General features: G+C 62.2%; 51 protein-coding genes (2 of these 51 cut by a window edge). 14 read left to right on the top strand and 37 right to left on the bottom strand.

What is annotated here, in order from left to right:
* The 4 genes from F9Z44_RS20125 to F9Z44_RS20110 all read left to right on the top strand — a co-directional run.
* Window positions 1-2,356 carry the 3' portion of a YhdP family protein gene (locus tag F9Z44_RS20125; protein ID WP_236574202.1) on the top strand. 1,772 nt of this gene lie to the left of the window's left edge, so 2,356 of the gene's 4,128 nt are visible here — the last part of the coding sequence; its start codon lies beyond the left edge, outside the window; it ends in the stop codon at window positions 2,354-2,356.
* A gap of 90 nt (window positions 2,357-2,446) precedes the next feature.
* Window positions 2,447-3,253, top strand: coding sequence for a carbon-nitrogen hydrolase family protein (locus F9Z44_RS20120; protein ID WP_159608823.1), 807 nt, complete (start codon window positions 2,447-2,449; stop codon window positions 3,251-3,253).
* Window positions 3,254-3,258: 5 nt separating this feature from the next.
* The gene (locus F9Z44_RS20115; RefSeq protein WP_159608451.1) at window positions 3,259-5,289 is read left to right on the top strand and encodes a two-component system sensor histidine kinase NtrB; all 2,031 of its coding nucleotides are present in this window, start codon (window positions 3,259-3,261) and stop codon (window positions 5,287-5,289) included.
* 51 nt (window positions 5,290-5,340) lie between these two features.
* Window positions 5,341-5,967 carry a response regulator transcription factor gene (locus tag F9Z44_RS20110; RefSeq protein WP_159608450.1) on the top strand — a complete coding sequence of 209 codons (627 nt, stop codon included), beginning with the start codon at window positions 5,341-5,343 and terminating at the stop codon, window positions 5,965-5,967.
* A gap of 14 nt (window positions 5,968-5,981) precedes the next feature.
* Here F9Z44_RS20110 and F9Z44_RS20105 read toward each other — a convergent pair whose 3' ends face one another.
* Entirely contained in the window at window positions 5,982-6,143 is a 162-nt protein-coding gene (locus F9Z44_RS20105) for a hypothetical protein (RefSeq protein ID WP_162147742.1), read from the bottom strand.
* Here F9Z44_RS20105 and mltA point away from each other — a divergent pair.
* Window positions 6,076-7,317 carry a murein transglycosylase A gene (gene mltA, locus F9Z44_RS20100; protein WP_159608449.1) on the top strand — a complete coding sequence of 414 codons (1,242 nt, stop codon included), beginning with the start codon at window positions 6,076-6,078 and terminating at the stop codon, window positions 7,315-7,317. The two genes, F9Z44_RS20105 and mltA, sit on opposite strands and share 68 nt — an antisense overlap.
* A 27-nt stretch (window positions 7,318-7,344) precedes the next feature.
* On the opposite strand, the gene F9Z44_RS20095 is transcribed toward mltA, so the two are convergent.
* The 7 genes from F9Z44_RS20095 to F9Z44_RS20065 all read right to left on the bottom strand — a co-directional run bounded on the left by F9Z44_RS20095 (window position 7,345) and on the right by F9Z44_RS20065 (window position 13,222).
* Entirely contained in the window at window positions 7,345-7,821 is a 477-nt protein-coding gene (locus F9Z44_RS20095; protein WP_159608448.1) for a hypothetical protein, read from the bottom strand.
* A gap of 63 nt (window positions 7,822-7,884) precedes the next feature.
* Complete coding sequence (locus F9Z44_RS20090) at window positions 7,885-9,858, bottom strand: SdrD B-like domain-containing protein (protein ID WP_159608447.1); 1,974 nt, start codon at window positions 9,856-9,858, stop codon at window positions 7,885-7,887.
* Window positions 9,859-9,868: 10 nt separating this feature from the next.
* Complete coding sequence (locus F9Z44_RS20085) at window positions 9,869-10,690, bottom strand: hypothetical protein (RefSeq protein ID WP_159608446.1); 822 nt, start codon at window positions 10,688-10,690, stop codon at window positions 9,869-9,871.
* Between the two features lie 7 nt (window positions 10,691-10,697).
* Window positions 10,698-11,159, bottom strand: coding sequence for a hypothetical protein (locus F9Z44_RS20080; RefSeq protein ID WP_159608445.1), 462 nt, complete (start codon window positions 11,157-11,159; stop codon window positions 10,698-10,700).
* Window positions 11,156-11,815 (bottom strand): hypothetical protein, encoded by a 660-nt coding sequence (locus F9Z44_RS20075; protein ID WP_159608444.1) that lies wholly within the window; start codon window positions 11,813-11,815, stop codon window positions 11,156-11,158. Before F9Z44_RS20075 ends, F9Z44_RS20080 begins: the two co-directional genes overlap by 4 nt.
* A gap of 136 nt (window positions 11,816-11,951) precedes the next feature.
* Window positions 11,952-12,512: a hypothetical protein gene (locus F9Z44_RS20070; RefSeq protein ID WP_159608443.1), complete on the bottom strand. Its 561-nt coding sequence runs from the start codon at window positions 12,510-12,512 to the stop codon at window positions 11,952-11,954.
* Window positions 12,513-12,712: 200 nt separating this feature from the next.
* A complete protein-coding gene (locus F9Z44_RS20065) occupies window positions 12,713-13,222 on the bottom strand; it encodes an Lrp/AsnC family transcriptional regulator (RefSeq protein WP_159608442.1) in 510 nt (169 codons plus the stop codon).
* 179 nt (window positions 13,223-13,401) lie between these two features.
* Here F9Z44_RS20065 and F9Z44_RS20060 point away from each other — a divergent pair, with 179 nt between their 5' ends.
* From F9Z44_RS20060 to F9Z44_RS20040, 5 genes are all read left to right on the top strand, one after another.
* Window positions 13,402-17,001, top strand: a complete 3,600-nt coding sequence (locus F9Z44_RS20060; RefSeq protein WP_159608441.1) for an indolepyruvate ferredoxin oxidoreductase family protein — start codon at window positions 13,402-13,404, stop codon at window positions 16,999-17,001.
* Between the two features lie 135 nt (window positions 17,002-17,136).
* A complete protein-coding gene (gene yajC / locus F9Z44_RS20055; protein ID WP_159608440.1) occupies window positions 17,137-17,463 on the top strand; it encodes a preprotein translocase subunit YajC in 327 nt (108 codons plus the stop codon).
* 98 nt (window positions 17,464-17,561) lie between these two features.
* Window positions 17,562-19,436 (top strand): protein translocase subunit SecD, encoded by a 1,875-nt coding sequence (gene secD, locus F9Z44_RS20050; protein ID WP_159608439.1) that lies wholly within the window; start codon window positions 17,562-17,564, stop codon window positions 19,434-19,436.
* A gap of 15 nt (window positions 19,437-19,451) precedes the next feature.
* Window positions 19,452-20,405 (top strand): protein translocase subunit SecF, encoded by a 954-nt coding sequence (secF, locus tag F9Z44_RS20045; RefSeq protein ID WP_159608438.1) that lies wholly within the window; start codon window positions 19,452-19,454, stop codon window positions 20,403-20,405.
* Between the two features lie 83 nt (window positions 20,406-20,488).
* A complete protein-coding gene (locus tag F9Z44_RS20040; RefSeq protein ID WP_159608437.1) occupies window positions 20,489-22,816 on the top strand; it encodes a DUF1631 family protein in 2,328 nt (775 codons plus the stop codon).
* Between the two features lie 8 nt (window positions 22,817-22,824).
* Here the strand turns inward: F9Z44_RS20040 and F9Z44_RS20035 are convergent, their stop codons facing one another.
* Both F9Z44_RS20035 and ltrA read right to left on the bottom strand, forming a co-directional pair.
* On the bottom strand, window positions 22,825-23,703 hold the full coding sequence (locus F9Z44_RS20035; RefSeq protein ID WP_159608436.1) for a M48 family metallopeptidase: 879 nt from the start codon (window positions 23,701-23,703) through the stop codon (window positions 22,825-22,827).
* Window positions 23,704-23,778: 75 nt separating this feature from the next.
* Entirely contained in the window at window positions 23,779-25,530 is a 1,752-nt protein-coding gene (ltrA, locus tag F9Z44_RS20030; protein WP_159608435.1) for a group II intron reverse transcriptase/maturase, read from the bottom strand.
* A gap of 1,046 nt (window positions 25,531-26,576) precedes the next feature.
* On the opposite strand from ltrA, the gene F9Z44_RS20025 reads away from it, so the two are divergent.
* From F9Z44_RS20025 to F9Z44_RS20015, 3 genes are all read left to right on the top strand, one after another.
* Window positions 26,577-27,965, top strand: a complete 1,389-nt coding sequence (locus tag F9Z44_RS20025) for an AmpG family muropeptide MFS transporter (RefSeq protein ID WP_159608434.1) — start codon at window positions 26,577-26,579, stop codon at window positions 27,963-27,965.
* Window positions 27,966-28,065: 100 nt separating this feature from the next.
* Complete coding sequence (locus tag F9Z44_RS20020) at window positions 28,066-28,782, top strand: response regulator (RefSeq protein ID WP_159608433.1); 717 nt, start codon at window positions 28,066-28,068, stop codon at window positions 28,780-28,782.
* Complete coding sequence (locus F9Z44_RS20015; RefSeq protein WP_159608432.1) at window positions 28,779-30,038, top strand: sensor histidine kinase; 1,260 nt, start codon at window positions 28,779-28,781, stop codon at window positions 30,036-30,038. The genes F9Z44_RS20020 and F9Z44_RS20015 overlap by 4 nt, the downstream gene beginning before the upstream one ends.
* An 874-nt stretch (window positions 30,039-30,912) precedes the next feature.
* Here the strand turns inward: F9Z44_RS20015 and F9Z44_RS20010 are convergent.
* The 26 genes from F9Z44_RS20010 to radA form a co-directional block, all read right to left on the bottom strand.
* Window positions 30,913-32,079, bottom strand: a complete 1,167-nt coding sequence (locus F9Z44_RS20010; RefSeq protein ID WP_159608431.1) for a nucleotide sugar dehydrogenase — start codon at window positions 32,077-32,079, stop codon at window positions 30,913-30,915.
* A gap of 93 nt (window positions 32,080-32,172) precedes the next feature.
* On the bottom strand, window positions 32,173-34,200 hold the full coding sequence (locus F9Z44_RS20005; RefSeq protein ID WP_159608430.1) for a polysaccharide biosynthesis protein: 2,028 nt from the start codon (window positions 34,198-34,200) through the stop codon (window positions 32,173-32,175).
* A 4-nt stretch (window positions 34,201-34,204) separates the two neighbouring features.
* Window positions 34,205-34,765: a sugar transferase gene (locus F9Z44_RS20000; RefSeq protein WP_159608822.1), complete on the bottom strand. Its 561-nt coding sequence runs from the start codon at window positions 34,763-34,765 to the stop codon at window positions 34,205-34,207.
* Window positions 34,765-35,691, bottom strand: coding sequence for a UDP-glucose 4-epimerase family protein (locus F9Z44_RS19995; protein WP_159608429.1), 927 nt, complete (start codon window positions 35,689-35,691; stop codon window positions 34,765-34,767). Before F9Z44_RS19995 ends, F9Z44_RS20000 begins: the two co-directional genes overlap by 1 nt.
* Complete coding sequence (locus tag F9Z44_RS19990) at window positions 35,688-36,791, bottom strand: glycosyltransferase family 4 protein (protein WP_236574402.1); 1,104 nt, start codon at window positions 36,789-36,791, stop codon at window positions 35,688-35,690. The genes F9Z44_RS19995 and F9Z44_RS19990 overlap by 4 nt, the downstream gene beginning before the upstream one ends.
* A gap of 165 nt (window positions 36,792-36,956) precedes the next feature.
* Complete coding sequence (locus F9Z44_RS19985) at window positions 36,957-37,763, bottom strand: glycosyltransferase (RefSeq protein ID WP_159608427.1); 807 nt, start codon at window positions 37,761-37,763, stop codon at window positions 36,957-36,959.
* Window positions 37,764-37,782: 19 nt separating this feature from the next.
* Complete coding sequence (locus tag F9Z44_RS19980; protein ID WP_159608426.1) at window positions 37,783-39,075, bottom strand: hypothetical protein; 1,293 nt, start codon at window positions 39,073-39,075, stop codon at window positions 37,783-37,785.
* Between the two features lie 14 nt (window positions 39,076-39,089).
* Window positions 39,090-40,289: a glycosyltransferase family 4 protein gene (locus F9Z44_RS19975; RefSeq protein WP_159608425.1), complete on the bottom strand. Its 1,200-nt coding sequence runs from the start codon at window positions 40,287-40,289 to the stop codon at window positions 39,090-39,092.
* Window positions 40,286-41,209, bottom strand: a complete 924-nt coding sequence (locus tag F9Z44_RS19970) for a glycosyltransferase family 2 protein (protein ID WP_159608424.1) — start codon at window positions 41,207-41,209, stop codon at window positions 40,286-40,288. Before F9Z44_RS19970 ends, F9Z44_RS19975 begins: the two co-directional genes overlap by 4 nt.
* Window positions 41,206-42,075: an alpha-1,2-fucosyltransferase gene (locus F9Z44_RS19965; RefSeq protein ID WP_159608423.1), complete on the bottom strand. Its 870-nt coding sequence runs from the start codon at window positions 42,073-42,075 to the stop codon at window positions 41,206-41,208. Before F9Z44_RS19965 ends, F9Z44_RS19970 begins: the two co-directional genes overlap by 4 nt.
* A complete protein-coding gene (locus tag F9Z44_RS19960) occupies window positions 42,072-42,833 on the bottom strand; it encodes a DUF268 domain-containing protein (RefSeq protein WP_159608422.1) in 762 nt (253 codons plus the stop codon). The genes F9Z44_RS19965 and F9Z44_RS19960 overlap by 4 nt, the downstream gene beginning before the upstream one ends.
* 4 nt (window positions 42,834-42,837) lie before the next feature.
* Entirely contained in the window at window positions 42,838-44,175 is a 1,338-nt protein-coding gene (locus F9Z44_RS19955; RefSeq protein WP_159608421.1) for a lipopolysaccharide biosynthesis protein, read from the bottom strand.
* Complete coding sequence (locus F9Z44_RS19950) at window positions 44,172-45,152, bottom strand: UDP-glucuronic acid decarboxylase family protein (RefSeq protein ID WP_159608420.1); 981 nt, start codon at window positions 45,150-45,152, stop codon at window positions 44,172-44,174. Before F9Z44_RS19950 ends, F9Z44_RS19955 begins: the two co-directional genes overlap by 4 nt.
* Window positions 45,153-45,249: 97 nt before the next feature.
* Window positions 45,250-45,915, bottom strand: coding sequence for a class I SAM-dependent methyltransferase (locus F9Z44_RS19945; protein WP_159608419.1), 666 nt, complete (start codon window positions 45,913-45,915; stop codon window positions 45,250-45,252).
* Window positions 45,916-46,036: 121 nt separating this feature from the next.
* On the bottom strand, window positions 46,037-46,516 hold the full coding sequence (locus F9Z44_RS19940) for a class I SAM-dependent methyltransferase (protein ID WP_236574201.1): 480 nt from the start codon (window positions 46,514-46,516) through the stop codon (window positions 46,037-46,039).
* A gap of 180 nt (window positions 46,517-46,696) precedes the next feature.
* Window positions 46,697-47,836 carry a GDP-mannose 4,6-dehydratase gene (gmd, locus tag F9Z44_RS19935; RefSeq protein WP_159608417.1) on the bottom strand — a complete coding sequence of 380 codons (1,140 nt, stop codon included), beginning with the start codon at window positions 47,834-47,836 and terminating at the stop codon, window positions 46,697-46,699.
* Window positions 47,833-48,828 carry a GDP-L-fucose synthase gene (fcl, locus tag F9Z44_RS19930; protein WP_159608821.1) on the bottom strand — a complete coding sequence of 332 codons (996 nt, stop codon included), beginning with the start codon at window positions 48,826-48,828 and terminating at the stop codon, window positions 47,833-47,835. Before fcl ends, gmd begins: the two co-directional genes overlap by 4 nt.
* A 2-nt stretch (window positions 48,829-48,830) precedes the next feature.
* The gene (gene rfbC, locus F9Z44_RS19925) at window positions 48,831-49,388 is read right to left on the bottom strand and encodes a dTDP-4-dehydrorhamnose 3,5-epimerase (RefSeq protein ID WP_159608416.1); all 558 of its coding nucleotides are present in this window, start codon (window positions 49,386-49,388) and stop codon (window positions 48,831-48,833) included.
* Entirely contained in the window at window positions 49,385-50,272 is an 888-nt protein-coding gene (gene rfbA, locus F9Z44_RS19920) for a glucose-1-phosphate thymidylyltransferase RfbA (RefSeq protein WP_159608415.1), read from the bottom strand. Before rfbA ends, rfbC begins: the two co-directional genes overlap by 4 nt.
* 10 nt (window positions 50,273-50,282) lie before the next feature.
* Window positions 50,283-51,182 (bottom strand): dTDP-4-dehydrorhamnose reductase, encoded by a 900-nt coding sequence (gene rfbD, locus F9Z44_RS19915; protein WP_159608414.1) that lies wholly within the window; start codon window positions 51,180-51,182, stop codon window positions 50,283-50,285.
* A gap of 13 nt (window positions 51,183-51,195) precedes the next feature.
* Window positions 51,196-52,164 (bottom strand): hypothetical protein, encoded by a 969-nt coding sequence (locus tag F9Z44_RS19910; protein ID WP_159608413.1) that lies wholly within the window; start codon window positions 52,162-52,164, stop codon window positions 51,196-51,198.
* Window positions 52,161-53,231 (bottom strand): dTDP-glucose 4,6-dehydratase, encoded by a 1,071-nt coding sequence (rfbB, locus tag F9Z44_RS19905; protein ID WP_159608412.1) that lies wholly within the window; start codon window positions 53,229-53,231, stop codon window positions 52,161-52,163. Before rfbB ends, F9Z44_RS19910 begins: the two co-directional genes overlap by 4 nt.
* Window positions 53,232-53,333: 102 nt before the next feature.
* Window positions 53,334-53,540 carry a zinc-finger domain-containing protein gene (locus F9Z44_RS19900; protein WP_159608411.1) on the bottom strand — a complete coding sequence of 69 codons (207 nt, stop codon included), beginning with the start codon at window positions 53,538-53,540 and terminating at the stop codon, window positions 53,334-53,336.
* Between the two features lie 5 nt (window positions 53,541-53,545).
* On the bottom strand, window positions 53,546-54,496 hold the full coding sequence (locus F9Z44_RS19895; protein WP_159608410.1) for a branched-chain amino acid transaminase: 951 nt from the start codon (window positions 54,494-54,496) through the stop codon (window positions 53,546-53,548).
* 65 nt (window positions 54,497-54,561) lie between these two features.
* Window positions 54,562-54,996: a glycerate kinase gene (locus tag F9Z44_RS19890; protein ID WP_159608409.1), complete on the bottom strand. Its 435-nt coding sequence runs from the start codon at window positions 54,994-54,996 to the stop codon at window positions 54,562-54,564.
* Between the two features lie 61 nt (window positions 54,997-55,057).
* Window positions 55,058-56,434, bottom strand: a complete 1,377-nt coding sequence (radA, locus tag F9Z44_RS19885) for a DNA repair protein RadA (protein WP_159608408.1) — start codon at window positions 56,432-56,434, stop codon at window positions 55,058-55,060.
* 27 nt (window positions 56,435-56,461) lie between these two features.
* Here radA and F9Z44_RS19880 point away from each other — a divergent pair, with 27 nt between their 5' ends.
* Complete coding sequence (locus F9Z44_RS19880; RefSeq protein ID WP_159608407.1) at window positions 56,462-57,559, top strand: hypothetical protein; 1,098 nt, start codon at window positions 56,462-56,464, stop codon at window positions 57,557-57,559.
* Here F9Z44_RS19880 and F9Z44_RS19875 read toward each other — a convergent pair.
* Window positions 57,543-57,671, bottom strand: the final stretch of a protein-coding gene (locus tag F9Z44_RS19875; protein ID WP_159608406.1) for an NAD(P)H-dependent flavin oxidoreductase. It continues 924 nt past the right edge of the window; only the last 129 of its 1,053 coding nucleotides appear in the window; its start codon lies off the right edge, out of view; its stop codon occupies window positions 57,543-57,545. The two genes, F9Z44_RS19880 and F9Z44_RS19875, sit on opposite strands and share 17 nt — an antisense overlap.

Raw genomic sequence — 57,671 nt, 5'->3', positions numbered from 1 at the left:
TGCCGGTCAGGTGGCGTTTCGCATGCAGGGCGACATGGACGGCATGCCGTTCAGAAACGCCGGCGCCCCGAGCGAATTCCGCATCTCTGCCGATGTGAGCGACGTTGACTTCGAATACCTGCCCTCCAGCTTCCAGCCCGGCGGCTCCGCTCCCTGGGCGGGTCTGCGAGGCTTTTCGGGGCAGTTCCTGCTGGACCACCTGAGCTTGAGGGTGACGGGAGGCACATCGGGACTGGCGGGGGCCAGTGGGGTGCGATTGAGCGACGGCGTGATCGAGCTCGATGACCTGGCCGGCAACACCACGCTCACCGTCAAGGCCAAGGCGCAAGGCCTGGCCAGCGAGATTCTGAGCTTTGTGCAAACCTCGCCGCTCAATGCGATGACCAACGCCGTCCTGGCCCAGGCCCGGGTGGGTGGCACCGCGCAGGTGGGTCTGGCCCTCAAGCTGCCCCTGTTCAAATTGACGGCCTCCACGGTGGCGGGCACGGTTCAGTTCGAGGGCAACGACCTCAAGATGAGCCCGGCCGCGCCGCTGCTGGCGCGCACGCGCGGCACGCTGGCGTTCACCGAGCAGGGCTTCGTCGTGCTGGGCGGCAACACGCGCCTGTTCGGTGGTGATCTCAAGTTCGAGGGCGGTTTGCGCACCAGCGCGCAAGGCGCGGCGCGCCTGCAGTTTCGGGGTCAGGGCGTGGCCAGCGCGGAGGGTTTGCGCGACGGCGACCTGGGCGCGGTCTCGCACCTGTTCCAGAACGCATCGGGCACCGCGGCCTACACGGCGCAGCTCGGTTTTCGCGGTGGCGTGCCCGAACTGGAGGTGAACAGCAACCTGCAGGGCATGGCATTGAGCCTGCCCGCGCCGCTGGGCAAGACCGCCGAGGCCAGCCTGCCGTTGCGGCTGGAGAGTGCGGTGCTCACGCTGGCCGACGATGTGGCCCGCACCGACCGCGTGGCGCTGGATCTGGGCTCGGCGCTGGCGCCGCTGGTGGTGTTGCGGTACGAGCGCGACATCACCGGCCCGGCGCCCCGCGTGTTGCGCGGCAGCGTGGCGGCGGGACTGGAGGGCGGTGATGTGGCCCCCATGCCCGCGGCGGGTGTGGTGGGCAATCTGCGGTTCGACCAGCTCGATCTGGACGCCTGGTCGCGGCTGGCCAGCAGCTCGGGGGTGCGCGTGCCCACGCCGGCGGAGCTGAGCGCCATCGACCAGGACGCCGAGCTCAGCTACCTGCCCACCACGCTGGCGTTGCGCGCCAACCGCCTGACGCTGGAGAGTCGCACCTTCAACCGCGTGGTGGTGGGGGGCTCGCGCGAGGGCACCCAGTGGCGTGCCAACGTCACCGCCGACGAGCTCAACGGTTACGTCGAAGTGCGCCAGTCCGGTCCCAACACCGCGGGCAGCGTGTTTGCCCGGTTGGCGCGCCTGAAGCTGGAGCCCACCGTGGCCACCGAAGTGGAGCAGCTGCTGCGCCAGCCCACCAGCGTGCCCGCGCTCGACATTGCGGTGGAGGACCTGGAGGTCTCCGGGCGCCGGCTGGGTCGCGTCGAGGTGGAGGCCATCAACCGCGGGGGGCCGACCCGCGCGGGCGAATGGCGACTGACCAAGCTCAAGCTCGGCGTGCCCGAAGCCCGCTTGAGCGCCACCGGCAACTGGGCGCCGCTGTCGGCATCTGGCCGCCCGCAGGAGCAGCGCCGCACGGCGCTGAGCTTCCGGCTCGATGTGGACGACTCTGGCGCGCTGCTCGAACGCTTCAACCGCCCGGGCCTGGTGCGCGGCGGCAAGGGCCGCATCGAGGGCAGCATCGGCTGGCTCGGCTCGCCCCTGTCGGTGGACTACCCCACGCTGTCCGGGCAGTTGCAGGCCGATTTCGAGCGTGGCCAGTTTCTCAAGGTCGAGCCCGGCGCAGGCCGCCTGCTCGGTGTGCTCAGCCTGCAGGCGCTGCCGAGGCGCCTGGCGCTGGATTTCCGCGACGTGTTCTCCGACGGTTTCGCATTCGACTTCGTGCGCGGCGACGCGCGCATCGAGCAAGGCGTGCTGTTCACCAACAACTTGCAGATGAAGGGCGTCAACGCCGCCGTGCTGATGGAAGGCACGGCCGACCTCGCGCGCGAGCAGCAAGACCTGAAGGTGGTGGTGGTGCCCGAAATCAATGCCGGCACCGCCTCGCTGATCGCCACCGCCATCAATCCCGCCATCGGCCTGGGCAGTTTCCTGGCGCAGTTCCTGCTGCGCCAGCCACTGCAGAGCGCCGGCACGCAGCAGTTCCGCGTCACCGGCAGCTGGGCCGATCCGCAGGTGGCCAAGGTCGAGCGAGAACCACCCGCGGCAGCACCCCGAACGCCGGCCGGCACACTGCAGTAAGCTGAACCATCCCGGCGCACCCGGTCGCGCACGGCACCCACCGAAAGACACCTCATGACCCTGCCTCACCACCCCCCAGCGCCTGGCCGCCTGAAGGTCGCCGCGATCCAGATGGTCTCCGGCATCAGCCTGGACGCCAACCTCAGCGATGCCCTGCTGCTGCTGCGCCGGGCCGCCGCCGCCGGCGCCGAGCTCGCGGTGTTGCCGGAGTATTTCTGTTTCATGGGCGCCAGCGACGAAGACAAGCTGGTGCTGGCCGAGACGCCCGGGCTGGGCAAGGTGCAGGACTTCCTGTCGGACTGCGCGCACGATCTGAAGATGTGGATCGTGGGCGGCACGCTGCCCATGGCCACCGACGACCCCACGCACGCGGCCAACGCTTCGCTGGTCTACAACCCGCGCGGCGAATGCGCCAGCCGGTACGACAAGATCCACCTGTTTCGCTATGACAACGGGCGCGAACACTACGACGAGGCCAACGTGCTGCGCGCCGGTGAGACCCCCACCGTGTTCGACTGCCGCGACGCCAGCGGGCAGCACTGGCGCGTGGGCCAGAGCGTGTGCTACGACCTGCGCTTTGGCGAGCTCTACCGCATGCTGGCGGCCGATGTGCTGCTGGTGCCATCGGCCTTCACCCACACCACCGGGCAGGCCCACTGGGAGGTGCTGTTGCGCGCCCGCGCGATCGAGAACCAGGCCTTCGTGATCGCCAGCGCACAGGGTGGCCTGCACGAAAACGGCCGACGCACCTGGGGCCACTCCATGGTCATCGATCCGTGGGGCAATGTCATGGCCATGCAGGCCGAAGGCCCGGGCGTGGTGATGGCCGAGCTGGACTTCGAGCAATTGCGCAGCGTGCGCGAGCAGCTGCCCTCGCTGCAGCACCGGCGTCTCTGAAGCGCATGAGCTTCGAGGGCGCGCCGCACGAACACAGCGACCCTGGCTCGCGCCGCTGGAGTCTGTGGGCTGCTCTCGTGCTGCTGGTGCTGGTGCTGTTGGTGGTGCTGGTGTTCCTGGCCCGTGAGTACGAGGAAGGGCGCGACCAGCAAGCGCTGGAGCAGGAAGCTGCGGCGGTGGCCAGCGACATCCGCAACTCACTCTTGCGCAATGTGCAGACCCTGCAATCCCTCAACAGCGTGGCGCCCACCGCCGACAGCTGGAATGCGCCCGCCGCCGAACTGCTCACGCAACACCGCGAGCTGATGCGCCTGGAGTGGCGCGACAACGCGCAACAGATCGTCAGCCACCGCGACACGCCTTACCTGAGCGACCTCTTCGGGTACCTGGATCGCACGCGCGCCGTGGCCGACGTGAAGCTGGCCTGCGACAACGCGCAGCGCCTGTCGGGCCCGGCGTATTCGTCCAGCTACTTCTGGCCCATGCGCGATGGTCTGGGCATGGAACTCATGGAGATGTGCCTTCCGGTGGTGCGCTCGGGCGTGCCCAACGGCTTCCTGGTGGCCACCTACTCGTTGCCCGGCATGTTGTCCGAGTTCACCAAGCGGGACGAGCTGCGCAGCCGAGGCCTGTCGTTCAACGACGCCGACGGCACGCGGCTGGCGCTGCACCGCATGGTGCCCGGCACCCGCCGGACCCTGAGCGCCAACGCCGTGCTTGAACTCCCGGGGCACACGCTGATCCTGCAGTTGCAGAGCCCGCGCCTGGTGGGTGGCCTGTTCCCCAACGTGCTCACCGCAGTGGTGAGCGCGCTGTCGCTGGCCCTGCTGGCCGTGCTGGCCCTGCTCGCGCGCGACACCCGGCTGCGCCAGCGCGCCGAGCTGGAGGTGGGCGATGCGCTGGCGTTTCGCAAGGCCATGGAGGATTCGCTGGTGACCGGCCTGCGCGCGCGCGACATGACCGGACGCATCACCTATGTGAATCCGGCGTTCTGCGACATGGTGGGGCTGAGCGCCGAGCAATTGGTCGGCACAGGACTGCCGGCGCCCTGGTGGCCGCCCGAACTGGTGGACGAATACCAACAGCGCCAGCTGGTTCGCCTGGCCGGGCAGACGCTGCCACGCGAGGGCTACGAATCGGTGTTCCAGCGCTCTGACGGCAAGCGTTTTCCGGTGCTCATCATCGAAGCCCCGCTGATCGATGCCCAGGGCAAGCAGACAGGTTTCATGAGCGCCATCCTCGACCTCACCGAGCAGCGCCGTGTGGAAGACCTCAACCGCACGTCGCAAGAACGCCTGCAGGCCACCGCGCGCCTGGCCACGGTCGGCGAGATGGCCTCGCTGCTCAGCCACGAGCTCAACCAGCCGCTGGCGGCCATCTCCAGCTACGCCAGCGGGGCGATCAACCTGCTGGACCAGCCAGCCGGTGCGCTGCCGCAGGCCGACCTGTCGCAGGCGATGCGCCGCATCAGCGAACAAGCCGAGCGTGCAGGGCGCGTGATCAAGAGCGTGACCGACTTCGTGCGCCGGCGCGAGCAGGTGCGCGAAGCGGTGTCCCCGCGCACGCTGATCGACGCCATCCAGCCCCTGCTGGTGTTGCAGGCCAAGAAGCAGGGCATCCAGTTGCAGATCGACATTGCGCCCGCTTGCCCGCCGGTGCTGTGCGACCGCACCATGGTCGAGCAGGTGTTGCTCAACCTGGCGCGCAACGGCATGCAGGCCATGCCCACGGGCGACCCCGCGCTGAGCACGGGCCTGCGCCTGCTCAAGATCAACGTGTTCCGCACGCGTCTGCACTCGGGCGGCGAGCAGCAGAAGGCGTGGGTGACGTTCGAGGTGAGCGACCACGGCCTGGGCCTGAGCAGCGAAGTGCAGGAAAAACTCTTCACGCCGTTCTTCACCACCCGGGCCGAAGGCATGGGGCTGGGGCTGAGCCTGTGCCGCACGGTGATCGAGCAGCACGGTGGGGCATTGACCTACGAGACGAACCAGCCGAGGGGAACGGTGTTCCGCTTCACGCTGCCCAAGTCGGATTGAGGGGCCCCGCGCGGCAGCCTTCCCTGTGCAAGCCACCTTTATCATTCGCCCATGACTCAGCATCTCGACGCCAAGATCTACCTCGTCGATGACGACGCGGGCGTGCGCGATGCCCTGGCCTGGCTGCTGCGCACACGCCGGCTGGTGAGCGACGGCTACGACAGCGCCGAGGCGTTCCTCGGCGACGCACAGGTCTGGAACAACGAGCCCACCACGCCGTGCTGTGTGCTGCTGGATGTGCGCATGCCTGGCATGAGCGGGCTGGCCCTGTTCGAGCGCTTGCAGACCTTGCCCTGGCAGGAGACCCTGCCGGTGATCTTCCTCTCGGGCCACGCCGATGTGGCCACGGCGGTGGACGCGGTCAAGCGCGGCGCCTTCGATTTCTGCGAAAAGCCGTTTTCCGACAACGCGCTGGTCGATCGGGTGGAGCGTGCGCTGGACCAGTCGGCCCAGGTGCTGGCCCGTCGGCGCGTGCAGCGCGAACTGCAAGAGCGCCTGAGCAGCCTCACCGACCGCGAGCGTGACGTGATGGATCTCGTGGTCGCCGGTCTGCCCAACAAGCTGGTGGCCGATCAGCTCAACATCAGCGTGCGCACGGTGGAGGTTCACCGCTCGCGCGTGTTCGACAAGATGGGCGTGAAGTCGGCCGTGGAACTGGCCAATGCCCTGCGGCCTTGACGGACCCGGGCAACTCAGCGGTCTTCGGGCGGCTCGCTGCTCGCTCGCGGGTCGCGCTTCTGGCGCTCCACTTCCTCGGGCAGCTCGCCGCCCTTGCGCCCTGAAAACATGGTCCACCACACGATGAACACCAGCAACACCAACGCGCCGAGCGCTTCAAGCAACAACAAGGTCATGGATCGTTTCGGTCGGGTTTTTCGGGCGGTCGTGAAGGTGGGAGCGAGCGCGGTGATTGTAGGAAGCCTGGTGTCCTGCGCGGTCGGTCCCGTGCAAGGCCCGGCGCCTGTTGCGTTGCCCAGCCCGCCGGTGGCCGGTGTGGCGGTGGATGCGGCTACCTTGCCCCCGCCGATCCAGCGCGGCAAGAGCCGCTGGACACCTGCGCGCTGGAGCGAGTTGCCCGGCTGGGGGCAGGACAGCCTTCACGAAGTCTGGAACGCCTGGGTGCGCGGCTGCGAACGCCCCGCCCCGGGTCAGGCCGGCCCGTGCGCAGAACTGCGCCAGCTCGCCATCGGCACCGCGGCCGAACAGCAGGCCTGGGTGATGCGCCGCTTCCAGCCCTACCGCGTGCTCGATCCCGACGGCAGCCAACCCGACGGCTTGCTCACCGGCTACTACGAGCCGATCATGGCGGCGAGCCGCGTGCCCACCGCCGTGCACCGCACGCCGCTCTACGCGCCGCCGGCCGGGTTGCGCAGCGGACAGACCTGGTACAGCCGGCAGGAGATCGACACCCTGCCCGCCGCGCAGGCCGCGTTGCAGGGCCGCGCGGTGGCCTGGCTGGCCGATCCCATCGACGCGCTGATCCTGCAGATCCAGGGCTCTGGCCGCCTCAACGTGGTGGAGGCCGACGGCCGCGCGCGGCAGGTGCGCGTGGCGTTCGCCGGGCACAATGGCCAGCCCTACCAGAGCGTGGGTCGCTGGCTGCTGGACCAGGGCGCGATCCGCGAAGCCTCGTGGGCCGCCATCAAGGCCTGGGCCGCGCAAAACCCGCAGCGCGTGAACGAGATGCTGTGGAGCAATCCGCGCACCGTGTTCTTCCGCGAGGAAGCCCTGTCGGACCTCGATGCCCGTTTCGGCCCACGCGGTGCCCAGGGCGTGCCGCTCACGCCCGGTCGCTCGATCGCCGTCGACCCGCAGAGCATTCCCTATGGCACGCCCGTGTGGCTCGCCTCGCAAGGCGCCACGCTCAACGTGCAGAAGCTGGTGATGGCGCAGGACACGGGCGGCGCCATCGTGGGTGCGGTGCGCGCCGACCTGTTCACCGGCTGGGGGGGCTGGAGCGACGAGGCCTACCTCACGGCGGCCGCGCTCAAGCAGCCGCTGCAGATGTGGGTGCTGGTGCCGCGCTAGTGGGCGGCGCAGTGTGGGGGCACCTTGTCAGAGTGCGGTGATATCGGTCTGCACGGGCCAGCGCAGGGATGCGTTGGTGTTTTTGCCAGCCGCCTCGAACTCGTGACGCAACAGCAGCGTGTAGCGGCCTGCGCGAGGCGTGCAGAGCCGGTAGCCGTCGCTCACCGCGTTGAGCGTGATGCCACCAGACTGCTCCGTCTGCAGACGCCAGGCTTCCACCTCGGGTGTGCTCATGCGCAAGGTCACGCAGAAACCCCGCTTCATGTTGGAGACCACCACCAGTCGCTGCTCGGCGCTCCAGTCGCCATCGACGACGGGGTCCATCTGCGCAGGGTGGCTGTTCTCCAGCACCCGCATGACGGAGGGCACAACGATGCGGATGCGCAGGGAGGCGCTGGCACCGTCTGGCCCCGCCTGGACAGCCTCGCCCATGACGCTGCCGGGCACCAGGAACAGTGCGCCGGCGCAGAAGCATGCCAAAAGAGAGTGCGTTACACGGGCCATGGCTCTCTATCGGCCCGCCCGGTGTCAACTTGAGCCCTCTGTCCGGGCTCGAATCGTGGTGTCCTACTCGCTGCGTTGAACGGGAATGCTCAGCGAGACGCTTTCGCGCCGGCGCACGTCGACCTTGGCCTGGCCTTGATCGACCACGTTCCAGGGCAGCGGCAGCGTGTCGGGCCGCACGCTCACCGTTCGTGGACCGCTGGCCACGAAGGGGAATTCGAAACGGCCCTGGCTGTCGGTGCGCACGGCATAACGGTTGTCCAGGAACACGGTGACGTTGGGCACACCGGTTTCGCTGGCTTCCTGGGTGCCGCTGCGGTTGGCGTCGAAGTACACCGTGCCCTCGATGCGGCCACCTCCTTCTGCCGCCTTGCCGCCCAACGGTACATTGCGGCTGCCGGCCTCGAACTGGTAGCGCAGCACGGCGTAAAAGGAGCGGTCTGAATCCGGGATGACCAGCGGCACAGGCGCCAACGGGTCGAGCGATGGGGTCAAGCGGCGGCTGCCGTTGGAGCGGTTGTAGTTACCTTCCAGGCTCCAGCGCGCGTCAATGCGCCAGCTGGCCCCCAGGTTCAGGCTGTGTCGGGTCTGCCCTGTGTCGCTGCGCTCGGTGTTGAAGTTGCCACGCAGGCTGGCTTTGCTGCTCAGCGGCGCCGCAAAGCTGGCTGCGCCGCTCCACGTGGTTTCGGCCGGCTGCAGCGCCGTGGCACTGTACGCATTGGCGCCCAGGCTGGTGGACAGTGCCCAGCCTTGGGGCACCTGCCATGCCTGATCCCACGTGAGGCCACGCGAATCGGCCTGGTTGTCGTCGCCGGTGAACTCCAGCCGAAGGCCGCTGGCGCCCCAACTGTTCTGGAAACGCCAATCGCCGTAAGTGCTCCAGGCGTTGCCATTGAACCGCCGCACCGAGGCTCCCGCACCGAGCGTGTGATCTCGGTTGAGCCGCCAGCGCGCGGAGCCGGTGGCGAAGTAGCCGCTGCCACCGCGGCCCGTGATCGAATCCAGCCAGTCGACCGAGCTCTCGGCCGACCACTGGCGTGTGCGCCAGCTGGAGCGCACGTAGGCGCCCACCACGTTGTTGGCCATCGGCAGCTGCGCCCAACTCAGATCGGGCTCCAGCCGGTACATGCCTGCGCCGTGCCGGCGCGGGCCGTCGTCCCATTCGCCGTCAATCCAGAAACCGCCGCGGTCACCGCGCAGGTTGCTGGCCCGTGTGCTCACCAACTGGCCCTGGATGCGCTGTTCCGCGCCCTCGTGCCTCAAGGCCAGCAGAGTGGAATTTGCATTGACCGTGTCGCCGGGTTGCAGCGGTGTGTCGAAGATCGAGACGTTGCGGGCGTCTTCATGGCGCAGCGCTATGGTCCAGCCTTCGCGGGCCAGCGGGTCCGCTTCAGCAGCGTTGGAGCGCCACTGACCTCCCAGCGTGGCGCGCCGTCCGGCAAGGCGCTGAAAGCCGCTGGCAGGCAAGAACGCCAGCAGACCGGGCTCGCCGGCGGAGGCCAGCAGCTGCACCCCTTGGCCAGGGTTCTCCCACTCGGTGCTCAGCCCCCGCAAGATGGACGAGGGCAGGTACACGCGGGAGGGCAGGCGCGTGACGGAGGGAATCGGAGTGTTGATCACGCCCAGCTCGTTGCTGGTCAACCAGCCACCATCCAGGGGCATGGCGCGCTGGCGCAGCGTCAGGGTGCCATTGCTGTCGCGTGGTGCGTAGCTGCCGTCAACCGAGAGCGTGCCGTGATTGGCCGTTTCCAGCAGGCCTTGGAGACCGTATCCCATGCGCGCGTTGTGCGTGGGGTCGAACGGTTCGGTGCCGAGTCGGGTCTCCAGCTGCAGGAAGCGCGGCAAACCCTCGCGGTCGTAGGTGTAGGCAGCGGTGTCGGCTGCGGGTTCGGGCGGCAGATTCTCGATCACCCGGTCCACATAGGCGGTGGTGGGCTCTTCGCCAGGGATTTGCACCGGCGTGCTCTGGGCCCAGGCGCCCGGCAGCAGGGGTGCAATGGCCAGGCAGGCCGAAAGGCAGCGCAACGGGCGTGTCACCCCGCAAGCCTCATGGCGCGAAGCTCGCGTCCAGCGGCAAGCGGTTCTTGCCCCATTCGAGGGTGCCCTTGACGGTGAGCGGGAACCGGACTTCCGGGGCGGGCTTGCCGTCCTCCACCACTGCGGTGATTGCAATGGCACGCGTTTCACCCGCCAGGATGGGCAGATCGGAAGGGGTCATCTCGAGGCGTGCGCCGGTGGCGTCGGTACCGTTGACGAATCCTTCAAGCCGCCCATGGGCGTTGCCTCGGTTGCGCACGTCGACCACCGCAGTCGGCTTGCCATTGAGCGTGACCACGCGAGTGGCTGCGATTTCCAGCTGGGGTGCTGCGTCGCCGATGGCGGCGTAGACGATGACGCCGATGCGCCCGCCCACCGGCAGACTCAGGGTACCTTGTGCCCGCGCCGTGTCCAGCCCCTCGACCATGATCGCGAAGCGGCATTCACGCGCCGCTGTGCCGGGCGGCGGCGTGATTTCAAAGCGGTAGCGGTAGCGCGCACCGGGTTCTATCACCAGGTCGCGTCGCTCAATGGCCACCCAGGGTCGGCAGCTGTCCGCAGAGAGGTCGGCACTGAATGTCACCGAGTTGTCAGGATTGAGGGTCCAGTCGCTGGTGTAGATGCGGAACTTGCCTTTTTGCTGCCCCACGTGCTGGATTTCCAGCACCTGTCGCAGCGGTTGGCCGGGTGTGGCCTGAACCTCGAACCGCGGTGGTGCGACGTAGGCCGTGAATCCCTGGGCATGCACGGCCAGCGGCGCGAACACCACGACACCGGCACACGCACAGCCCAGCAAGGATTGAAACAAGGAGCTCGGAAGCGCGATGGGCATGGCGGATTCAGTCGACGTCGAGTTCGAAATGGAAGTTCAGGCGCCGGTTGTTGGATGACCAGTCGGCGTTCGAGCGCAGCCGCACCTGCATTTGATCCTCCAGTGTGGCGCCGGGGATGGTGCCGGCGAACACCAGCGTGCGTTCGCCCGACACCAGGCGACCGGCCTGCAGGCGTCCTTGCGTGGTCCACACGGCTTCGATGTTGGATGCCTGATCGCGCGGCAGAACCATGTAAATGCGCCCTCTGCGGCCTGTCCAGGCGCGGGTGTCGATGCGGATGTTGACGCGCAACCACGCCTCCATGCCGCCAGCGAACGGCTGGCCGGCCTTCAATGGCAGCCACTGCATCTCCACATTGGGTGGCACGGTGTGGCTCAACGAATCGTCCAGCCGGTGCGGATTGGCCCCGGCGCTGGCGGACGTCAGTCCAATGACGACCATCGCGAGCAAGCGGCTGAGTCGGATCATGGACTGGTGAGGGTGTAGGTCACCCTGCCGGTGTACGTGCCTTGCGCGCGAACCGCGCTGTTGGCGTAGATGAACGTATGGCAGTTCTCGATGTACGTGTTGGCCGACACGGTGGCCAGCGTCTGGGTGCCAGCGGTGAAGGTACCGGCCGGAATCACGCCCGGCACGTTGCTGTTCGCAGCGGAAACTGTCCAGCTGATCTGGGTGATCGGAATCGTGTCGCCGGTGGCGAGGTTGATCAGGTTCGAAGGCGAAGTCACCGTCAGCACGGCGTTGCCAGAGCCGTTGTTGCGGCGATAACCCGCACCGATCATGACCTGACGCTCGGGCGTCGGGCAGGTGATGTTTCCGCCGCCGTACAGGCTGACGCTCTGGGTGCTGTTGCTGGTCATGGTCAAGGCAGCGCCGCTGAGCAGCTCGTTCACCGAGGGGGACACTTGCACCGTGTTGACGATGCCGCTGGTGCCCGCCGGGCCGTTCAGGGTGCCTTGCTGGCCGCTGAGCGCGCCGTCGCCCACATGCAGAAACAGGCGCCGGGCGCCGGACGTGATCTCCAGCGACCAGGCATGGGCCACAGACGTCTGTGCCGCGAGCAGCAGTGCCACGCAGGCGGTGAGACTGCATTGTGGTGTGCTGCAGCGGCGGGCGCGTTTCATGAGGTCAACGTGGTCAATGTGTGTTTGTCTGCTCCGCAGGGAGGGTGGGGTGCCACCGATGAACAAACGAAGGGCTGCGATCCGCAGTCCCTCTGCCGTTGCTTATCCTCATCTCCACCTTGCTTTCACCGCAGAGTCAGGGAGCCACAGCGGTGTAGGTGACCGTCGTCTGGTAGTTGCCTGCACCCACCGGCGCCGTGGCGCCCTGGTGGTTGTAGCTGTAGGTCCAGTTGCTGGTGCGGTTGATGATCCGGCCGGACGTCGGGGTGACCGTGGTTGCAGCCGCGCCGAAGGTGGGGTGGGCCAACGTGCCACCGCCGACGGCGACCGCAATGCGCGACAGCGGGATGGTTTCGGTGCCGTTGCTGAGATCGGCGCCAGCCGAAGAAAAGTTCACGTTGCCGATGTTGGACAACAGCTGAACCGGGACCACGCCGCCCGAAGTGGCAGCCACGTTGCCGTCTGCGGTGGCCTGCGGGTCGGTCAGGACGAAGTCCACCAGATCCACCGTGGAGGTGTTGCCGAGGATGGCGCCGGTGCCGACCTTCAATGCGATGAAACCGGGGACCACGACCCGCAGGTTCAGATCGACGTTGGCGGTGCCGGTGCCGGTGACCAATTGCGACTCGGCCGAGGCCAGCAGCGGGGTGGCCAGAGCCAGGGCCAGGGTGGTTTTGAGCAGCAAGGCTTTTTTCACGACGTTTCCTTCAATTTGAAGTGAGGAGTGTGGGCTGAGCACTTTCAGGTACCTGTTCCACGGGGGTTGATGGCCCAATGTTACGAAACGACACGATTGAAGGCAAGTTGTAAGTGGGAAAAAATTCACATATCTCAACGACTTACAGCGACTTTGTTACCCAGCGGTCTAAATATTGAGATGAATGGCTACAAAAATGTTCAAGTTCCGGACTTGTTTGCCGAGCTCGTACTTTTGGTCAATAGATGAGACAACGGAAGTGCACTTCCCGATTTCACTTCGCCGAGCGAGAAGCTGGTGTGCAAGTCCTTCACGTTGGGCAGGTTCAACAGCACCTCGCGGGCGAACTGGCTGAAATGGTTCAGGTCGCGGCTGACCACTTGGAGTTCGAAAGTGCCCGAGCCGCTGATGTAGTGGCAGGACACGACTTCCGGGATCTGGCGGATGGCGTTCTCGAGATTGCGCGTGACGTCGCCGCTGTTGCGATCCGCATCCAGACGCACGAAAGCGAGCACGCCCAGACCGATCTTTTCGCGGTCGATCTCGGCCCGGTAACCACGAATGAAGCCCGCCTCTTCCAGCGAGCGCACGCGCCGCCAGCAGGGTGCGGCCGACAAACCCACGCGCTGGGCCAGTTCGGCGTTGGTGAGGCGGCCATCGCTTTGCAGTTCTTGCAGGATGGCGATGTCGAACTTGTCGAGTGTTTCCATGAGGTGCCGTTTCTAGAATGAATCTTGCTCAATCATCGGCAAAACGGGCATGAAACGCAAACACCTGTCGCGCAGTGGGGCATACACTGTGCGCCACACTGGAGTTGTGCGCCTAACGGCGCGCGTCCTTGAACTCGAGCCGCTCAAGAAGCGAACCCGCCCACCACGGAGACAAGACCATGAACGCCCCCCTGCCCGAACACATTCGCCGCGCGCTGGAAACCGTCACGCTGGACGACAAATACGCGCTCGACCACGGCCGCGCGTTCATGAGCGGAGTGCAGGCGCTGGTCAAGCTGCCCATGCTGCAGCGCCAGCGCGACGCGCTGGTGGGCAAGAACACGGCGGGCTTCATCAGCGGCTACCGCGGCTCGCCGCTGGGGGGCTACGACCAGGCGCTGCAGAAAGCCGCGCCCTACCTCAAGGCGCAGAACATCGTATTCCAGCCCGGTGTGAACGAAGAGCTGGCCGCCACCGCCTTGTGGGGCACGCAGCAGCTGGGCTTCGCGCCGCCCGGCACCAACAAGTTCGATGGTGTGTTCGGCATCTGGTACGGCAAGGGCCCGGGTGTGGACCGATGCTCCGACGTGTTCAAGCACGCCAACATGGCCGGCACCACGCCCTGGGGTGGTGTGATCGCGGTGGCCGGCGACGACCACGTGGCCAAGAGTTCGACCGCTGCGCACCAGAGCGACCACATCTTCAAGGCCTGCGGCCTGCCGGTGTTCTTCCCGGCCTCGGTGCAGGACATCCTTGATCTGGGCCTGCACGCCATCGCCATGAGCCGCTTCAGCGGCGTGTGGGCGGGCATGAAGACGATCCAGGAGATCGTGGAGTCGAGCGCCACCGCCACCATCGACCCGGACCGCGTGAACATCGTGGTGCCCGAGTTCGTCATGCCGCCCGGCGGCGTGCACATCCGCTGGCCCGACCACGCGCTGGACCAGGAGGCGCGCCTGTTCGACTACAAGTGGTACGCAGCACTCGCCTACATCCGCGCCAACAAGCTCAACCACAACGTGATCGCCGGGCCAAACGACCGCTTTGGCCTGATCGCCAGCGGCAAGGCCTACAACGACACGCGCCAGGCCCTGCTGGACCTGGGGCTGGACGACGACACCTGCCGGCGCATCGGCCTGCGCCTGCACAAGGTGGCGGTGGTGTGGCCGCTGGAGGCGCAGACCACGCGCGAATTCGCCACCGGCCTGCGCGAGATCCTGGTGGTGGAGGAGAAGCGCCAGGTCATCGAATACCAGCTCAAGGAAGAGCTCTACAACTGGCGCCCCGACGTGCGGCCCAACGTGCTGGGCAAGTTCGAAGAAGCCGAAGGCGATTTCAGTGGCGGCGAGTGGTCCATGCCCAACCCGAGCGAGCGCACCCTCTTGCGCGCCAACGCCGACTTGTCGCCGGCCATCATTGCGCGCGCCATTGCCAAGCGCCTGAAGAAGATGGGCCAGGTGCCCGAAGACGTGATGGCGCGCATCGACGCGCAACTGGCCATCCTCACGGCGCAGGAGCAGTCGATGCAGACCCTGCTCACGCAGGGCGTGGCTGGTGCCGAGCGCCAGCCCTGGTTCTGCTCGGGCTGCCCGCACAACACCAGCACCCGCGTGCCCGAGGGTTCGCGCGCCATGGCCGGCATCGGCTGCCACTTCATGACGATCTGGATGGACCGCGCCACCGTGGGCTTCACCCAGATGGGTGGCGAGGGCGTGCCGTGGGTCGGTCAGCAGCCGTTCAGCCACGACCAGCACATGTTCGCCAACCTGGGCGACGGCACCTATTTCCACAGCGGCCTGCTGGCGGTGCGCCAGAGCATCGCGGCCGGTGTGAACATCACCTACAAGATCCTCTACAACGACGCCGTGGCCATGACCGGCGGCCAGCAAGTGGGCGAACGCCCCGAAGGCCACAGCGTGGTGCAGATCGCGCAGAGCATGCGTGCCGAGGGTGCCGTGAAAATCACCATCGTGACCGACGAGCCCGAGAAGTACGACGGCGTGAAGGGCCTGCCCGAGGGCATCGCGATCCAGCACCGCGACCTGCTCGATGCGGTGCAGAAGGAATTCCGCGAGATCAAGGGCACCACGGTCATCATTTACGACCAGACCTGCGCCACCGAAAAGCGCCGCCGCCGCAAGCGCGGCACGCTGGTGGATCCGGCCAAGCGCGTGGTGATCAACGAGCTGATGTGCGAGGGCTGCGGCGACTGCGGCGTGCAGTCCAACTGCCTGTCTGTCGAACCGCTGGAAACCGAGTTCGGTCGCAAGCGCACCATCAACCAGAGCACCTGCAACAAGGACTACTCGTGCTTGAAGGGCTTCTGCCCGAGCTTCATCACGGTCGAGGGTGGACAGTTGCGCAAGAAGGACAAGAAGGGCACCACCGCCGAATGGACCGGCGGCGTGTTGCCGGCGCCGGTATTGCCGGTGCTGGGCGCGGAAGCCTGGGGCGTGATCGTGGCCGGCGTCGGCGGCACGGGCGTCATCACCATCGGCCAGCTGCTCGGCGTGGCCGCGCACCTGGAGGGCAAGGGCATCGTCACGCAGGACGCGGCGGGCCTGGCGCAAAAGGGTGGCGCGACCTGGAGCCACGTGCTCATCGGCGCGCGGCAGGACGACATCCGCACCACGCGCGTTGCCTCGGCCTCAGCCGATCTGATCATCGGCTGCGACCCGATCGTGAGCGCGAACAAGGAAACCTGGCAGCGCCTGCGCGCCGGCCGCACCCACGTGGCCCTCAACGTGAGCGCCACGCCCACCGCGGCCTTTGTGAAAAACCCCGACTGGCAAAACCCAGCGCAGGCCTGCGTGGACGCACTGGTGCACAGCCTGGGTGTGGATGCCGTGGGCGCGTTCGACGCCGAAACCGCCGCGACCCGTTTGATGGGCGACAGCCTTTACACCAACCCCATGATGCTGGGCTACGCATGGCAGAAGGGCTGGTTGCCGCTGGAGCTCGAATCGCTGATGCGCGCCATCGAGCTCAACGCCGTGCAGGTGGAGAAGAACAAGGCCGCTTTTGAATGGGGCCGCCGCGCCGCGCACAACCCGCAGGCTGTGGCCGCGCTGTGGCAGAAGGCCAGCGCTGGTGAACAGGTGATCCAGTTCAAGAAGCGAGACTCACTCGACGACCTGATCGCGCGCCGCGTCGAGTTCCTCACGGGTTACCAGAACGCCGCCTACGCCGCCGATTACCAGCGCTTCGTCGCACGGGTGCGCGCGGCCGAAGCGCCGCTGGGCAAGACCACGTTGAGCGAGGCCGTGGTGCGCAACCTGTTCAAGCTGATGGCCTACAAGGACGAGTACGAGGTGGCCCGTCTGCACAGCGACCCAGCGTTCCACGCCCGCCTGGCGAGCCAGTTTGAAGGCGACTTCAAGCTCAAGGTGCACCTGGCGCCGCCGCTCGTTGCCAAGAAGAACGAGCGAGGCGAACTGGTCAAGCAGCCGTTCGGCCCGTACATGTTCACTGCGTTCAAGTGGCTGGCCCGCTTCAAGGGCCTTCGCGGGACCGCGCTGGACATCTTCGGTCGCACCGAGGAGCGCCGCACCGAACGTGCCCTGATCGGCGAATACCGCGCTGACATCGAGGCCCTGCTGCCGGCGCTCAACGCCACCAACCTGGAGCTGGCCACCGACATCGCCCGCATTCCCGAGCACATCAAAGGCTTCGGGCATGTGAAGGAACGCAACCTGGCCGCCGCCCGTTCGCGCCGCGATGGGCTGCTGATCCAGTGGCAACAGCCGGCTGGTGCGCCCAGCCTGGCCCGGGCGGCCTGAGCCACGGGCTTTCGCCCATCGTTCCAAGGACCCCCGGCATACAATCGCGGGTTGTGTTCCTGCGCCCGGGCGTCGCTTGTTGCGGCGCCCGGGCGCTTGGCCTTTTTCTGATCCCGAACCTGTTGGAGACCGCCCGTGTTCATTTCCTCCGCTTACGCCCAAGCCGCCGCTGGTGGCGATACCCAATCCACCATCCTGGGCATGTTGCCTCTGGTGTTGATGTTCGTGGTGCTGTATTTCGTGATGATCCGTCCCCAGATGAAACGCCAGAAAGAGCACAAAGCCATGGTCGAAGCGCTGGCCAAAGGTGATGAGGTCGTGACCGCCGGTGGTTTCCTCGGCAAGGTCTCCAAGATCGGTGAAATCTATGTCGGTGTGGAACTTGCCGACGGCATGGAAGTCCAGATGCAGCGCACTGCGGTGGTTCAGGTGTTGCCCAAGGGCACGCTGAAGAACGTCTGAGCGTCTTCGACGGGGTGGGTTCGCCCTTCCTGTCGCTGCATCAAGTCCACCCCCCCCGACATCGCTGACACACCTGCGGCCTCCAGGGCCGGCACACCATGAACCGTTACCCGCTGTGGAAGTACGCGATCATCCTGATCGTTTTGCTGATCAGTGCGATCTTTGCGCTGCCCAACCTGTTCGGCGAATCGCCCGCTGTGCAGGTGTCTGCGGCGCGTTCCACGGTGCGTATCGACAGCGGTACCGTCACCCGGGTGGAGCAGGCGCTGGCCGCGCAAGGTGTTCAAGCCGCGTTGATTCAGCTCGACGCCAATTCGGTCAAGGCACGCTTCGAGAGCACCGACGACCAGCTCAAGGCGCGCGACGCACTGGAAAAGGCGTTCAATCCCGACCCAGCGGACGTGGGCCACGTGGTCGCTCTCAACCTGTTGCCCCGCACGCCCGCCTGGCTGGCGTCGCTGGGCGCCTCCCCCATGTACCTCGGCCTGGACTTGCGCGGCGGTGTGCACTTCATGCTGCAGGTCGACATGGCCGCTGCCCTGCAGCGCCGCGCCGACGTGCTGGTGGCCGATCTGCGCACCCTGCTGCGTGAAAAGGGTTTGCGCCATGGTGGCATCAGCCGCAGCGGCCAGACCCTGGAGCTGCGTGCCGGCGACGCCCAGACACTGGGCACCGCTCGAGACCTGATCCGTGCGCAGTTTCCCGACCTGTTGCTCACCGACACCCCCGATTTCCGCCTGATTGCCACCCTGCGACCCGAAGCCGCGCGCCTCGTGCAGGAGCAGGCCCTCAAGCAGAACATCACCACCCTGCACAACCGCATCAACGAACTCGGCGTGGCCGAGCCGGTGATCCAGCAGCAGGGTGCCGATCGCATCGTGGTGCAGCTGCCCGGTGTGCAGGACACCGCCAAGGCCAAGGACATCCTGGGCCGCACCGCGACGCTGGAAGTGCGCATGGTGGACGAATCCACCGATGGTCAGGCGGCCGAGCGTGGTACCGGCGCAGTGCCGTTTGGCTCCGAGCGCTACCCCGAGCGTGGCGGTCGCAACGTCGTGGTCAAACGCGACGTGCTGCTCACCGGTGAAAACCTCACCGACGCACAGGCGGGCTTCGACAGCCAGACCCAGGAAGCCGCCGTGCATCTCACGCTGGACGCCAAAGGGGCGCGCATCTTCCGCGATGTCACACGAGACAACGTGGGCAAGCGCATGGCCATCATCCTGTTTGAAAAAGGCCGTGGCGAAGTGGTCACCGCACCGGTGATCCGTGGCGAAATCGGTGGCGGCAGGGTGCAGATCTCGGGCGCCATGACCACGGTCGAGGCCAACGACACCGCCCTCTTGCTGCGCGCGGGCTCACTGGCCGCGCCCATGGAAATCGTCGAGGAGCGGACCATTGGCCCGAGCCTGGGCGCGGAGAACATCTCCAAAGGCTTCCACAGCGTGATCTGGGGCTTTGGCGTCATTGTTTTCTTCATGTGCGTCTACTACGCGCTCTTCGGCATGTTCTCCAGCATCGCCCTGGGCTTCAACCTGTTGCTGCTGGTGTCCTTGCTGTCCATGCTGCAAGCCACGCTGACCCTGCCCGGCATCGCCGCCATGGCCCTGGCACTGGGCATGGCGATCGACTCCAACGTGCTGATCAACGAACGGGTGCGTGAAGAACTGCGCCGTGGCGTCTCCCCCCAGGTAGCGATCAACACAGGCTACGACCACGCGTGGGGCACCATCCTGGATTCCAACGTGACTTCGCTGATCGCGGGCCTGGCGTTGCTGATCTTCGGTTCCGGCCCGGTGCGCGGTTTCGCGGTGGTGCATTGTCTGGGCATCGTGACCAGCATGTTCTCTTCGGTGTTCTTCTCGCGCGGCCTGGTCAACCTCTGGTACGGCCGGCAGAAAAAACTCAAGACCGTGTCGATCGGCACCGTCTGGCGTCCCGAAGACCAGACTCCCGCCGTCAAGGCCGACTGAACGAGGCATCGCATCATGGAACTTTTCCGCATCCGCAAGGACATCCCGTTCATGAGGCACGCGATCGTGCTGAACGCGGTCTCGGCCATCACCTTCCTGCTCGCCGTCTTTTTCCTGACCACCCGCGGTCTGCACCTCTCGGTGGAGTTCACCGGCGGTACCGTGATGGAGGTCGCCTACGAGCAACCCGCCGATCTTGAGTCGGTCCGCAAGGTGATCGAATCCCTGGGTTATGCGGACGTGCCGGTGCAGAACTTCGGCACCTCGCGCGACGTCTTGCTGCGCTTGCCTGTGCTGGCGGGCCAGTCATCCGGACAGCAGAGCGAGACGGTGCTGGCCGCCTTGAAGGCGCAGAACCCGACCGTTGCGTTGCGCCGCACGGAGTTCGTGGGACCACAGGTGGGTCAGGAGCTGGTCGCCAACGGTCTTAAAGCCTTGGGACTGGTGATCGTGGGCATCATGATCTACCTCGCGTTCCGCTTCGAATGGAAGTACGCAGTCTCGGCCATCATCGCCAACCTGCACGACGTGGTCATCATCCTGGGCTTCTTTGCCTTTTTCCAGTGGGAATTTTCGCTGGCGGTGTTGGCGGCCGTGCTGGCCGTGCTCGGCTACTCCGTCAACGAATCGGTGGTGATCTTTGACCGCATTCGCGAGACCTTCCGCAAGCAGCGCAAGATGGCACCGCCCCAGGTGATCGACCATGCGATCACCTCCACCATCAGCCGCACCATCATCACCCACGGCTCCACCCAGATCATGGTGCTGTCCATGTTGCTGTTCGGGGGGCCGACGCTGTTCTATTTCGCCCTGGCCTTGACCATCGGTATCTGCTTCGGCATCTATTCGTCGGTGTTCGTTGCGGCGGCAATTGCCATGTGGCTGGGCATCAAGCGCGAAGACCTGATCAAGTCCACCAGCAAAAGTGAAGGCGATCCGGACGATCCGAACGCGGGCGCTGTGGTTTAAGCGTGAACGTCGGCGCATGCATACCCTTGCAGAGTCGTTCCTCGCCTCGCGGCTAAATTCTTTCATGTCATACTGAAAGCATTGTGTCGTCACCCGATCAGCACGTCTCTTCCCTGGCCAAACAGGCACGTGAACTCTTCGTGGTTCACGTGGGTCGTGCCCTTCCCGAAATGGTCAAGGCGTGCGACACGCGCCTGACCGCGCTGCTGGATCACGCCGGACCGGCGGTTGACCGGCAGGCTCGCCGAGACGCCTGGACCGAATTTCAACGCCACCAGGCCAACTGGCTCAACCAGAGCCGGCGCGCTTTGCAGCGCACCCTGCTTCCGCGCGTGTCCAGCAGTGGCCAGCCACTCAGTCAGTCTGGTGCCCTGGAACTGGTGGCCGAGGGGGCCATGGACGACCAGATCATGGCGTCGCGCCTGGCGATGGTTGTGCTCGAAAAGTCCTCCACCGAGCTCAACGAACTGCGCCTTCGCATCCAGTACCTGGAAAGGCGCCAGGAACTTCCTCGCGGCGACGTGTTGCTTCCCGACGTGACCGCTCGCATCCTGGTGGACCAGTGGCTTGAAGTCCAGATGAGCCGCGACGCGTGGCTTCTGGTGCAGGACGCACTGGCGCCGGTGATGACCGCCAAACTACACGACGCCTATAAGGCCGCCAACGAGTTCCTGATCGCCAGTGGTGTGATGAAGGAAATCGATCTGCAGGCGCTGGTCAAACGCACACCGGGCGCACGCACCGATGGGGTCGCCGTTCCGATCCGTCCAAGACCTGTAGGGCCCGCCAACAATGGGTTCCGACCTGCAAACAGCACCGTGGAGACCGGGCCGCGCACAGGCACCGGCTCGTCGGGCATGGGCGTGCAGGACGAAACGCGCCTGATGACGAGCACGTCACCCCTGGCGCGGGCTCGCATGCGCGCTCAGGGCGTCGTGGGCCGACTGCGCCGCATGCTGATCGACAAGGTGGGGGGCGATTTCGAAGCCACTCAGATCCTGCCCCCATCTCCCGGCCTGCAGCAGGCCATGCAAAGGGCCACGCCCGGTGACAGCGCGGGCGCCGGTTACTACGTTTCTGGTAGCAGCCGACCCGGAGCCGTCTACATGGATGCCACCCATGTGGAGAGGGCGGCCACCGGTCTGCGCCAGCGCACGGCAGAGCTCAAGCAGGCGGCCAGCACCCCCACCGAAAAGGCCACCATCGAGGTGGTGGCGCTGATGTTTCAAAGCATCCTGGCCGAAGAGCGTATTCCGCCCAGCGTGCGGGTGTGGTTCGCCCGTCTGCAGATTCCCGTGTTGCGCGTGGCATTGGCGGAGCCCGAATTCTTCAGCGCCTTGCAGCACCCGGCCCGTCGCCTGATCGACCGCATGGGCTCGTGCGTGATGGGCTTCGAATCGAACGTGAGTTCGAGCGCGCTGGAGGCCGAGATCAAGCGTGTCGTGCAGGTGATCGAGCAGTATCCCGAGACCGGCCGGCGCGTGTTCCAGTTGGTGTTCGACGAGTTCCAGAAGTTTCTTTCCACCTACCTGAGCGAGCAAGGCAGTGCGAGTCGGTTCGTCAGTGTGGCCCAGCAAGTCGAGCAGAAGGAAACCTTGTCGGTGCAGTACACGATCGAGTTGCGCAAGCTGCTTGATGACGTGCCCGTGCGCGACGAAGTGCGCGCATTCCTTTTCAAAGTTTGGGTGGAAGTGCTCGCCGTGGCCAGCGTGAAATATGGCCTGCGCCACGAAGAGACCGCTGCGCTCAAGCAGGTGGCTTCCGACCTGCTGTGGGCAGCCAGCGCCAAGCCCAATCGCGATGACCGCGCCCGCGTGATCCAGCAACTCCCTGCTTTGTTGCAGCGATTGCGGCAGGGTATGGGCATGCTGGGATTCACCACCGGCATGCAGGACCAGCACATCAAAACGGTCAGCGACACGCTCGCTGACGCCTTCATGTCCCGTACCGAGCCGATCTCGCAGGAGCAGCTCGACAATTTGTCACAGCGGCTGGCCAACCTGGAGGACTACCTGCCTGCCGATGGGCTGGGAGATCTGGACCTGGACAACGAAAGCATCGAGATGATCACTGGCGTGGACGCCAGCAACATCGAGGTGATCAACCAGGGCGGCAGCCAGCCCAACGAGGCGATGCGGTCCTGGGCGATCGAGCTTCAGATTGGTTCGTGGTTTGGCCTGGACCACAACGGCAAGCTCAACAGCGTGCAACTGGCCTGGCGCAGTCAGCGCGGGCAGCTTTATTTGTTTGTCACCAATGGCGGACGCTGTTTCCTGGTGCAGTCCATCCGGGTCGCGTCGTATCTGCAGGCGGGTTTGCTGGTGCCCACCGAAGAAGAAGCGCTCACCGTGCGCGCCACGCGAGACGCGCTTTCCAAGCTCGACGCCAACCCCGAACGCCTGCTCAGCTGAGGAGTCTCTCAACCTTTGCGGGCTTGCTCGTAAAGTCCCTGCACCCGCGGCACGTTGGCTTCAAGTTCGCGGATGCGGTTGGGGCCGCTGGGGTGGGTGGAGAGAAAGCCAGGACCGGCGCCGCCACCGGCGGAAGTCATTTTTTGCCACAAACTCACACTGGCCCGCGGCATGTAGGCCGAGCGGGCCGCCAGTTCAAGTCCCACCAGATCGGCCTCGGTCTCGTCCTCTCGGCTGAACTTGAGCGTGAGCAACTGCGTACCCAGGTTGGCGGCCACATCTCCGAGTTGGCCCAGTCCGAACAGTTGCGCGGCAATCGACAGGCCGATGCTCGTTGCGCTGCTTTTGGCAACACGTGCACGCGCGTGTTCGCGCAGTGCGTGGGCCATTTCGTGGCCCATGATCATGGCGGACTCGTCGTCGGTGAGCTGCAGCTTCTCCAGGATGCCGGTGTAGAAGGCGATCTTGCCGCCGGGCATGCAGAACGCGTTTACCTGGTCGCTGCGAATCAGGTTGACCTCCCATTTCCAGTCGACAGCACGCTTGTTCCATTGGGTCGAGTGCGGAATGATGCGGCGCGCGATGTTGCGCAGCCGCTGAACCTGGGGATGCCCGGCCGGCAGCAGCAGCTTCTTGTCGTTGGCCTCGCTCATCATCTGGGCGTATTGCTGGCCGGCAGCGCCTTCGAGCTCTTCGGCGGGCACCAGGTTCCGCAGGGCCGAAGCCTGGCCCACGTCTACCTGTGCAGCCGCCGGCAGGACACTGCCCGCGGCTGCTGTGGTTCCCGCCAACAGAAAGCCGCGGCGGGCCGACCAGACGTGATCGGGCCGCGTTGCGCGGAATGGGTCAGACTTGAAGTCGCAGATGAAACAGGAGGGTAGGGCCATAGTATTTCTACTATAGCCCCCCCAGGGAACCGTACGTGCGCCTTTCAGCGCATACGGCTCTTGCACGTCCTTTGACTACGCGGAGTAAACGGGTTGCAAACCCTGTGCCGCTTCATCAAATTTAAGTCCCCGTACTGGGACCGGCTTGGTTACCTCCAAACCTAGGGCGTGAATACGCCGGTGACACCATGGGTGCAGCAACACGCGATTGGACAGACTGTGCGAACCACCCAACCGTATTGGAACGATGTGGTGGTCATGAAGCCTGTCGTCCTCGTGGTTCATCTCGGTGCCACAGTGAACGCAGTTGCCGTTTTGGTTCATCCACAGATCGAGTCGTTGACCGTTCCAGATGGATTGCTCCATCCGTTCCCGTCTCAGTTTCTCTCGATAGACTTCCCATGCGGGATCAAATGGGTGGTATTCCCCCTTGACCTTCTTATGCCGAACAATTTTCGTGTCGGCTAGGTGGTACAGCTGCAGTTGGATTGCCTCTTTCCGCCTGTTGCGTATGGTCGCCAAAAATTCCCAGCGGCCCGGGTCATGTGTCCAGTAGTACAGGAACACCTTTCCTCGACCCCATCGTGGGTGTCGGCGCATTCCCCATCGCCGTAACCGCCAGAAGATCTGATGGTCGAGCTTGGTGAACACCTCCTTGGCGACAACGCCGTGGTGGTATCGCGCCCAGCCCTTGAGGATTGGGTTTAGCTCTCTGATCAAAGTTGCCTTTGACTTTGAGAGGTGTTTTGCGATCACATCACTGACCTTGCCATAGAACGCTTTCACGTTTTTCTGGCTGGGCTTGATGAGCAGTGTTCCCGTGTATTTCCGGAAATTCCAGCCCAGGAAGTCAAACCCGTCATCGATATGTGCCACGCGCGTCTTACCCTCGTGCAGTTGCAGTCCCCGCTCGCGCAGGAACGCTTCCACCCAAGGCCGGACCATGGTTTCGAGCACCTCTTTCGAGTCACCCGTCACCACAAAATCATCGGCGTATCGCACCAGATGAACCTTGGCCTTTTTGGCTCTTGTGGTTCCCAGTTGGTCTTGTAAGAACCGTGTGAGTCCCGCTTCGAGCCCGTCCAGCGTCAGGTTTGCAAGCAGCGGCGAGATGATCCCCCCCTGGGGAGTACCCGCCTCCGTTTTCTGCAGTTGCTGTTTATCCACCACTCCGCAGCGCAACCATTGCCCCAGTACCCGTTTGTTCATGTGAACGTTGGCGAGCAACCAGTCATGGTTGATGTTGTCGAAGAACCCCGTGATGTCTGCGTCCAGAACCCATTGGGCCGAAGCCTTCTTGGCCAGGCACACAAACAACTGTTGCCGTGCGTCGTGCGTTGACCTTCCCTTTCTGAATCCATACGAATTCGGGTCGGCGTGGCACTCTGCAGCAGGCTCCAGTGCCAGCAGGAACAGTGCCTGCATGGCGCGGTCTTTCATAGTCGGTATGCCCAGTGGCCGTTTCCTTCCATCCGCTTTAGGAATCCAGGTCCGCCGCAGCGGCTTGGCCCGGTATCCAGCGAGGTTCAGTTGACTGACTGCGTTCAGTTTTTCAATTGGCTTTTTCCATAGTTCGCGGTCCACGCCACAGGTCCGCTTCCCTTGGTTCTCGGTAACTTTCCTGACGGCCAATGCCTTGGCTTGCCAGGATCGGATTAGGCTTCTCTGAAGTCGTTTGACTCTTCGGAAGTCCTTCGCCAGTTCTGCCTGCGCGATTCTCGTTTGTGCTTTCCCTACGAAGTAATGAACGGCTCGCCAGTCCATGGCAGTCCACCCATTAGATTCGCCCGGGGACGCAGCATCGAAATCTTCCTCGATGTAATCCATACCTTCTCCGGTTCGGTTAGGACCCGGGTAGGGACATCTTCCCCGGAGGGACGATGCCCCCCCGGGTCGGTTGTTGAAAGACACGCGCGGCTCGCGCGGTCGATGCCTATTACAAGTCAGCGGGCTTTCACCCCAGGGCAAATCTTGAACCCCTATGCCACCCATTACAGGTGGCCATTCGCTTTTTGTAACGTCCTCTGCCCGCTGCACCATGGCCCTCACTTGCGTTCGGGCTGCCCCTGTCCGGAAGGACTGAGGCGATACATCGGGTTTACCTCGTTTCCCAAGATGTCCTGTCGGTCGGCAGACCGACAGACGGGGTTAGGGACTCACTTTCCACCGGGTGCGCGCTGGGGAACGAGTCAGAGGTGCACGACCCTCGACTCCCTGGCACCTTGCCTTTTGGCTCCAGCTCCCTTCAGATGAAGGATGCAAGCGTAAGCTGGTCTATTCTTACGGCGGTTCCGACGTGAGTTCACATTACATTTCCCATACCCTTTTCCCCCGCGTCTCCTCCCAGGCTTGTTCTGGAAGTCGGACGCACTCACGTGCGGCCTGTATGTCTTGCGACATGGGACGTTTACCCGCAGCTTCACACCCCCGGATTACTCCAGACGCATGTGCGGAAGAGGACACGCTGTTCCAAGCGTGGTTCAGTTGAGAACAAGACATCTTGAGCGGTGCCGCTCACGAATAGCCTGCACATTGGCCAACTGCAACGGTTTGTAAAACACGCGCAATAAAACCTCTGAGCAGAGAAATTTGTCTCTTTTCAGCTACTGGTTGTGCCCCTCGCGGGGCACAACCTACCGTTCATACCCCGTTGTGGGGTCTGTCCGGTGCAGCCAAAAGAGCGCCTTTCGGCTGCACAAATTCGCCCTTTTGAGAGGGCGTTTCCCGCGTCTCTCATAGGAGAAACAGGCTATCGTTAATGTCGTCATGAAGACGACTATGTGGCGACTTCGAGTCGCACCATACATGAATAATAGTCAAAGCCATGGGGGTGTGCCCACCCCAGTGCACCCCACCCTCTCAACGGTCCGCCAATGCCGCCACCCACACCCGTGACAACTCCGCAGGCCGCCGAGCCGATACCGCAGCCCAGCCCCACCTGGGGAGAAACCGTGCGCGTGTACCTGGAGCCTGCCAGCTTGCGCATGTTCGCGTTGGGTTTTTCGGCTGGGCTGCCACTGCTGCTGGTGCTGGGCACCCTGAGCTTTCGCCTGCGGGAAGCCGGCCTGGACCGGACGACCATCGGCTACCTGAGCTGGGTGGGACTGGCCTACGCCTTCAAGTGGTGCTGGGCGCCGCTGGTGGACCGCCTGCCCTTGCCGTTTCTCACGCGCTGGCTTGGGCGACGACGCAGCTGGCTGTTGCTGTCGCAATGGCTCATCATGGCCTCGCTGGTTGGCATGGCACTGTCTGATCCGCGCACCGGCCTGACCATGGTGGTGTGGTGTGCGCTGGCTGTGGCCTTTGCTTCAGCCACGCAGGACATTGCGCTGGATGCGTTTCGTATCGAGTCGGCCGACGTGCGTCACCAGGGCGCCCTGGCCGCGACCTACCAGACCGGCTACCGCCTGGCCATGATCTGGGCGGGCGCCGGCGTGCTGTGGATCGCCGCGCGTGCCGAGGTGGCCCCGGTGACCGCCGTGGTGGATGCCGCGCCCGGCGTGTTGTACCAGCAGGCCGCCTGGACCACGGCCTACCTGGTGATGGCCGCAAGCATGCTGGTGGGTGTGGTCACCGTGCTGTTCTCGCGTGAACCGGCGCGAGTGGAATTGCCGCCGTCGAAGAACGCTGCCGAGTGGCTGCGCAGCGCGCTGGTCGAGCCGTTTGCCGACTTCCTCAAGCGCTACGGCAAGCAGGCGGTTCTGATCCTAGCGCTCATCGGTGTCTACCGTATCAGCGACGTGGTCATGGGCATCATGGCCAATCCGTTTTATGTGGACATGGGCTACACGAAGGACGAGGTGGCGGCGGTCACCAAGGTGTTCGGCGTGATCATGACCTTGGTGGGCGCCTTCATCGGCGGTGCCCTGTCGCTCAAGCTGGGTGTGATGCGCGTGCTCATGCTGGGTGCGGTGCTCTCGGCCGCGAGCAACCTGCTGTTTGCCTGGCTGGCCGGGCATGGCCACGACGTGACCGCGCTTGTGCTGGTGATCTCAGCCGATAACCTGAGCGCCGGCGTGGCTTCCGCCGCGTTCATCGCCTACCTCTCTGGCTTGACCAACGTGACTTACTCCGCCACGCAGTACGCGTTGTTCAGCTCGATGATGCTGCTCGCGCCCAAGTGGCTCGCTGGTTACTCGGGTGCCTTTGTCGACGCCTTTGACTACCCGACCTTTTTCACCGCCACCGCCTGCCTGGGTGTGCCTGTGCTGTTGCTCGTCTGGCAGGCTTCCAAGGTCGCACCTGTGGGTGATCGACCTTGAGAGAGCGCCGCATTCACGTTTCTTTACGCCAACCACAACCCGTGTTCACACCTGGGCCGCACCCTAGCGGGGTCCTGATACACGCCAACACCTCCCATCCATGACATCCCAGCTGCTGATGATTGAAGACGACGCCCGTCTGGCCAAGATGGTTGCCGAGTACCTTGGCCAATCGGGCTTCGAGGTGACCCATGCTGCCGACGGTGAAGCGGGTCTGGAACAGCTGCAACTCGTCCTGCCCGAGCTGGTGATCCTTGACCTGATGATGCCGGGCATTGACGGACTGGAGGTGTGTCGGCGCATCCGCGCGCTGCAAGGCGACGTGGCGCGCGTGCCCGTGCTCATGCTCACCGCCAAAGGTGACCCGATGGACCGCATCATCGGCCTGGAACTCGGCGCCGACGATTACCTGCCCAAACCCTTCGAGCCGCGTGAGCTGCTGGCCCGCGTGCGCGCGGTGTTGCGCCGCCGCGGTGAAACCGGCAGCGCCAGCGTCTCGCGCAGCACGCCGGTGATGCGCTTCGGCTCATTGGACATCGACCGCGATGCGCGCACCGTGCTGGTGTCGGGCCAGATGTGCGAACTCACCTCGTACCAGTTCGATCTTCTCGTGGCCATGGCCGAGCGGGCCGGCCGTGTGCTCACGCGCGACCAGATCATGGAAGCGGTGCGCGGGCGCGAGCTCGAAGCGTTTGACCGCTCCATCGATGTGCACATCGGCCGCATCCGCAACGCGATCGAGGCCGACAGCAAGGACCCCAAACGCATTCTCACGGTGCGTGGTGTCGGCTATGTCTTCGCCAAGCAGCAGGAATGAAGGCCTTCTTCGGCTCCAAGCTCTACCTGCGCATCTGGCTTGCGGTGGTGGCCGCTGTGACCGTGCTCACGCTGGTTGTGGGCTGGTTGTGGCAGCAGGCGCTGGACGATGACCGTGCTGAGCGCGACGCGCGTGTGACCCGCACGATCGTGGTCCGTGATGCGTCCCGCGAGATTCTGGGCGAGGCCCCCGCGCGAGCCGTGCGCATTCCAGGAGGTGGTTGGGAATTCGAAGTGCTCATGAAGGACGGACAAAAGCTGTTCGTGCTGCTGCCGCGTCCCAACCGGCCCGAGGGCGTGAACAACCCGGGCCGCCGCGCCCCCGCCTGGCTACAAACGCCAACCGGCTTTGCGTGGTTGCTGGGGTTCGTGGCCCTGGCCGTGGCTGCAGGTGCCTATCCGATCGTTCGGCGCCTCACCAAACGCCTGGAGGGTTTGCAAAAGGGCGTGGAGCGCTGGGGCAATGGCGATCTGTCCACCCGCTTGCCGGTACAAGGGCGGGACGAGGTGGCCTTTCTGGCCGAGCGCTTCAACGCGGCCGCCGAGCGCGTGCAGGGCCTGGTGAATTCGCACAAAGTCCTGCTCGCCAACGCATCGCACGAACTGCGCTCTCCGCTCGCGCGCATCCGCATGGGGCTGGAGCTGCTTGGGCACGACGAAACCAGTGCGCAGCAGCGCCGGGAAATGGCGCGCAACATCGACGAGCTGGATCAACTGATCGACGAAATACTGCTGGCCAGCCGACTGGACCTGCGCGACGCCAGCGATGTGTCTGCGCTCGGCCCAACCGAAGAAGTGGATCTGGTGGGCCTGGCCGCCGAGGAGTGCGCACGCACCGGAGCCGATCTGGACATTGCGCCGGGAGCCTCCCCCGCACTCGTGCAAGGCCACGCCAAACTGCTGCGGCGTGTACTGCGCAACTTGCTTGAGAATGCGCGCCGCTACGGACACAGTGCAACGCCTTTCGCACCTGGCGCTGCGGAGCCCGATGTGCGCTTGCGTCTGTTCATTGAGTCAGGTGCGGGACGGCGTGCCGCGGTGCTGTGGGTGGACGACCGGGGCCCAGGCGTGCCGGTCGATCAGCGCGCCCGCATCTTCGAGGCCTTCTATCGCTTGCCCGGTGCGAGCGAGCGGGAGGGCGGTGTGGGTCTGGGCCTGTCGTTGGTCAAGACCATTGTCGAGCGGCATGGTGGCCAAGTCCACTGCGAAGACCGACCCGGCGGCGGCGCCCGGTTTGTCGTGCGGCTGCCGATTTGAGGTGGGTTCGTCCAATTGGTGAAAATTACCTAGCAGCAGTGCATCTTTGGTATTCAAAAAAAGCACCAAGTCCCCCATGTTGGGGATAGTCGAACCGACCGCTGCAACGCACAATAACGCCTGTTGCTGTCACAACATGTCGAAAAATCAGACCCGGCAAATCCCACACGTCGCTCAGCGCGTTTGAAACTGGTCTCCCAACGACGTCCCTTCAAGGACTTTCTAAAGCCACCTCACGGTGGCTTTTTTTTGGTGCGCCCAGCATGGGCGCCCACCTGCGGGTGCAAGTCCCGCTGCGAGCTGGTCACAGTGAGCAAAGTGAAGCGCAACTGCGTGAGGGCGACCGAGCGTGGGAAGGAAGCGTGGAGCGTAAAGCGCGAGCCGATGAACAAGAACCGCATAGAAGGCGTTGCCGAGCAGGGCGAGTGGGCCAGAAACCACGAAGCTCTTGTGACCAAAGGCGAGGCGACGTAGATGCGGCGGTTGTGCGCTGAAGGTGTGCGTTCTTACCTGGGGAGATCTCGCCTTGTTTCTGAAAGGAAGACGGCTCTGCTGGAGCGAGAAGTCAGCATAGGTCGTAGTAGCTGGCGCCGGGGCCGATGAGGCCAGAAGGCAAGAGCGAAGGACCGAACGAGAGTGAGTGAGCGAGGACAAGGAGATGTCAAAGGCCATGCGTCAGATGCTGGAGCGATCCGGGCGGGTGACCGGCTGCTCAAGACCGTACTCACCATTGCGTACTTCGACCGATTGGGAGTGCCAAGGCTGTCCTGACCTCAAGCTCTCGAACCGCCCGGTGCGGACCCGCACGCCGGGTGGTGTGGCAGGGGTGCCTCCGAATATGGAGGCCCCCTATGCCGGCCTCTGGGTTCTACGTTCAGTCGGTTCCGAACAGGTCCCGGGTGTAGACCTTGTCTTGAACATCTCCAAGTGCGCTGGTGTAGCGGTTTGCGATGATGACATCCGATTGCTGCTTGAATGCGCTCAGATCATTGATCACTTTGGAGTCTAGATACGCTGGCTCAGTAAGTGCCGGCTCGTGAACGATCACTTCGACACCTTTGGACTTGATCCGCTCCATGATCCCTTGAATGCTGGATGCTCGGAAATTGTCAGAGCCCGCCTTCATGATCAGCCTGTAGATGCCAACCACTCTTGGCTTGCGACTCAGGATTTCATCGGCGATGAAGTCCTTTCGAGTGGTGTTTGACTCCACGATCGCATGGATGAGGTTCTGAGGTACGTCGCGGAAGTTTGCCAGGAGTTGCTTGGTGTCCTTGGGTAAACAGTAGCCACCATAGCCAAAACTGGGATTGTTGTAGTGAGTGCCAATCCTGGGGTCGAGGCACACGCCATCAATGATCTGTCGTGTATCGAGATCATGCATGGCTGCATATGTGTCCAACTCATTGAAATAGGCGACGCGCATTGCCAAATAGGTATTGGCAAAGAGTTTGATGGCCTCGGCCTCAGAGCTGTCGGTGAATAAGGTGGGAATATTTTGCTTAAGGGCTCCTTGCTGCAGCAAAGACGCAAAAACGTTAGCGCGTTCGCCTTTGTCTCCGACAATGATCCGGGAAGGATGAAGATTGTCAAAGAGAGCTTTGCCCTCACGCAGAAATTCCGGGGAAAATATGATGTTTGCCGTACCAAACCGACGCTGGGCTCTGGCTGTGTAACCAACTGGGATGGTGGACTTGATCACGATCATCGTTCGAGGATTGATGGTCATCACGTCTTGAATGACCTTTTCAATTGACAGCGTATTGAAGTGGTTTGTCGCTGGATCGTAGTCGGTCGGTGTCGCCACCACGACAAAGTCCGCGCCCGTGTAAGCGTCATGAGCATTTAGGGTCGCCTTGAGATTTAACGACTTATGTTCAAGATAGTTGCTGATCTCAGCATCTTCGATAGGCGATTTTTTACGATTGAGTAATGCGACCTTGACAGGATCGATGTCAAGTGCAGCGACTTCGTTATTTTGTGCTAATAGCACTGCGAGTGAGAGGCCTACATAGCCTGTGCCTGCGATGGCGATTTTCATTGAATTTGAATTTCCTGAGAATTGAATTTCGATTTCAGATATCTTGCGACTTTGTATTGGGGCCCTGAGTCGCAGTATTGATGCCTAATGGGGTCAAGGAGAGGTCGTTGAGTTGATCTCTTGAGGATTGATTTTTTGCGCTGGGTCGAATTTTCGGAAATTGGTCGTGTGCACCCAATCCACCACCTCGCCCATGGGTTGATATCCCTGTACGCAGCGCTGCATTAGTGCTCGGACGGTCAATACGTCCTGCGATGAGAGCGCTTGGTCAATCTCGCGCAAAGTTTGCTCAAAGTCACTCCACGGCATGAAGTCTTCGCGGGCGCGCAGGATGCGCGGATGCTGTGTTGGCTGTGGGTCGTCGCCGATAAGCAGTTCTTCAAAGAGTTTTTCCCCGTGGCGCAAACCCGTGGTGTGGATCTCGATGTCGCCTGTGGGGTTGAGTACAGTTTTCACTTGCAGGCCTGAGAGCTCCACCATGCGTTGCGCGAGGTCCATGATGCGCACCGGCTGTCCCATGTCGAGCACGAACACATCACCGCCCTGGGCCATGGCGCCGGCCTGGATCACCAGTTGGGCCGCCTCGGGAATGGTCATGAAGTAGCGGGTGATGTCCGGGTGGGTGAGCGTGATCGGCCCGCCGTCCTTGATCTGCTGGCGGAACAAGGGCACCACCGAGCCGCTGGAGCCCAGCACATTGCCGAAACGCACCATCGAGAATGTGGTTCCGCCCCGCTCGGTCGCCAGGGCTTGCAGCACCATCTCGGCCATGCGTTTGCTCGCACCCATGATGTTGGTGGGGCGCACGGCCTTGTCGGTGCTGATGAGCACGAAGTGGCTTACGCCGGCGGCCTGCGCACTGCGCGCACACACCAAAGTGCCCCACACGTTGTTGCGCAGCCCTTGCACCGGGTTGTGCTCCACCAGCGGCACGTGTTTGTAGGCGGCGGCGTGGTACACCGCGTGCGGTCGCCACGTCTGCATGATCTGCCCCATGCGCTCGGCGTCTTGCACCGAAGCGAGCAGCGGCACCAGCGTCACCGCCATGGGCGCGACCGCGTCGCCTTCTTCCACATCCAGCGGGTCGACCTGTCCGCCCACCAACGCGGTGAGCTCGTGGTGGATCTGGTAGAGCGCGAACTCGGAGTTCTCCACCAGCAGCAGCGTGTGTGGCCGGCAGGCGGCGATCTGCCGGCAGAGTTCACTGCCGATGCTGCCGCCAGCACCGGTGATGAGCACCACCTTGTCGTGCACCAGCCGCTGCAGCAACATCGCGTCGGGCGTGACCGGTTCGCGGCCCAGCAGGTCTTCAAGCTCCAGCTCGCGCACATCGTTCAAGCTCACCCGGCCCGCGGCCAGGTCCGACATGCCGGGCATGGTGCGCACCCGCACCGGCAGGTGTCTCAAGGACTCCACCACCTGCAGGCGCCGCTGGTGTGTGACCGAAGGCAGCGCAAGCAGCAGATCGGTCACGCCCAGCTCGGGTATGAGCCGGGGCAGCGCCGATGGCGGGTAGACCGTGCGACCGTCCAGGCTGTTGCCATGCAGTTGGGTGTCGTCGTCCAGAAAGCCCAGCAAGCGGTGCTCGGTGCCACGTGCGAGTGCGGCAGCCAGCTGGCGGCCGGCTGCGCCCGCGCCGTAGATCAACACGCCGGGCATGTCCTTTCGCTGCAGAACGGTGCGGTAGAGGCCGCCGAGCCAGTAACGCACCACTACCCGGCTGAAGCCCACAAAGGCCATCAACAACAGTGGCTGGATCACGCCCACCGTGCGCGGAATGCCCGGGACACTGATGACGGTGAACAGGGTGGCGTAGAAGAGCGCGTACAAGGAGATGGCCTGCACGAGGCTGACCATGGCGTTCCAGCCCGCGTACCGGAAGATGGCGCGGTACAAACCAAAGCGGATGAAAAGTGGCAGGGCCAGCAGCACCGAACCCAGCATGGCCCAGCCATGCACGGGCTCCAGTCGCACCCAGTGCTCCAAGCGCAGGCACAAGGCCAGCCAAACGGTGAGCACACACAGCGCCACGTCTACGGCGAGCGCGACCAGGCGTTTGGCCACGCGAGGCATGTCCAGCAGCGTGGTCGCTGCGAACGTCTCCGAATCCCTGTTGGTCATTGTTTTAGTGGGTCACGCCGTCGCGGCGCAACACCTTCACAAACGTCATCCACAAAATGCGAACGTCGAAGGCCAAAGTGTGCCGCCGCAGGTACTCAGCGTCCAGCGCCACCTTCTGCGTAATCGGCAGTTCGTCGCGGCCATTCACCTGCGCCCAGCCCGTCAAGCCCGGCACCAGTTCGTGCACGCCGTACTCGGTGCGCAAGGCGATCAGGTCGTGCTGGTTAAACAGTGCGGGGCGAGGCCCCACGAAGCTCATGTCGCCCTTGATGATGCTCCACAGCTGGGGCAATTCGTCCAGACTGCTCTTGCGCAAGAAGGAGCCGATGGGAGTGAGGTACTTCGCCGGATCGATCAACAGATGGGTGGCTACGGCGGGCGTGTCCACCCGCATGCTGCGGAACTTGGGCATCTTGATAATCTGGTTGTGGCGACCGACGCGATCGCTCCAATACAGCGCAGGGCCCGGCGACGTGAGCCGCACCGCCAGCGCAATGCTGGCCACGGGCATCAGCAACACCAGCGCCGCTGGAATGGCCAGGGCCAGATCAAAGAGGCGCTTGATCACGGCGCTAGCCCCGCCACCGCTCGCCGCAGTCCTTCGTCCACCGAAAGGGGTGGGCTCCAGTTCAGGGTGTTGCGGGTGTGGCTGATGTCGACCTGGAGGTTGCCGAGCAGGCGTTGCGCCATGTCGCCCTTGCCCAGCAGGTTGGCGCCGAGCTGAAGCAGCGAAGGCGGGACTGGGAGCAGTCGCGCCGGTTTGTTCATGGCGAGACCCAGGCGGCGCAGCAGGTCGGCGGTGGACAGGTCTTCACCGTCGCTGACCAGAAAGGTCTGGTTGGCGGCGGCGGGGTGGTCGATGCAGGTGATGAGCAGGTCGACCAGGTTGTCCAGCGCGACGAAGCTGCGGCGGTTGTGGGTGACGCTGGCCAGCGGCAGGGGGATGCCACGTTGGACGGCCCGCATCATGGATGCGAAGTTGGCTTTGACGCCTGGACCGTAGACCAGGGGTGGGCGGACGATTACGACTTCCATGCCGGTTTCAGCAGCGATTTGACGCAAGCCTTGTTCGGCTTCCATTTTGGAAATGCCGTAGGGGTCTTGTGAGGAGAGTGCGTCGTTTTGACAGCACGGCTTCCTATGTTCTTCGCCGTGAACTTTAATCGTGCTGAGGAAGATCAGCCTACGTATATGTGCCTTACTTGCTTGTCTCGCTAATTGAAGGGTACCTTCTGTGTTGACTTTTCGAAACTCATTCAATCGGTCGGTAGCGTGGTCTTGCATCTGATGAACGCGAGCAGCCGTGTGGATGACAACGTCACAACTGGTTAACGCCTTAGACCAGTCAGTTCGACCGTCTACACTGCCCACCTCAATTGCGCCGTGCCACTTATTGCGAGTAGCCGATATGGGTGTGTGTCCACGCACCTCCAAGGCAGTGGCTGTGGTACTGCCTAAAAACCCATTGGCACCGGTCACAAGTACTCTCATTGAGCAAGCACTTCTGCATAAAGTGCCAAAGTTTGCTTCTCTACCAGAGTTGAGGAAAATTCTTCAATTATCCTTTGTCGGCCGCGCGTTCCCATTTGACTGCGAAGTGGCGGATCCAGAAGCAGCCGTTCCAAAGCGTTTGATAGGGCCCCCGCGTCGCGGGCCGGAACGAGCAGCCCATTGTCTTCGTGACTAACCGCCTCCCGACACCCAGGGACATCGGTCGTCACGCAGGGCAACCCAGTGGCCATGGCCTCCAACAAGAACTTTGGCAAACCCTCACGGTAAGAGGGCAAACATGCAATGGATGCTTGAGCCAGCACTTCTGGCATGTCTTTGCGAAAACCCCACAACTCGACAATGCCTTCCTGACGCCATCGGGTCAGTGTGTCGTTGTCAATACAGGCTCGATTGCCAGGATCGCTATCACCAACCACCACAAAGCGAGCGTGTATGCCACGCAAGCGAAGAGTCTCCGCCGCCCTCACAAATTCACCAATACCTTTGTCCCAAAGCAAGCGGGCAGCAAGGATCACGACTGGTTCACCTGAGCCCTCTGATTTCCTCCCATAAAGGACTGGATCAACACCAGCCCCTCGTATCAGCACAGCATCCGATGCTCTCACTTGATTGGTGTGCACAGATGACTCAAGGTCATCAACGTTCTCAAAAATCACGCGGCTGCCTTGGGGATTTAAAAGAACGCGAAGGGCCAGTTGAATAACAGGTCTTGCAATGAACATTAATGGACTGGTGGAAGTGTAGACATATCCACCGCCCACCATCGCGTTCACAATATGCTTGACGCCAGAAAGGCGGGCTGCAATACCGCCAAGCAGTATGGGCTTGAGCGCTACCTGATGCACGATGGTTGGATGTTCATATCTGTAGACACGAAGAATCCGTAAACATGCCAGCACAGCAGAAAATGGATTCATGCTGCGTCTGTCGATATGCAACGGGATCATCCGCAAGCCCGCAGCCTCAATGCTCTCTCGGTGTCGATTGCAATGTGTCAGTACTACCACCTCATAACCTTCTTTCTGCGCTGCTGTTGCGCGGGATAAAAAGTGTGAGTAGAAGAACCAATCGACTGTCACCAAGAACAACAGTTTGGGAGGGTGTTTGCAAGAGGTAGATTGCAAGAGCATGCTTCCTAGATTGTTTGCGTCAGATCTAATACCATATCTTCTGGTCGACATTATTGTTGTCAAATGATCACAGCCGCAATGTCTTTGATATTGATGAAAGTGAGTGATCTCAAATCATGCTCGGGTTGCTCGCATCACTGACTTTCCTGCGCTAAGTGCCGATCCAAGGAGCCACCTCAAGTCTCGCGTCACCAGAAAGTTCCGCAATTGAGCTCCTGCCGCATTTGAATATGCGGTACGGGATCGGCGTGCCTCTCCCTTTGGCGATGCGTTGTATGAGAGCAGTACTTCAGACATGTTGGCGAACTGCCAGTTAGAGTCCAGCGCCAACCTGAGCCACAGATCGTAGTCTTCCGCATTTTTTCCACCCAAGTAGCCCCCCATCTCTACAATAACCTGTCGACGCAGCATGACAGACGGGTGACACATCGGATTTTGATAATGCATGTGACTGCGAATCTCGCGGTCAGTTTCTGGAGGCGAGACTTTTCCGTGCACGTGACCATCGGCGTCCATCAGTTCATAAGCCGATCCCAGAACGGCTACGGACGGGTGGCGCTCCATGAAGTCGAATTGACGTTCAAGTCTGTCGGGTGCAGATACATCGTCCGCATCCATTCGGGCCACCAAGGGTGCACGGGCCAAGTGCAGTCCTAGACTCAAACTGAAGTTCAGCAGATAGATGGGAGTATCAATTACACGCACACGCATATCGCGTCCATAAACCCCCTGCAAGGATAGAGCCAATTTATCGGCGTGTATGCCGTTGACGATAAGCAGCAATTCAAAATCATCGAGTGTCTGGTTCAAGCAGGACCGTATGGCGCGATGCAGCAACTCGTTTTCTTGGTGTGTGCAAAGCAGCCAAGACACTTTTGGACTCCCCGCTTGCAGTGAGGTAGGTGTGGATTTGACGTTCAAGAAGTGCACCTGTGCAGTTTTAGCTCTGCCATATATATGGAGGGGTGGCGAACTGTTCTGGGCCAACCTCCAGAGACGCTCTTTCAAGCACTTGGTTGATAAGTATGGCTGTTAACGAGATGGCCACAGCAGTGCTGATGCACAACCACCTGGAGCGTGAAGACACTGTGCCCAACGCAGCAAAGGCGATAGGGAGTATTGGCATGAGATAGCGAGGCTGCACAAACAACGAAAGGCTGACCATGAACCAGACGCAGAGCCCCAGTGCTGCACCCAACCGCCGATGGCGATCGGACCGCGAGTTGCTTTGAGTCCTGAGTGCGCAGCCCAGCAATGCCGCCAAAATCAAAATGCCAAAAAGCCAATACCCCAGACCAATCCAGTAGACCTGCCCCTCTTGGTTGTGCAAGACAGGAAAGAGAGCCATGGACAACAGGTTGTACATCAACCTCAAGCCGTAGAGAGTCAAACCGTCCAGCGTTGATAGCGGATCCAAGGCGAGAGCGGACGCCAAGCCCCCGACAGGTTGGCTGGAAATCAAGTCTTGGTAGATCGCCAAGTTGCGGCCCAGCACTGGGGCAATAGACGCCAAAGGGCCGAACAGGCAAGCTGCAGTCGCCAGAAGGCCCAGCATCATCGCAGGCAGATGACGCTCACGCTTGTCAAGCACCCAGAGAGAACACACGCATAGCATGAGAAATAGGCCGTATCCGTCACGCAGCGTATACATCAACGCGCAAAAGCCGAGAGCGCTCCACCAGCGGCGATCGTCGCGAAGCAGGCAATCCACCAAATACAGCGTCAGCAACAAGAGGGGGATTTCCTTGTTGGGACCGGGCATTGCCAGCACTAAGTACGGATTCCCCAGCAAGCCAAGGATTGTCCAAGAGGGTGCTTTCAACTTTTGCAATCCGACTCTCCTGAACATTGCGATGCTCGCCATGATGAGCACCACGTTCTCGGCGTAACAGAGAGCAGGGTGAAGAAACCAGGTCCAGCCGTAAAAAATGGTGATGCCGATGAATGGGTTGCTCCATTGCAGCAGACCGCCTTGTATCCAGAAATTCTCCAGAGTCAGTGCGATGTTGACCACATCAGGCACCACTAGCCCCCTCTCGACTGCAAGATCAAAGTTGATCTGCTGAAGGATGAGCACCCAACTGCTCAACGTAAAAAACAGGGCGATGGAGCAGTACCAGACATAGCCTAGGGGTCGCGCTTTCTTTGTTCGACAAGAGCGACTCGCTTGATGCTCAATCGACATCCGATAAGGTTGAACGGAGGCATCCGTCTCGTAGTCGGGCGGAACCATCTTCGTTGATCCGTTCAAACTTCTATCAGCAACTGCATATAGCGCTCGACGATGCGGTTCCAAGTGAATTCCTTGGAAAAGATAGACTGTCGTCCTGCCTCACCCATTGCCACAAGGCGCGTGGGATTCGACAGGATGGCTTCCATTTCAGCAGCCATCGTATCAATGGATACAGTTGCACCTTGCACCTTCGAGCGTCGCATGACATGGCCTGCTCCGGTCCAAGCAGCGATTTCTCTACTGTTGCCCACGGGCGTTGACAGAAAGGCGGTGCCTGCTGCGGCTGCTTCGAAAAGCACCAAAGGAGAGTATTCCACGTGTGAGGCCAGCACAAACAGATCGGCCGCTTTGTACAGGTCAACCAAATCGTTGCGCGGCAAGTCCGTAATCATCACGCGCTTGCGACCAGAATCGCGCCTTTGCCATCGAGCCTCCCAGGACAGGGGCCAGCGCTGGGACAACGCGTGCTTTAGCGTTCGCTTTAGCAGGTTGGTCACGCCAGAGCCGGGCTCATTGCCATTGATTACCAACGTAGCAGGTCTGGGCAGACGCGCCTTCTTGAAGGCGCGTAAAGTTTCCCAGTGTCCCTTTGCAGCGATCTGGCTGCCCACGCTCAACAACAGATCGTGGTCCGGAGCGATGCCAAGGCGGTTTCTTACTGCGTGATCATTCCGGTCGGAGAACTCACGTTCGTCCACCCCATTGGGAATGAAATGAAGAGTCTGTAGGCCATGGAGGCGCGCAAAGGCAACGTCTTGATAGTCCTCGGAGTAGAAGATTAATCCGTCAAAAAGCCTCAACCACTTGGGCATGTATTGGTAGTACGACGCATAGTTTGGATCGTTCAGGCCTGAGAAGCCGCACGGGATGAAAAGCTTGCGACCTCCAAAGTCGGGGAGGATGTCGACAGCTGCGTCGAAAGTCCACTGCTGTGCCGCCTTAATAAGAATGCCATCGAAGCCACCGTGTTCGATGAAAGCCCGGTACTTTGCCAGTGACCCCGTCATGCCCTTTGCCTGATTGCCGGAGATGGGAAACGAGAGAACACGCACGCCGTTGCGCGTGGTATCCATAGCCCGGTCCGGGTGGGGGCTAGTGGCGACCGTGACGTCCAGTCCATTTAGGGCCAGGCGCTCGGCGATCTGGCGCATGACCTCCTGAACACCCCCCACGCTTGGGGCATAAAACTCGCAGCACAGCAACACGCGTTTCATGGGTTCTTTGCTCTTAAGCGAAGCAGCCTGAGCCGAGCCTTCACCCAGCGAACAGGCTCTAGTCGCAGCGAAATGTCGCGGTAGTGTTCCCGCGCGCCCGGTAGTCCGAGATCCAGAGCGTAGCTGCCAAGCAGATAGCTGAAGTTGCTCTGAGCCAGTGCGCGGTAGGAGAGTGGGAGCAGTTGAAGTTGGCGTTGGAATAGGTTGCGTTGTCGTTCATACTGATGTGGATTGAAGGTGCTGATCTGTTCTGCACCCACCCAGTACGCGCCCAATCTTTCGGGAATCATTTTCATGCGGACGCCACGCGAAGCCAGTCGCAGCCAAGCGTCAAAATCTTCCACCGACGCCAATTCCCGGTTTTCCTCAAACCCACCGATCGTTTGCATGAGTTCGTTTCGCACCGTAGTTGCTGACGTGGGCAGGGGGTTGCCAAAGCGGATCATGTGTGTGAGGGGGTCGGCTACCCGCAGCGCATCGCCTAGCGACGCTCCGTGGGCCGGCTTTGCGAAAGCGCTGCGGTCAGCGCGCTCCACGCTCAGCTGGTGGTACACGATGTCACAATCTTCATCCAGCTCGGCTTTGACTCGGGCCATGCGTTCCGGGAACCACCAGTCGTCCGAATCCAGGAAACTCACCCATCGGGTTCGGGTAGCCTGGATCGCAGTGTTGCGCGGGCGTGCTGGGCCGCCTGAGTTGTCAATACGCAGCAACTGAAGCCGAAGACTATTTGCAAAGGAATGAGTGACCGATGCGATGTCTTCGGTCGATCCGTCGTCGCACACAATTACATCGAAGTCCCTGTCGGTCTGCACCACTAGACTGTTCAGCGCGCGAGCAAGCTCCTCACTGCGGTTGTAGGTGGGAATGACAACAGTGACGTCGTCGAGCTTGTGCTCACACATCCTGGACTGGTTCATGTATTAATCCTTGCCCATCGAGTGGGGATCAGATCGGGGGTGGGGCGTTCTGCGGCGTACCAACGCGCCGGGGCGACCACCGTGCTGTTTGGGGTCGTGGACAGCCATGCACCCCACCAGCTGAAGCTGCTGTTGGCGATGATGTGATGTTTGCAATGGGACATAAGCCGCAAGTCTTGGAAGGCGTCCTCTGGACGGTTGTGGTCCACATGGTGGGTCGGAAATGGGAAGGAAAGGTGGGTCCGTGCCCATTGGGGATCGTCGGAAAACACGAACAGCGTGGGGTTGTGAACCCGTTCGGCTATGTGCTGGAGGGCGGCGCGGTAGTAGTCCAGGGAGCACAGGCCGTGATAAGACGCGGCGGACTGCAACGTGACGTAGTCACCGCGGCGCACATGCAGCGACACCGAGCTGCATGTAGCCATTTGGGCCATCACTTCGAGGTCCGCTGTTGCCGGTGACTCCATCGGCACCAGTTCTTTCAGGAGGTAGTCCCTGATATCAGCGAAATAGGCCTCGCTTTGCCAGAAGCCGAACAAATAGCTGCCAGGTCGGGCGGCCAGCGCTTTCTGGTTGACGCCCAAGCCCTGCTCACGAACCAAGCGCAGAGGAAGAAAGGGTTTGGCATAGCGGGCGAGGCGCCCGCGCATCAAGGTCCAGTGCTGTTGTTCGGCTTCGCTAGCCAGGCGCATGGCCAGCGGAAAGCGTGTCAGTTCCAGTGGTCGCGGTGTTTCCCCCGGGCGCGGATGATCAAACCAGTGGGGATCGAGTACCAGAGGACAGCTGTGCCGCAGAGCTAGCCGGCGCGCTGCCGCGTACTGGAAAAGCTGGTTGCCCAGACCGCCCTGTCCGTAAAAGACGATCATGAGTGTGCTCGCTTGACGAAGTGGAAACAACCGCACCCATATTTTTGCATGGCCGCCTGCGCGGGCGCTGCGTTGCGAACCAAGCCTTCGCTGGAGCCGTCGTCTGGTATCAGGGCGAATTCGACAAGATCGAGTCCGGTTGCCATGGAAAGCACCTGCTCATGGGTGTAGATGCGGTGTGCGTTGAACTGGATGCGCGACTCACCACCGATCGGCACGACCAGCAGAAGGTGTCCATTTGGAGCCAGCGCACGGATCAGTTCGGTTACAGCCCTGATATCGCCGTCGTAATCGAAGGCGTCGCCATATCGTCCAAGTCCCACGTGTTCCACCACGTGCATGCACGACAGCGACTCCACACTGTTGCTGGTAAACGGCAATTGCATGAGCGTACCCGCATCGCAGGTGAGACTGGACAGTCCGAGCTGTGCGGGCCGGAAGTCGATGAACTGGGTGGGAATGAATGCTGAGATCGAACTCACGAAGTACAGTGAACTGGCCACATCGACGTGCCGGGTGGGACGTATCTCTGCCAGGACCCGGGCCGCCCAGGCCGTGTGGAACACATAGTGCCGGTCGAATCCTGTTGTAGCGGTGGCATCGCGTAGGTGCAACCAGCGGTCCTTCCATTCGACGAGGAAGCGTGGGTTAGGCTGGGCTTGGAGCTGACTGAACTGATGCAGTACTTTGAAGAGCTGCCGCCCATGTTGCAGGGCACGACGAATCTTGTGCATCAAGCGGTCAACGATGGATGGCATGGTGTCAATCTCTTGTGGGGATGGAAGGGGTGCCCCGTTCGTGGAGCGCGAACCACAGGACACCCAATGCAAATTGCGTCAATGTGGTTGACAACCAGATGGCGCCGCCGAGCAGCAGCCCCGAAGAGGTGCCCATGATCATGATTACCAGGCCTGCTACGGCCAGGGACACGAGGTTGAACTGGAGGATGCGTTGAGGTTGCCCTGCCGCCAGGATGACCTGGTAGATGCATCCATACAGGCTGTTGACGGCCACTGCCAGCAACAGCAACTGAAGCGGTCGGGCTCCAGTGTCCACGACCCCTGGGTTTCGCAGCCACAGTTCCAGCAGCGGAGCGGCCAGCAGGCAAGCCAGAAGTGCAGGGATCGTCGAAATGAGCACCGTGCCCGCGATCAGCCGCTTCATGCGGGCGGGCGAGACCCGGCCCGTGGACTCGATGTCCTGCACTAGCAGCGGAAAGTAGGCCCGGGTGAGGGGCGTCTGCAACTGCAGGAACGCCATCGCCATTGCGGCGACCACTGTGTAAACGCCGAACGCCTCCACCGGTACGGTTCGGCTTAGGATGATGCGATCGAGTTGTATGACCAGCAAACCCACTAAAATGCCGCCCGAAAGGATGGTGACTTCGCGCAACAGCGGGCGTAAAGGCGCGTAGTGTTGTAGGTCGGAGGTGCCCATCATCCTGCGGACCGTCACGGCGTTGGTGACCATCTCGATCAAGGCCCAGAACGCAAACACGGACGCATAAAGCCAGACATGGGGGGCGCTGATGTACATGGCCAGCATGGTCGAAACATGCTTGATCGTGCCGAAGCTGCAAACGCGCAGGTTGGCCAAAACCTGCTTCTGCAGGCCGTGCCAAAGCCCGATATGCATGTTGTTGACGAATTGAAACAACATCTGCAGGCTAGTGATGCGTATAGCGATTTCCAGGTCGTGGGCGCGCTCGAGAGGAACCAGGAACCAGTTGTTTGCGAGATATCCCGCTGCGACCTGCAGTAGGATGAACATTGACAGGCCCAGAATCCAGTACATCCGACGAAAGAGCGCGACATGGTGCATAAGCGCCGAGGGTTTGTGCGCCTCCTTGGCCGCCCAGCGAGGCACGATCTGGCTGAACCCTGCATCCAGGAAGTTCGACAGCACCTGAAGGCTGACGCAAGCCGCCACCAGACCCCATTCAACTAGGCCGAGCATCTGGATGTAGATCGGAATTGACAGTACTGACAGCAGGCTCAACCAAGCCAAAGCCAAGAAGCTCGACGTGGCGTTGCGGCCAGCCACCGAACGCAACGGGGCAGATGCCTTCAGAAACCGACCCAGCGGCGCCCGCAAGTTCATGAGCCAGACGGCAGAACGGATTCGAAGTAGGCGATGGTTTTCTTCAGGCCGGCCTCGAGAGCAATGGCCGGTTCCCAGTTCAACATGCTTCTGGCCAGCGAGATGTCAGGCTGTCGCTGCTTGGGGTCGTCGGCGGGGAGAGGCCGCAAGACCAGCTTCGACTTGGAGCCTGTCAGGTCAATGACCTGTTCGGCGAGTTGACGGATTGTGAATTCGCGCGGATTGCCCAGGTTGATCGGTCCGGGAAATCCAGGCTGGCCGTTCTCGCCGGCCGGGAGATCCATGAAACGGATGAACGCCTCGATGAGGTCGTCCACGAAACAGAAGCTTCTAGTCTGCTGTCCGTCGCCGTAAAGGGTGATGTCTTCGCCATTGAGTGCCTGCATGATGAAGTTGCTGACCACGCGACCATCATTTGGATGCATGCGAGGGCCGTAGGTGTTGAAGATGCGCGCCACGCGAATGTCCAACCCATGCTGGCGGTGATAGTCGAAGAACAGCGTTTCGGCGCAGCGCTTGCCTTCGTCGTAGCAACTGCGTGGTCCGATCGGGTTGACGCTACCCCAGTAACTCTCCGGTTGGGGGTGAACCGCAGGATCCCCATACACCTCGCTGGTGCTCGCTTGGAAAATGCGTGCCCGCAACCGCTTGGCCAAGCCCAGCATGTTGATGGCGCCATGCACACTGGTCTTGGTGGTCTGGACGGGGTCGTGCTGGTAGTGAATTGGACTCGCTGGGCACGCCAGATTGTAGATCTGATCGACTTCGACATAGAGGGGAAACGTGACGTCGTGGCGCATGAACTCAAAGCGTGGATGGGTCAGCAGGTGCTCAACGTTGCTTTTGGTTCCAGTGAACAGGTTGTCAGCGCAGACCACTTCATCTCCCCGATCAAGCAGGCGTTCGATCAGATGAGAGCCAAGAAACCCGGCACCGCCGGTGACGAGAATTCTCTTGCGAGGGTTGTATTGGCGCATGTGATGGCTCTGCAATTAGTGAGGTATCGGAGCAGTTCGTGTATCAAGCTGCAGGAAGAGCTTGTTGCTAATGATGGTAAGACTTGATTTCGTTAAATCAGCCCAGTAATCGTTGAATCTTACGTGCAATCTGCCTGCTTCGAGTCAGGCCATTGCCAGTGAACCTTTTGTTGTAGAGATTCAAATTAATGTGGGCGGATACTTCAAACGGTTTCTCGTATTCGAAACCACAGAAGAAAAAATCTAGATTGTTGGAGACGATATCATCCCAGCCCATTTCGAAGGAGTTTCTCAATTCTGCAGTGATGTGTCGATAGGGTGATGGATCCAAGATGGTCTTGGGCACGAAGCGAATAGTTGCTGAGTCGACATCGAGCCAAACAAAGTGTTTGTGCACCTCGAAATCGTAGAGGTATTCATAAGCAGGCAGTGGAAACTCGATGTAACCTCTCCCTCCACCAACTCTGAAAATCTCCGACATGAATGTACAGGGGTCTTCCACGTGTTCAATCACATGCGATGCGATCACGTAGTCGAATTGACCATCGACGTAAGGAAGTTGCGTTCCTTGATAGAAAGTGACTTTCCTTCCGGAGAATTCAGGGGAATTCTTGGGATCTCCGCGTTGGCGAATCGCCTCTTCGTGATCGTCGAAATCGTACTCAAGGAATTCATTGGCCCTGGGAAAAGGAGTGGTTCCTGGCCCTATCTCGAGAACTCGGTCAGTGGGTCTGATGGACTGAATGAGATTGGAAAAGAACATCTTGAAATGTGGGTTGGGAAATTGGTCTCGGTACAGCATCGCCTAGCACCCTCAATCGTGTGAAAGCCACACGGTTCGATGCCGCCCATGGGTAGACGAGTTGGCACTACCTCATTAGGCGCTACGTCGGTTTGCGTGCCAGTACATTCAAAGAGAAAAATTGACCAAAAGGCTCTTTGGCAAGAGACGCATCCTCTACGCCCGGCAAGAAGTGCGGCTCATGCGGATACTCATGGACTTCCTCGAAACCCACCTTCTCAAGCAGGTGTTTCATCCAACAGAAGTTGAACCCGGTCTTGTGGAAGTCGTAAGGATCGACTTGTCCTCCATACAGCAGCCCGATCCAGGGCGAGTGTCCCGGGGTCTGAAAGTGCTGCCAATTTTCTGTGTATATCTTGACGATGCGGTCGATGTCGGGAACAGAGACTCGCAGTTCGCCACCGGGTTTCAATACCTCAAACCAGCGCTGCAGCACATCGAGAGCCTCGTCATGTGAGAAATGCTCCAGAACATGACATGCGTAGATGAGTGCGATGGATTCATCTTTGAAGTTGTCAAGCTTGGAGATGTCGGAGATGACATCGACTGCGTGTGTCGTCAATATGTCGACGTTGCAAAACCCAGGTAGGCGAACGTTCCCGCAGCCCAAGTGCAGGCGATCTGCCGCCCCGGGGTTGGTGGTGGGTGGGTTCCTCCGGCTGAACTTTCTGGCCTCCCTTGTCAGGCGCCGAGTGACTCGCTTGAGAAATTTAGTAGGGTTGCTTGACATCGGTGCAAAGCCTTATTCGTAGTAATCCATGGCCTTGTGGCCGTGCCGCGTGACAAGCTCATCCCGTTCCGCGCTTTTCAAGTCATCCCGCACCATTTCGGCCACGAGCTCTTCGAAACTGATTCTTGGTGTCCAGCCCAATTTTTGTTTGGCCTTGGTGGGATCACCCAGCAGAGTCTCGACTTCAGTTGGTCGAAAGTATTTGGGGTCTACCGAAACGATGGGAGCGACGTGGCGTCCGTTAAGCGCGTCCTCTCCCGCCATGGGCGAGTTTGTCCAATAGCCTCTCTCGTTCACCCCGCTGCCTTCCCAGCGCACGTCCATTCCCAGCTCGCGAGCGGAAGCATTGACGAAATCGCGCACGCTGTACTGCACTCCGGTGGCGATCACAAAGTCTTCTGGCTTGTCCTGCTGCAGCATCAGCCACTGCATTTCCACATAATCCTTGGCGTGGCCCCAGTCACGCAGCGCGTCCAGATTGCCAAGGTACAAGCAGTCCTGCAGCCCCAATTTGATACGGGCCAGCGCCCGCGTTATCTTGCGCGTCACGAAGGTCTCGCCACGTCGTGGGCTCTCGTGGTTGAACAGAATGCCATTGCAGGCATACATGTCGTACGCCTCTCGGTAGTTCACTGTGATCCAGTACGCATACAGTTTGGCCACCGCATAGGGGCTGCGCGGGTAGAAGGGGGTTGTCTCTTTCTGGGGAGTTTCTTGAACCAGGCCGTAGAGTTCGCTAGTGCTGGCCTGGTAGAAGCGGGTCTTCTTCTCCAGTCCCAGGATGCGGATGGCTTCCAGCATGCGCAGGGTGCCCATGCCGTCCACGTCAGCGGTGTATTCCGGACTCTCGAAACTCACGGCCACATGGCTTTGAGCGCCCAGGTTGTAGATCTCGTCCGGCTGCGTTTCCTGAATGATGCGCACCAGGTTGCTGGTGTCGCTCAGGTCGCCGTAGTGCAATTTGAACTGGGCGTTCTCGATGTGTGGATCTTGGTAAATGTGATCGACCCGCGCAGTATTGAAGCTGGATGCACGGCGCTTGATGCCGTGCACGGTGTAGCCCTTCTCCAACAGAAATTCGGCCAGATAACTGCCGTCCTGCCCGGTGATGCCGGTGATCAAGGCGGTCTTCGTGGTGTGCGTGTTTGTCATGTCGATTGACGGGATTCGTGGGTATGTAGAAAGTCGGCATAAGCGAGGTCCAAGCCAGCCTCCAATTTCACCTGGGCGTGCCAGCCGAGCGCGTTGAGGCGTTGGCTGTTCATGAGTTTTCGGGGCGTGCCATCGGGCTTGCTGGTGTCGAAATCGATGGCTCCCTCAAAGCCCACGACATGGCCCACGGCGTGGGCGAGCTCGGCGATGCTGATGTCCGAGCCTGAACCCACGTTGACGTGGCTCTGCATCGGGCGGGTGTGTCGGTCGAAAACTGCCTTGGGCAGGTTCATCACATGTACACTGGCCGCTGCCATGTCGTCTACGTAGAGGAACTCGCGCAAGGGCGTGCCCGTGCCCCAGATGGTGACCTTCGGCGCATTCGCCACGCGGGCTTCGTGAAAACGGCGGATGAGAGCCGGTATCACGTGTGAATTTTCCGGGTGGTAGTTGTCGCCGGGTCCGTACAGGTTGGTCGGCATGACGCAGCGGTAGTCCACACCATGGCTTGGTCCGTACTGCCGGTTGTAGCTCTCGCATAACTTGATGCCTGCGATCTTGGCGATGGCGTAGGGTTCGTTAGTGGGCTCCAGCAACCCGGTCAACAGAGCGTCTTCGGCCATGGGCTGGGGCGTAATTCGGGGATAGATGCAACTGGAGCCCAGGAACAACAACTGCTGGACGCCATTGCGGAACGCCGCATCGATGATGTTGGCTTCTATCATCAGATTGTCGTAGATGAAGTCGGCCGGGTAGGTGTTGTTGGCATGAATGCCCCCTACTCTCGCGGCCGCGAGGTAGACCTCTTGGGGCTTCTCAGAGGCAAAGAAACTGCGCACAGCGGCTTGGTCGGTGAGATCAAGTTCAGCATGTGTGCGGGTGATGATGTGGGTGTCGGCGTGACCGGCGGCGAGGAGTTGGCGAATGATGGCTGAACCCACCATGCCCCGATGGCCGGCAACGTAAATCCTGGGTGATGACGATGAGCTCATATTCATGGTTGCTGAAGTGCAAAAATGTCGGCTTCCCGCAGTCGCTTGCCGCTCAGATCCTTGACCGACAACATGGGTTGAGTACCTACGGGCCATTCGATACCAATGTCGGTATCGTCCCAAGCGATGCAGCGCTCATGCTGCGGGGCGTAGTAGTTGGTGGTCTTGTAGAGAAAGTCAGCCGACTCACTCAGCACCAGGAAACCGTGGGCAAAACCTGTTGGGATCCAAAGTTGCCGGTGGTTGCCCTCGGTCAGTTCGGCGCCTACCCATTTTCCAAAAGTCGGCGATCCCTGGCGAATGTCCACAGCCACATCAAACACCGCCCCGCGCACCACCCGCACCAGCTTGCCCTGGGGCTGCTGCACCTGGTAGTGCAACCCTCGCAGCACCCCCTTGGCGCTCCGGCTGTGGTTGTCCTGCACGAAGTTCACGTCCAGACCAGTCGCCTCATTGAAGGCCTTCTGGTTGAAGCTCTCGAAAAAGAACCCGCGTTCGTCACCGAACACCTTGGGTTCGATGATGAGGACGTCCGGGATGGTGGTGGGCGTGACTTTCATCGGAGCACCGGGTCCTTGAGCAAGCGCACCAAGTACTGGCCGTAGCCGTTCTTGAGCATGGGTTGGGCCAGCGCCTCCAACTGGGCCGCGTCGATCCAGCCGTGTCGCCATGAAATCTCTTCAGGGCAGGCGATCTTCAAGCCCTGGCGGTGTTCCAGCGTGGCGATGAACTGGCTGGCCTCGAGCAGGCTGTCGTGGGTGCCGGTGTCCAGCCACGCATAGCCGCGCTGCATGATCTGCACATTGAGCTGGCCCAGGTCGAGGTAGGCCTGGTTCACTGCGGTGATCTCGAGCTCGCCGCGCGCGCTGGGCTTCACGGCTTTGGCGATGTCCACCACCTGCTGGTCGTAGAAATACAGGCCGGTCACGGCGTAGTTGCTCTGCGGCTTGGCGGGTTTTTCTTCGATGCTGCGGGCTTTGCCTTGTGCGTCAAAGGCCACCACGCCGTAGCGTTCGGGATCGTTCACGTGGTACGCGAACACGGTGGCGCCGCTGGCCTTCTGGTCGGCGTCGGCAAGCAGCGTGGTGAAGTCGTGACCGTAGTAGATGTTGTCACCGAGCACCAGGGCGCTGGGGCTGTTGCCCACGAAGTCGGTGCCGATGATGAAGGCCTGGGCCAGGCCGTCGGGGCTGGGTTGCACCGCGTACTGCAGGTTCATGCCCCAGGAGCTGCCATCGCCCAGCAGTTGCTGAAAACGTGGCGTGTCCTGCGGTGTGCTGATGATGAGCACGTCGCGGATGCCGGCCAGCATCAGCGTGGTGAGCGGGTAATAGATCATCGGCTTGTCGTAAACCGGCAGCAGCTGTTTGCTGATTGCCAGAGTGGCCGGATGCAAACGGGTGCCGGAGCCGCCGGCCAAGATGATGCCTTTGCGTTGTGTCATGCGATGTGTCTTAAAGAATTTCGGCAAGCATACGCCGCACGCCGTGCTGCCACATGGGCAGGTTAAGCCCAAAGTTCTCGCGCAGATGGGTTGTGTCCAGGCGTGAATTCAACGGCCGGCGGGCAGGTGTGGGGAATGCACTGGTGGGCACAGGTGCCACTTCCCGGGCCTGGATCGCGAGGTCTGGCTGGAGAGTGCGAGCCGTCTCAAGCACGAAGCGGGCGTAGCCGTTCCAGGTGGTTTCGCCAGACGCTGCCAAGTGGTAGGTGCCGCAGCAGGCTTCATCGCGCAGGGTCTGGCGGATGGCGTGGGCGGTCACGTCGGCAATCAACTCGGCCCCGGTAGGCGCGCCGAACTGGTCATCTATCACCGTGAGGTGGTCGCGTTCCTGCGCCAGCCGCAGCATGGTCTTGGCGAAGTTGCTGCCGCGTGCGGCGTAGACCCAACTGGTGCGAAAGATCAGGTGGCGAGCGCCCGCCGCCGCGATCATCTGCTCGCCTTCCAGCTTGGTCTGCCCGTAGACGCTCAAGGGCGCGGTGGCTGCGCCTTCGTTCCATGGCGCAGTACCGCTGCCATCGAACACGTAGTCGGTGGAGTAATGGACCAGCAAGGCACCCAAAGCCTGGGCGGCTTCGGCCAACACGCCAGGGGCAAGCGCATTCAAGGCGTACGCTTGGTCAGGCTCGCTCTCGGCTTTGTCCACGGCGGTGTATGCCGCTGCATTCACGATCACGGTGGGGCGCAACCGCGCCACTGTTTCGCGCAGGCCGTCTAGGTTGTTCAGGTCACCGCAGCCGCCATCTGCCAGCGTGCTGTGTCGGTCCAGCGCTACCAGTTCGCCTAGTGACGCCAGGCTGCGCTGCAGTTCCCAGCCGACCTGTCCATTCTTGCCCAGCAGCAAACAGCTCATTGGCAGACGTGAACTAGCCGCCAAAGCCGTACTTTCTCTTAAGTGCAGTGATCCGCGCTCCATGTTGTCCGGAGACGTAGGACTTTCTCCAGGACTCTCGAATCAGGACTAACGTGAGCATTAACAAGCCAAAAAGTAAGGTGCTCAACACTGCAATCATCAACTTTTTTGGCGAGACAGGTGCTGTTGGCAACGTTGGGTTCTGAAGCAGTGTCTCGTTGGTCAGGCCTTCTAGTCGGACTTGGATGCTCAGAATGCGACGCTGTATCTGAGATTGTTGCGAGGAGATCAGCGCATAACTTTCAACCAACTTTCCAAGCTCCCCTCCGGGACTCCCTTGTTCAATGACCGATTGGACCAACTGTCGGGTTGTAGAAAGTTCCTGCATGCGTTTTTTAATTTGGGTCAGCTCGCCTTCCAATCTAAAGCGCTCATTGGGCCTCGGGCGTGATTCAATGAACGTGCTTTCGAGAATCACGTTTGCTAGCCTCTGGGCCATGACAGGCGATTTATCAGACACAACTAAAGTAATTGATTGGCCATCGCTTTCCACACGCGTTTTGATCTTGGATTTCAATTCACTGCGGACACGTTCGATAGTAGCGATTGACGGCTCAGTAACGATACCTGACTTGACCATAGCGGCATCGAGCACCGGGGATGCGGTCATATAAGCAGCTACCACAGCTGGAACTTCAGCTGGATTTATTGATAGTTGATCGCCATCAAGGTTGCTAACGACTGGAGGAACAACGCGAACAATTGAAACACTCTCAAATCTTTGAGGTAACGCGTGCATCACGGCGTAAGTTAGTACTCCGATGAACAATGGAGCGAGCAAAAGCAGCAATGCGTTTTCTGCTAAGGCAATAATGATCTCTATCAAGTCAACGCCATCTTCTTCAAAGTCGCCGCTGTGCTGTTCAGGCTTGTTCATTTTTGCTTTTTGATCAGAAAGTATTTCCGTGGACTGACTCGTCATGCAGACACCGGTACCTCGTACTGCGCCTGCACCCACTGCCGGTACGAGCCGCTCTGCACGTTCGCCACCCATTCGGGGTGGTCCAGGTACCACTGCACGGTCTTGCGGATGCCGCTCTCGAAGGTTTCTGCCGGTTTCCAGCCGAGCTCGCGTTCGATCTTGCGCGCGTCGATGGCGTAGCGGCGGTCGTGGCCTGGGCGGTCTTTGACGTAGCTGATCTGGCTGGCGTAGGGCTGGCCGTCGGTGCGCGGGCGCAGCTCGTCGAGCAGGGCGCAGACGGTGTGCACGATCTCCAGGTTGGGCTTTTCGTTCCAGCCGCCCACGTTGTAGGTCTCGCCCACCAGGCCGCCTTCGAGCACGCGGCGGATCGCGCTGCAGTGGTCTTTCACATAAAGCCAGTCGCGCACTTGCATGCCGTCGCCGTACACCGGCAGGGGCTTGCCCGCCAGTGCATTGACGATCATCAGCGGGATCAGCTTCTCGGGGAAATGGAAGGGCCCGTAGTTGTTGCTGCAGTTGGTGGTGAGCACCGGCAGGCCGTGCGTGTGGTGCCAAGCGCGCACCAGGTGGTCGCTGGCGGCCTTGCTGGCCGAGTACGGGCTGTTGGGCTCGAAGCCGTGGGTTTCGGTGAAGGCGGGGGCGTCGGGTGCCAGGCTGCCATACACCTCGTCGGTGCTCACGTGCAGGAAGCGGAAGGCAGACTTTTCATCGGCGGGGAGCGCGGACCAGTGCGCGCGCACTGCTTCGAGCAGGCGGAAGGTGCCGACGATGTTGGTCTGGATGAAGTCTTCGGCACCATGGATGGAACGGTCCACGTGGCTCTCGGCGGCGAAGTTGATCACAGCCCGGGGCCGATGCTCCGAGAGCAGCCGGGCCACCAGCGCGCCGTCGCCGATGTCGCCCTGCACGAACACATGGCGAGTGTCGCCCTGCAGGCTGGCCAGGTTCTCCAGGTTGCCCGCGTAGGTGAGCTTGTCGAGGTTGACGACGGGCTCGGCCGACCGGGCCAGCCAGTCGAGCACGAAATTGCCGCCGATGAAGCCAGCGCCGCCAGTGACCAGAATCATGAAACTTCCCTAAAGGTGGCGATCTTGGGGCGGCCAGGGGGCCGCCATGAACCACGCATTATCTTCACCAAACCGCTGTTTCCAGCGGAATCCGGTCCCGGATCAGTGTCCGTGTGAAACCGTTTCGCCCGCCTTGAGGCGGTACACCGTGCCGCAATACGGACATTTGGCCTCGCCGGTGTGGCCCACGTCCAGGTACACCTTGGGGTGGCTGTTCCACAGTTTCATGTCGGCCAGCTTGTTCGGACAGAACACGCCGCCCTGGGCGTTGAGGTCGCTGGCTTTGAGTTCGATGGCGGAGATGGTCATGGTGGTCAGACCTTCGTGAGCCAGTGAGCGTACTTGGGGTTGCGGCCATTGACGATGTCAAAGAACGCGCTCTGGATCTTTTCGGTGATGGGGCCGCGGCTGCCCACGTAGCCGGCCTTGCCGAGCTCGATGCGGTCGAGTTCGCGGATCGGGGTCACTTCGGCGGCGGTGCCGGTGAAGAAGGCCTCGTCGGCGATGTAGACCTCGTCGCGCGTGATGCGCTTCTGCACGATCTCCAGGCCCAGGTCCTTGGCGATGTGGAACACCGTGTTGCGCGTGATGCCGTTGAGCGCGCCCGCCGAGAGGTCGGGCGTGTAGATCACGCCGTTCTTGACCACAAAGATGTTCTCGCCGGCGCCTTCGCTCACGAAGCCGGAAGCGTCGAGCAACAGGGCTTCGTCGTAGCCCTCGTCGGTCACTTCCATGTTGGCCAGGATGCTGTTGGTGTAGTTGCTCACCGCCTTGGCCTGCGTCATGGTGATGTTGACGTGGTGGCGGGTGTAGCTGCTGGTCTTGACGCGGATGCCGCGCTTCAAACCTTCTTCACCCAGGTAGGCACCCCAGGCCCAGGCCGCAACCATCAGGTGGATGGTGTTGCCCCTGGGCGAAACGCCGAGCTTCTTGTCGCCGATCCAGGTCAGCGGGCGGATGTAGCAGCTCTCCAGCTGGTTCTCGCGCACCACGGCTTTTTGCGCTTCCATGGCCTCTTCCATCGTGAAGGGCAGCTTCATGCGCAGGATCTTGGCGCTGTTGAACAGGCGCTCGGTGTGTTCCTCGAGGCGGAAGATCGCCGTGCCGCCGACCGCGTTGTAGGCCCGCACCCCTTCGAAAGCTCCGCAGCCGTAGTGCAGCGTGTGGGTCAGCACGTGGATCTTGGCGTCGCGCCAGTCCACCATCTGGCCGTCCATCCAGATCTTGCCGTCGCGGTCGGACATCGAGGGAACGATGGGGCTCATGAGGGTCCTTTGGGTTGTTCGTGAGGGGCGCCCAACCGACAGGACTGGCCGCCAAACCAGCGATTTTACGGCGCCGGGCTGGCCTGCTCCGATGGCAGGGCTGGCGCCTCGGGATCCGGGCGAGCCAGTTGCCAGCGCACCAGCTTGCCGTGCCTGAACTCGGCTTCCACCGTGGAGTGGCCGCCATCGGTCCAGCGGTACACCTCGGGCTCTGCACCTTCGGCCGACATCCGCTCGCCCAGTGCGCGGGTCATGGCGATCACGTGCATCAGCGTCACGCCGGCCTTGAGCTTGGCGTTGAGCATCACGGCGCTGTCCACGTGGCCGATGGGGCGGTGGGCGGCGCGCTTTAGCACCGTCATGAGGCGGGTGAAGTGCAGCAGCAGCCACATCATCAAGCCACCACCGACGGCAGCCACGCCCGGCCAGCCGTAGCTGCGGTGGGCCAGCACCAGGAGGGCCGCACAGCCCAGGGGAACGAGGAATTTCTGGAGTTGCATGGGGCGATTGTCCATGGGCGCTCGCACCATGGCACTGCGGTTGGTACGTAGCCCGGCGGGTTCAGGCCAGGCTGCGCGCCAGCTCCATGGCTTCTTCAATGCGGTCCACGCCGTGCACCGTGAGGCCTTCAAAGGACTTGTCGTTTTTCTTGGGCAGGTTGGCCTTGGGCACCACCGCCACGCTGAAGCCCAGCTTGGCCGCTTCCTTCAGGCGCTCCTGGCCTCGCGGCGCGGGCCGCACCTCGCCCGCCAGGCCCACCTCGCCAAACGCAATGAAACCCTTGGGCAGTGGACGGCCGCGCAGGCTGCTTGTGATGGCCAGCATCACCGCCAGGTCGGCCGCCGGCTCGCTGATTCGCACGCCGCCCACGGCGTTGACGAACACGTCCTGGTCCATGCAGGCCACGCCGGCGTGGCGGTGCAGCACCGCCAGCAGCATGGCCAGCCGGTCGCGGTCCAGGCCCACGGAGAGGCGCCGGGGAGAAGGCCCGCCGCTGTCCACGAGCGCCTGGATTTCCACCAGCATGGGCCGCGTGCCTTCCAGCGTCACCATCACGCAGCTGCCCGGCACGGGCTCGCTGTGCTGACTCAAGAAGATCGCGCTTGGGTTGCTCACGCCCTTCAAGCCCTTCTCCGTCATGGCGAACACGCCGATCTCGTTGACCGCGCCGAAGCGGTTCTTGATCGCGCGGATCAGGCGGAAGCTGCTGTGCGTGTCGCCCTCGAAATACAACACCGTGTCCACCATGTGTTCCAGCACGCGCGGGCCGGCCAGCGCGCCTTCCTTGGTCACGTGGCCGACCAGCACGATGGCCGTGCCACTCGCTTTCGCCGCGCGCGTGAGGTGGGCCGCGCATTCGCGCACCTGCGCCACCGAGCCTGGCGCCGAGGTGAGCTGCTCGGAGTACACCGTCTGGATCGAGTCGATCACCGCGATGCCCGGCCGCACATGGTCCAGCGTGGCCAGGATCTTCTCCAGTTGGATCTCGGCCAGCACGCTGACTTGCGAGCCATCGAGCCCGAGCCGGCGCGAGCGCAAGGCCACCTGGGCGCCACTCTCTTCGCCAGTGACGTAGAGGGTCTTCACGTTCGCGCGCTGCAGCGAGTCCAGCGCCTGCAGCAGCAGCGTGGATTTGCCGATGCCCGGATCGCCGCCGATCAGCACCACACCGCCTTCCACAATGCCGCCGCCCAGCACGCGGTCGAGCTCGTCGTGGCCGGTGGGCGTGCGCTGCACGTCGGTGGCGTCGATGTCGGCCAGGGTGGTGACCTCGGCGGTCTTGGCCAGCGAGGCAAAGCGGTTCTTCGCCGGCGCGGTGGACTCGGCCACCGATTCCACCAGCGTGTTCCAGGCGTTGCAGTGCGGGCATTTGCCCAGCCACTTGGGGCTGGAGCCGCCGCACTCGTTGCAGGTGTATTGGGTTTTGTCTTTGGCCATGGTGCTGGGCAATATAGTCGAGCGCCCATGACCAAGACTCCCGCCGCCTCCCTGCTCGTGCTGCCGCCCAGCGCGCAACCCCTGTCCGCCGCGGCGCGCGCTTACAACCTGCAGCTCACCCGCATCGACAAGCTCAAGAGCCAGCTGGCCGAACTCGACGCGCTGGGCCAGCTGCACCGCCAGGAATTGCATGGCGCCGTCGAACCGCTGCGCCGCCAGCTGGCGCAAGCCCAGCGCAAACTCGCGTTGACACTGGACGGATTTCTCCAGGGCCAGGATCTCAGCCGGGGTCAGGCCGATGTGGCCCGCGCGGTGCTGTGCCAGCTCGCGCGCCACCTGGTCGACGCGGGCGGCCCGGGCTTAGATGCCATGCGCGAACTGCACGACCGCCACAGCCCGCGCACGCTGGCGCAGTTGAAGCAGGACGCGGCCGATGCCCTGCGTGCGCGGCTGGAATCGGTGTTGGGCGAGCCGCTGGACGACGAGGGACAGGAGCTGAGTGCCGAACAGCTGCTGCGAGCCGGCATGGCGCGCCTGCGCCGAGCCCAGGAAGAAGAACAGGACAAGAAGCGCGAAGCCGCGCAGGCCAAACGGCAGCGCAAGAAACCCGGCGCCGCGCTGCGCCAGACCGAGCAGCATGACGCCGACACGCTGTTGCGCCGCCTGTTCCGCCAGCTCGCCAGCGCCCTGCACCCCGACCGCGAAACCGACCCGCAGGCCCGCCTGCACAAGACCGCGCTCATGAGCGAGGCCAACGCCGCCTATGAGAAGCGCGACCTCGTCACGCTGCTGCACATCCAGAGCCGCGCCGAGCTGGCCGACCCGGCGGCGGTGCACAAACTCTCCGACGAGCGCCTGGCCTCGCTCACCCTGCTGCTCAAGGCCCAGGTGGCCGAACTGGAGCGCGAGCGCGCAGGCCGCCAGAGCGCGCTGGCCGACGAGTTCGATCTGCCCGACGGCCTCTCGCCCAACGCCAACACTCTGCTGCAGAGCCGGATCGATCAGGCGCGAGCGCTGGAGGCCGCGCTCGCGGACATCGAACACGATCTGGAACAGGTGACGAACGGCGTGCGGGTGAAGCGCTGGCTCAACGCGCAGCGCGACGCCGTCATGCGCGAGCGCTGAAGCCCTCGATCAACGACCGCGTGATCTCGGCCGCCGGCAGCTCGCGGCAGCCGCTGGCGTTCTGCCCCGACCACAGCGGCGAAAAATCGCCACTGCCCTTGGCTTCCCAGTG

It is taken from the genome of Hydrogenophaga sp. PBL-H3 (genome assembly GCF_010104355.1).
In the GTDB taxonomy this organism is placed as follows: Bacteria; Pseudomonadota; Gammaproteobacteria; order Burkholderiales; family Burkholderiaceae_C; genus Hydrogenophaga.
The sequence above is the reverse complement of the archived record's forward strand: the minus strand, read 5'-3'. Positions and strand labels throughout refer to the sequence as shown.

Excerpts from the sequence above, each read along its gene's own strand:
- F9Z44_RS19890 (WP_159608409.1), bottom strand. The coding sequence starts at position 54,996 with ATGCAACTCCAGAAATTCCTCGTTCCCCTGGGCTGTGCGGCCCTCCTG.
- F9Z44_RS19900 (WP_159608411.1), bottom strand. The coding sequence starts at position 53,540 with ATGACCATCTCCGCCATCGAACTCAAAGCCAGCGACCTCAACGCCCAG.
- F9Z44_RS20025 (WP_159608434.1), top strand. The coding sequence starts at position 26,577 with ATGCCGCCACCCACACCCGTGACAACTCCGCAGGCCGCCGAGCCGATA.
- gmd (WP_159608417.1), bottom strand. The coding sequence starts at position 47,836 with ATGACAAACACGCACACCACGAAGACCGCCTTGATCACCGGCATCACC.
- F9Z44_RS20085 (WP_159608446.1), bottom strand. The coding sequence starts at position 10,690 with ATGCCCATCGCGCTTCCGAGCTCCTTGTTTCAATCCTTGCTGGGCTGT.
- secF (WP_159608438.1), top strand. The coding sequence starts at position 19,452 with ATGGAACTTTTCCGCATCCGCAAGGACATCCCGTTCATGAGGCACGCG.
- F9Z44_RS19995 (WP_159608429.1), bottom strand. The coding sequence starts at position 35,691 with ATGAGAGTACTTGTGACCGGTGCCAATGGGTTTTTAGGCAGTACCACA.
- rfbC (WP_159608416.1), bottom strand. The coding sequence starts at position 49,388 with ATGAAAGTCACGCCCACCACCATCCCGGACGTCCTCATCATCGAACCC.
- F9Z44_RS19960 (WP_159608422.1), bottom strand. The coding sequence starts at position 42,833 with ATGCCATCCATCGTTGACCGCTTGATGCACAAGATTCGTCGTGCCCTG.
- F9Z44_RS20010 (WP_159608431.1), bottom strand. The coding sequence starts at position 32,079 with ATGAAAATCGCCATCGCAGGCACAGGCTATGTAGGCCTCTCACTCGCA.
- F9Z44_RS20105 (WP_162147742.1), bottom strand. The coding sequence starts at position 6,143 with ATGACCTTGTTGTTGCTTGAAGCGCTCGGCGCGTTGGTGTTGCTGGTG.
- radA (WP_159608408.1), bottom strand. The coding sequence starts at position 56,434 with ATGGCCAAAGACAAAACCCAATACACCTGCAACGAGTGCGGCGGCTCC.
- F9Z44_RS19980 (WP_159608426.1), bottom strand. The coding sequence starts at position 39,075 with ATGGTTCCGCCCGACTACGAGACGGATGCCTCCGTTCAACCTTATCGG.
- F9Z44_RS20060 (WP_159608441.1), top strand. The coding sequence starts at position 13,402 with ATGAACGCCCCCCTGCCCGAACACATTCGCCGCGCGCTGGAAACCGTC.
- F9Z44_RS20110 (WP_159608450.1), top strand. The coding sequence starts at position 5,341 with ATGACTCAGCATCTCGACGCCAAGATCTACCTCGTCGATGACGACGCG.
- F9Z44_RS19950 (WP_159608420.1), bottom strand. The coding sequence starts at position 45,152 with ATGCGCCAATACAACCCTCGCAAGAGAATTCTCGTCACCGGCGGTGCC.
- ltrA (WP_159608435.1), bottom strand. The coding sequence starts at position 25,530 with ATGGATTACATCGAGGAAGATTTCGATGCTGCGTCCCCGGGCGAATCT.
- F9Z44_RS20035 (WP_159608436.1), bottom strand. The coding sequence starts at position 23,703 with ATGGCCCTACCCTCCTGTTTCATCTGCGACTTCAAGTCTGACCCATTC.
- F9Z44_RS20005 (WP_159608430.1), bottom strand. The coding sequence starts at position 34,200 with ATGACCAACAGGGATTCGGAGACGTTCGCAGCGACCACGCTGCTGGAC.
- F9Z44_RS20080 (WP_159608445.1), bottom strand. The coding sequence starts at position 11,159 with ATGATCCGACTCAGCCGCTTGCTCGCGATGGTCGTCATTGGACTGACG.
- F9Z44_RS20020 (WP_159608433.1), top strand. The coding sequence starts at position 28,066 with ATGACATCCCAGCTGCTGATGATTGAAGACGACGCCCGTCTGGCCAAG.
- mltA (WP_159608449.1), top strand. The coding sequence starts at position 6,076 with ATGGTCCACCACACGATGAACACCAGCAACACCAACGCGCCGAGCGCT.
- rfbA (WP_159608415.1), bottom strand. The coding sequence starts at position 50,272 with ATGACACAACGCAAAGGCATCATCTTGGCCGGCGGCTCCGGCACCCGT.
- F9Z44_RS19955 (WP_159608421.1), bottom strand. The coding sequence starts at position 44,175 with ATGAACTTGCGGGCGCCGCTGGGTCGGTTTCTGAAGGCATCTGCCCCG.
- F9Z44_RS20095 (WP_159608448.1), bottom strand. The coding sequence starts at position 7,821 with ATGGCCCGTGTAACGCACTCTCTTTTGGCATGCTTCTGCGCCGGCGCA.
- rfbB (WP_159608412.1), bottom strand. The coding sequence starts at position 53,231 with ATGATTCTGGTCACTGGCGGCGCTGGCTTCATCGGCGGCAATTTCGTG.
- F9Z44_RS19910 (WP_159608413.1), bottom strand. The coding sequence starts at position 52,164 with ATGACGAGTCAGTCCACGGAAATACTTTCTGATCAAAAAGCAAAAATG.
- rfbD (WP_159608414.1), bottom strand. The coding sequence starts at position 51,182 with ATGAGCTGTTTGCTGCTGGGCAAGAATGGACAGGTCGGCTGGGAACTG.
- F9Z44_RS20115 (WP_159608451.1), top strand. The coding sequence starts at position 3,259 with ATGAGCTTCGAGGGCGCGCCGCACGAACACAGCGACCCTGGCTCGCGC.
- F9Z44_RS19895 (WP_159608410.1), bottom strand. The coding sequence starts at position 54,496 with ATGAGCCCCATCGTTCCCTCGATGTCCGACCGCGACGGCAAGATCTGG.
- fcl (WP_159608821.1), bottom strand. The coding sequence starts at position 48,828 with ATGAGCTCATCGTCATCACCCAGGATTTACGTTGCCGGCCATCGGGGC.
- F9Z44_RS20065 (WP_159608442.1), bottom strand. The coding sequence starts at position 13,222 with ATGGAAACACTCGACAAGTTCGACATCGCCATCCTGCAAGAACTGCAA.
- F9Z44_RS19880 (WP_159608407.1), top strand. The coding sequence starts at position 56,462 with ATGACCAAGACTCCCGCCGCCTCCCTGCTCGTGCTGCCGCCCAGCGCG.
- secD (WP_159608439.1), top strand. The coding sequence starts at position 17,562 with ATGAACCGTTACCCGCTGTGGAAGTACGCGATCATCCTGATCGTTTTG.
- F9Z44_RS19965 (WP_159608423.1), bottom strand. The coding sequence starts at position 42,075 with ATGATCGTCTTTTACGGACAGGGCGGTCTGGGCAACCAGCTTTTCCAG.
- F9Z44_RS19975 (WP_159608425.1), bottom strand. The coding sequence starts at position 40,289 with ATGAAACGCGTGTTGCTGTGCTGCGAGTTTTATGCCCCAAGCGTGGGG.
- F9Z44_RS19945 (WP_159608419.1), bottom strand. The coding sequence starts at position 45,915 with ATGTTCTTTTCCAATCTCATTCAGTCCATCAGACCCACTGACCGAGTT.
- F9Z44_RS20015 (WP_159608432.1), top strand. The coding sequence starts at position 28,779 with ATGAAGGCCTTCTTCGGCTCCAAGCTCTACCTGCGCATCTGGCTTGCG.
- F9Z44_RS20075 (WP_159608444.1), bottom strand. The coding sequence starts at position 11,815 with ATGAAACGCGCCCGCCGCTGCAGCACACCACAATGCAGTCTCACCGCC.
- F9Z44_RS19970 (WP_159608424.1), bottom strand. The coding sequence starts at position 41,209 with ATGAACCAGTCCAGGATGTGTGAGCACAAGCTCGACGACGTCACTGTT.